The organism is Parabacteroides sp. AF18-52, assembly GCF_003479145.1.
GTDB classification, from domain to species: domain Bacteria; phylum Bacteroidota; class Bacteroidia; order Bacteroidales; family Tannerellaceae; genus Parabacteroides; species Parabacteroides faecis.
The window spans coordinates 230,685-288,355 of the sequence record NZ_QUGR01000005.1; the positions used below are offsets into that span (position 1 = coordinate 230,685).

General features: G+C 40.5%; 45 protein-coding genes (3 of these 45 running past the window's edge). 18 read left to right on the forward strand and 27 right to left on the reverse strand.

Annotated features, from left to right (window positions below):
* On the reverse strand, nt 1–38 hold the beginning of the coding sequence (locus DWX23_RS11125; protein ID WP_221267813.1) for a FecR family protein. 490 nt of this gene lie to the left of the window's left edge; 38 of the gene's 528 nt are visible here — the first part of the coding sequence; its start codon is at nt 36–38; its stop codon lies beyond the left edge, outside the window.
* On the reverse strand, nt 1–513 hold the 5' portion of the coding sequence (locus DWX23_RS11130; protein WP_122374528.1) for a FecR domain-containing protein. It extends 3 nt beyond the left edge of the window; only the first 513 of its 516 coding nucleotides appear in the window; the start codon lies at nt 511–513; the stop codon falls past the left edge of the window. The genes DWX23_RS11125 and DWX23_RS11130 overlap by 41 nt, the downstream gene beginning before the upstream one ends.
* Nucleotides 514–578: 65 nt before the next feature.
* On the reverse strand, nt 579–1,178 hold the full coding sequence (locus DWX23_RS11135; RefSeq protein ID WP_122354081.1) for an RNA polymerase sigma-70 factor: 600 nt from the start codon (nt 1,176–1,178) through the stop codon (nt 579–581).
* Between the two features lie 467 nt (nt 1,179–1,645).
* Between DWX23_RS11135 and prmA the strand changes: the two genes are divergently transcribed.
* The 8 genes from prmA (at nt 1,646) to kdsA (ending at nt 7,161) form a co-directional block, all read left to right on the forward strand.
* A complete protein-coding gene (prmA, locus tag DWX23_RS11140; RefSeq protein WP_122374529.1) occupies nt 1,646–2,497 on the forward strand; it encodes a 50S ribosomal protein L11 methyltransferase in 852 nt (283 codons plus the stop codon).
* A gap of 88 nt (nt 2,498–2,585) precedes the next feature.
* The gene (locus DWX23_RS11145) at nt 2,586–2,807 is read left to right on the forward strand and encodes a YtxH domain-containing protein (RefSeq protein ID WP_007652933.1); all 222 of its coding nucleotides are present in this window, start codon (nt 2,586–2,588) and stop codon (nt 2,805–2,807) included.
* Between the two features lie 6 nt (nt 2,808–2,813).
* On the forward strand, nt 2,814–3,224 hold the full coding sequence (locus DWX23_RS11150; RefSeq protein ID WP_122354083.1) for a phage holin family protein: 411 nt from the start codon (nt 2,814–2,816) through the stop codon (nt 3,222–3,224).
* Nucleotides 3,169–3,555 carry a hypothetical protein gene (locus DWX23_RS11155; RefSeq protein ID WP_122354084.1) on the forward strand — a complete coding sequence of 129 codons (387 nt, stop codon included), beginning with the start codon at nt 3,169–3,171 and terminating at the stop codon, nt 3,553–3,555. Before DWX23_RS11150 ends, DWX23_RS11155 begins: the two co-directional genes overlap by 56 nt.
* A gap of 236 nt (nt 3,556–3,791) precedes the next feature.
* The gene (gap, locus tag DWX23_RS11160; protein ID WP_122354085.1) at nt 3,792–4,793 is read left to right on the forward strand and encodes a type I glyceraldehyde-3-phosphate dehydrogenase; all 1,002 of its coding nucleotides are present in this window, start codon (nt 3,792–3,794) and stop codon (nt 4,791–4,793) included.
* A gap of 105 nt (nt 4,794–4,898) precedes the next feature.
* Complete coding sequence (miaA, locus tag DWX23_RS11165; protein ID WP_122354158.1) at nt 4,899–5,819, forward strand: tRNA (adenosine(37)-N6)-dimethylallyltransferase MiaA; 921 nt, start codon at nt 4,899–4,901, stop codon at nt 5,817–5,819.
* Nucleotides 5,820–6,159: 340 nt separating this feature from the next.
* Nucleotides 6,160–6,324, forward strand: a complete 165-nt coding sequence (locus tag DWX23_RS24865; RefSeq protein WP_158607067.1) for a hypothetical protein — start codon at nt 6,160–6,162, stop codon at nt 6,322–6,324.
* Nucleotides 6,325–6,354: 30 nt separating this feature from the next.
* Entirely contained in the window at nt 6,355–7,161 is an 807-nt protein-coding gene (gene kdsA, locus DWX23_RS11170; protein ID WP_122354086.1) for a 3-deoxy-8-phosphooctulonate synthase, read from the forward strand.
* Nucleotides 7,162–7,264: 103 nt separating this feature from the next.
* On the opposite strand, the gene DWX23_RS11175 is transcribed toward kdsA, so the two are convergent.
* Nucleotides 7,265–7,966, reverse strand: a complete 702-nt coding sequence (locus tag DWX23_RS11175; protein ID WP_122354087.1) for a Crp/Fnr family transcriptional regulator — start codon at nt 7,964–7,966, stop codon at nt 7,265–7,267.
* Between the two features lie 162 nt (nt 7,967–8,128).
* Here DWX23_RS11175 and DWX23_RS11180 point away from each other — a divergent pair, with 162 nt between their 5' ends.
* On the forward strand, nt 8,129–10,306 hold the full coding sequence (locus tag DWX23_RS11180; protein WP_199673269.1) for a DUF5686 family protein: 2,178 nt from the start codon (nt 8,129–8,131) through the stop codon (nt 10,304–10,306).
* Here the strand turns inward: DWX23_RS11180 and DWX23_RS11185 are convergent.
* From DWX23_RS11185 to DWX23_RS11205, 5 genes are all read right to left on the reverse strand, one after another.
* The gene (locus DWX23_RS11185; protein WP_122374531.1) at nt 10,303–11,154 is read right to left on the reverse strand and encodes an N-acetylmuramoyl-L-alanine amidase-like domain-containing protein; all 852 of its coding nucleotides are present in this window, start codon (nt 11,152–11,154) and stop codon (nt 10,303–10,305) included. The two genes, DWX23_RS11180 and DWX23_RS11185, sit on opposite strands and share 4 nt — an antisense overlap.
* A gap of 336 nt (nt 11,155–11,490) precedes the next feature.
* Nucleotides 11,491–13,515, reverse strand: a complete 2,025-nt coding sequence (gene uvrB, locus DWX23_RS11190) for an excinuclease ABC subunit UvrB (protein WP_122354090.1) — start codon at nt 13,513–13,515, stop codon at nt 11,491–11,493.
* Nucleotides 13,515–13,718, reverse strand: coding sequence for a PspC domain-containing protein (locus DWX23_RS11195; RefSeq protein WP_122354091.1), 204 nt, complete (start codon nt 13,716–13,718; stop codon nt 13,515–13,517). The genes uvrB and DWX23_RS11195 overlap by 1 nt, the downstream gene beginning before the upstream one ends.
* Before the next feature lie 64 nt (nt 13,719–13,782).
* A complete protein-coding gene (locus DWX23_RS11200; protein ID WP_122374532.1) occupies nt 13,783–16,446 on the reverse strand; it encodes a DUF5916 domain-containing protein in 2,664 nt (887 codons plus the stop codon).
* Between the two features lie 6 nt (nt 16,447–16,452).
* On the reverse strand, nt 16,453–17,190 hold the full coding sequence (locus tag DWX23_RS11205; protein WP_122374533.1) for a copper homeostasis protein CutC: 738 nt from the start codon (nt 17,188–17,190) through the stop codon (nt 16,453–16,455).
* A gap of 139 nt (nt 17,191–17,329) precedes the next feature.
* Between DWX23_RS11205 and DWX23_RS11210 the strand changes: the two genes are divergently transcribed.
* From DWX23_RS11210 to thrC, 6 genes are all read left to right on the forward strand, one after another.
* Nucleotides 17,330–18,250 (forward strand): DMT family transporter, encoded by a 921-nt coding sequence (locus tag DWX23_RS11210; protein ID WP_122374534.1) that lies wholly within the window; start codon nt 17,330–17,332, stop codon nt 18,248–18,250.
* A gap of 91 nt (nt 18,251–18,341) precedes the next feature.
* Nucleotides 18,342–19,361 (forward strand): HlyD family secretion protein, encoded by a 1,020-nt coding sequence (locus DWX23_RS11215; protein WP_122374535.1) that lies wholly within the window; start codon nt 18,342–18,344, stop codon nt 19,359–19,361.
* Entirely contained in the window at nt 19,361–20,923 is a 1,563-nt protein-coding gene (locus tag DWX23_RS11220) for a DHA2 family efflux MFS transporter permease subunit (protein ID WP_122374536.1), read from the forward strand. The genes DWX23_RS11215 and DWX23_RS11220 overlap by 1 nt, the downstream gene beginning before the upstream one ends.
* 378 nt (nt 20,924–21,301) lie before the next feature.
* A complete protein-coding gene (thrA, locus tag DWX23_RS11225; RefSeq protein ID WP_122354097.1) occupies nt 21,302–23,743 on the forward strand; it encodes a bifunctional aspartate kinase/homoserine dehydrogenase I in 2,442 nt (813 codons plus the stop codon).
* A 104-nt stretch (nt 23,744–23,847) separates the two neighbouring features.
* Entirely contained in the window at nt 23,848–25,050 is a 1,203-nt protein-coding gene (locus tag DWX23_RS11230) for a cofactor-independent phosphoglycerate mutase (RefSeq protein ID WP_122374537.1), read from the forward strand.
* Entirely contained in the window at nt 25,047–26,360 is a 1,314-nt protein-coding gene (thrC, locus tag DWX23_RS11235) for a threonine synthase (RefSeq protein WP_122374538.1), read from the forward strand. The genes DWX23_RS11230 and thrC overlap by 4 nt, the downstream gene beginning before the upstream one ends.
* Before the next feature lie 421 nt (nt 26,361–26,781).
* Here the strand turns inward: thrC and DWX23_RS11240 are convergent, their stop codons facing one another.
* The 6 genes from DWX23_RS11240 to DWX23_RS11265 form a co-directional block, all read right to left on the reverse strand.
* On the reverse strand, nt 26,782–27,948 hold the full coding sequence (locus DWX23_RS11240) for a glycoside hydrolase family 99-like domain-containing protein (protein ID WP_122374539.1): 1,167 nt from the start codon (nt 27,946–27,948) through the stop codon (nt 26,782–26,784).
* Nucleotides 27,949–27,979: 31 nt separating this feature from the next.
* Complete coding sequence (locus tag DWX23_RS11245) at nt 27,980–29,158, reverse strand: glycoside hydrolase family 99-like domain-containing protein (protein ID WP_122374540.1); 1,179 nt, start codon at nt 29,156–29,158, stop codon at nt 27,980–27,982.
* Nucleotides 29,159–29,163: 5 nt separating this feature from the next.
* The gene (locus DWX23_RS11250) at nt 29,164–30,384 is read right to left on the reverse strand and encodes a glycoside hydrolase family 99-like domain-containing protein (RefSeq protein WP_122374541.1); all 1,221 of its coding nucleotides are present in this window, start codon (nt 30,382–30,384) and stop codon (nt 29,164–29,166) included.
* Between the two features lie 70 nt (nt 30,385–30,454).
* Nucleotides 30,455–32,266, reverse strand: a complete 1,812-nt coding sequence (locus DWX23_RS11255) for a RagB/SusD family nutrient uptake outer membrane protein (RefSeq protein WP_122374542.1) — start codon at nt 32,264–32,266, stop codon at nt 30,455–30,457.
* A 16-nt stretch (nt 32,267–32,282) separates the two neighbouring features.
* On the reverse strand, nt 32,283–35,522 hold the full coding sequence (locus DWX23_RS11260) for a TonB-dependent receptor (protein ID WP_233587579.1): 3,240 nt from the start codon (nt 35,520–35,522) through the stop codon (nt 32,283–32,285).
* Between the two features lie 317 nt (nt 35,523–35,839).
* On the reverse strand, nt 35,840–36,841 hold the full coding sequence (locus DWX23_RS11265; protein WP_122374544.1) for a FecR family protein: 1,002 nt from the start codon (nt 36,839–36,841) through the stop codon (nt 35,840–35,842).
* 108 nt (nt 36,842–36,949) lie between these two features.
* Between DWX23_RS11265 and DWX23_RS11270 the strand changes: the two genes are divergently transcribed.
* Both DWX23_RS11270 and DWX23_RS11275 read left to right on the forward strand, forming a co-directional pair.
* Nucleotides 36,950–37,537: an RNA polymerase sigma-70 factor gene (locus DWX23_RS11270; RefSeq protein WP_122374545.1), complete on the forward strand. Its 588-nt coding sequence runs from the start codon at nt 36,950–36,952 to the stop codon at nt 37,535–37,537.
* 76 nt (nt 37,538–37,613) lie between these two features.
* Complete coding sequence (locus DWX23_RS11275) at nt 37,614–38,738, forward strand: DNA polymerase III subunit delta (RefSeq protein ID WP_122354108.1); 1,125 nt, start codon at nt 37,614–37,616, stop codon at nt 38,736–38,738.
* Nucleotides 38,739–38,745: 7 nt separating this feature from the next.
* Here the strand turns inward: DWX23_RS11275 and DWX23_RS11280 are convergent, their stop codons facing one another.
* The 11 genes from DWX23_RS11280 to DWX23_RS11335 form a co-directional block, all read right to left on the reverse strand.
* A complete protein-coding gene (locus DWX23_RS11280) occupies nt 38,746–40,710 on the reverse strand; it encodes a discoidin domain-containing protein (RefSeq protein WP_122374546.1) in 1,965 nt (654 codons plus the stop codon).
* Nucleotides 40,691–41,983 carry an O-antigen ligase family protein gene (locus tag DWX23_RS11285; protein WP_158607069.1) on the reverse strand — a complete coding sequence of 431 codons (1,293 nt, stop codon included), beginning with the start codon at nt 41,981–41,983 and terminating at the stop codon, nt 40,691–40,693. The genes DWX23_RS11280 and DWX23_RS11285 overlap by 20 nt, the downstream gene beginning before the upstream one ends.
* 567 nt (nt 41,984–42,550) lie before the next feature.
* Nucleotides 42,551–42,901 carry a hypothetical protein gene (locus DWX23_RS11290; protein WP_122374548.1) on the reverse strand — a complete coding sequence of 117 codons (351 nt, stop codon included), beginning with the start codon at nt 42,899–42,901 and terminating at the stop codon, nt 42,551–42,553.
* Entirely contained in the window at nt 42,901–43,197 is a 297-nt protein-coding gene (locus DWX23_RS11295) for a hypothetical protein (RefSeq protein WP_122374549.1), read from the reverse strand. Before DWX23_RS11295 ends, DWX23_RS11290 begins: the two co-directional genes overlap by 1 nt.
* 900 nt (nt 43,198–44,097) lie before the next feature.
* On the reverse strand, nt 44,098–45,042 hold the full coding sequence (locus DWX23_RS11305; protein WP_122374551.1) for a hypothetical protein: 945 nt from the start codon (nt 45,040–45,042) through the stop codon (nt 44,098–44,100).
* Nucleotides 45,043–45,386: 344 nt separating this feature from the next.
* Nucleotides 45,387–45,758: a hypothetical protein gene (locus DWX23_RS24795; RefSeq protein ID WP_147382535.1), complete on the reverse strand. Its 372-nt coding sequence runs from the start codon at nt 45,756–45,758 to the stop codon at nt 45,387–45,389.
* A 158-nt stretch (nt 45,759–45,916) separates the two neighbouring features.
* A complete protein-coding gene (locus DWX23_RS11310) occupies nt 45,917–47,074 on the reverse strand; it encodes a DUF4998 domain-containing protein (RefSeq protein WP_122374552.1) in 1,158 nt (385 codons plus the stop codon).
* Between the two features lie 18 nt (nt 47,075–47,092).
* The gene (locus tag DWX23_RS11315) at nt 47,093–48,283 is read right to left on the reverse strand and encodes a DUF5000 domain-containing lipoprotein (RefSeq protein WP_122374617.1); all 1,191 of its coding nucleotides are present in this window, start codon (nt 48,281–48,283) and stop codon (nt 47,093–47,095) included.
* A gap of 36 nt (nt 48,284–48,319) precedes the next feature.
* Entirely contained in the window at nt 48,320–50,254 is a 1,935-nt protein-coding gene (locus DWX23_RS11320; RefSeq protein ID WP_122374553.1) for a RagB/SusD family nutrient uptake outer membrane protein, read from the reverse strand.
* A gap of 57 nt (nt 50,255–50,311) precedes the next feature.
* On the reverse strand, nt 50,312–53,512 hold the full coding sequence (locus DWX23_RS11325; protein ID WP_122374554.1) for a TonB-dependent receptor: 3,201 nt from the start codon (nt 53,510–53,512) through the stop codon (nt 50,312–50,314).
* Nucleotides 53,513–54,206: 694 nt separating this feature from the next.
* On the reverse strand, nt 54,207–55,529 hold the full coding sequence (locus DWX23_RS11335; protein WP_122374556.1) for an MATE family efflux transporter: 1,323 nt from the start codon (nt 55,527–55,529) through the stop codon (nt 54,207–54,209).
* A gap of 207 nt (nt 55,530–55,736) precedes the next feature.
* Here DWX23_RS11335 and DWX23_RS11340 point away from each other — a divergent pair, with 207 nt between their 5' ends.
* Entirely contained in the window at nt 55,737–56,732 is a 996-nt protein-coding gene (locus DWX23_RS11340) for a gliding motility protein GldB (RefSeq protein ID WP_122374557.1), read from the forward strand.
* A 77-nt stretch (nt 56,733–56,809) separates the two neighbouring features.
* On the opposite strand, the gene DWX23_RS11345 is transcribed toward DWX23_RS11340, so the two are convergent.
* Nucleotides 56,810–57,671 carry the 3' portion of an ABC-F family ATP-binding cassette domain-containing protein gene (locus tag DWX23_RS11345; RefSeq protein WP_122374558.1) on the reverse strand. Its footprint extends 755 nt past the window's final position, so only the last 862 of its 1,617 coding nucleotides appear in the window; its start codon lies beyond the right edge, outside the window; it ends in the stop codon at nt 56,810–56,812.

Sequence of the window (57,671 nt, forward strand, 5' to 3'; positions counted from 1 at the left end):
AATAGCGAGAACTGCTCCTGCTTTCTTTGAGACTTCAAAGAAAGCTTCTCCTTGCAAGGAGACCTGACGATTCTCGTCAGAGAACGATACCGGATACTTCAATGTCGAGCCGCCCTTCAACCAGACACAAGTTCCGTCGGCAAGCATAACTTTTTTCACATCTTGGCCGGGCTTAACTACAATACATATCTGTTTTTCAGGCTGAAAATACTCGTAACCTCCATAAAAGCAGGACACCAGCACCAAAAAGACAGCTGCATATTGCAACACGTTACGCATTAATTGAAAACGATTCGATCGGTCAATCTTGCCGTTTACCTTTCCCAAAGCCTCTTCAATACGATCCGGACTTTTATAATACATCGAATGATAGGACACACGCAGACGCATCACATCCGACAATATTGTTTTATTATCCGGAGATAAATTACCCCAGGCCAACATCTCCTGCATTTCGTCGGAAGAGATATTGTCCGCCAGATACTTTGCCAAAAGTCCGTAATCGAAATCCATTTTTTATCCTTTATATCAGCAAAACGTATGAGAGAAAGAAACTACGGAGCAAAAGAATCTTTTTTTTAAAAATTTCCCTGCCGGAAAAGAAACAGAAGAGAAAACAAATAGAAATCCTGCTTAGACATATGTGCTTTCAGGAACTTGATCGCCAAATAAATATGACTTTCTACCGTACGTTGGGGCATTTGAAGTCGCTCAGCCACTTCTTTCGATTTAAGCCCTTCTATATAAGTAAGAATGAAGACTTCGCGGCGTTGGGAAGGTAATTCTCCCAGCAGATTATGTAATAGTTTATAAAAATCTTTTGAATAAATCTCCTCCAGAACAGACGCATCCGATCTCAATGAATCAGCATACTCCTCCCATACGGATTTTTCTGCCTGAAGCAAATATTTTCCGGCAGACTGTGTTTTCCGATAATGATCGACACAACGCGTATAAGCCGATTGGAACAAATAAGAATGGAATCCTTCTCCTACATATATTTTTTTACGGTTTTCCCACACATTCAAAAAAACATCCTGAACTATATCTTCCGCCATCTCCTGTTCCACGATAGTAGCTACATAGGCCATCACCCGGGGATAATAATAACGAAACATATCATTAAAAGCCTTCCGGTTCCCTTCTTTCAGTTTATATAATGAAGAAACATCAAACATATATAATGTCAGGACAATTTTTACTTAAACCATCTTAATTTGTCCCCAAAAATAAACATTTTTTATTCAATACGGACTATCTATCCCAAAAAACGGGGTACAGACAATAGAAATTAAACCTTTCTTCACCAGGCACAGGAATAACTATTCGTTATCCGACAAAGAAGTATTTGCCTATAGCAGAGTATCTAAATCTTTATATACTAGCAACTATTAATACGGTGTACTACTTATCGCACATAAGGTGTACACCATATACATGATAAGTAGTACACCTTATATAGGATAACCTGTACACCTAACCGATAGTTATTCACATGTCAGGAAATACTTTTTCATAAGATAAAAAATAGTTTATAGACAAACAGGAAACAGTCTTTGCCTTGTAGCAGAATTGATCCGGCGGACAACCACGATTTAAATATATTCGATACCTTTGTCCCTGCAAATGACTAAAGAATAGAAATATGAACTATTACGAACTGAAATTCACATACGAATCGCCTATCGAGGCAACAATCATCAGCGATGTACTGGCATCCGAACTGGGAGAAATAGGTTTTGAAAGTTTCACCGAAAACGAAGACGGCCTGCAGGCTTACATCTCCGATCAATTATATAATGTAAAGGCATTAGTCGACAAACTGAAAGAATTTCCACTGGAAAACGTCACAATCCATTACTCCGAACAGTTTATCGAGAGCAAGGACTGGAACGAAGAATGGGAAAAGAACTATTTCAAACCCATCCGCATCGGAAACGAATGCATCATTCGCGCCTCTTTCCATGAACCGGAGCCGGGTTATACATATAATATTATTATAGACCCCAAAATGGCATTCGGGACAGGCAACCATGAAACGACCTTCCTGATGATCAGCGAGATGCTCAAACTCGACCTGGAAGGTAAAGACCTGCTGGATATGGGATGCGGAACGGCTGTCCTGGCAATCCTCGCTAAAATGAAGAAAGCCAACAAAGTAGTGGGCATCGACATCGATGAATGGGCCTACAACAATGCTCTGGAAAATATCCGCCTGAACAATACCAAAGATATACAAGTCGTACTGGGAGGAGCCGAACAAATCCCGGCTTTCGGACAGTTCGATATTGTATTTGCCAACATAAACCGCAATATACTTTTGAATGATATCCGTCACTATACCAGCTGCATGAAACCAGGAGCACTACTTTTTATGAGCGGATTCTACACACAAGACATTCCTGCCATCGAAGAAGAATGTAAAAGAAACGACTTGAATTTCATTTCTCATACAGAGAAAAACAACTGGGTGGCCGTCAAGACACAGAAGCAGTAACTTTATTTAACATTAAAAGTTAATGCAGAAGTAAACTATCATCCGCATAAAATCGTTACATTAGTAGACACATTTAAATGTAAGAGTTATGAAAAATGTAGATTCTAAATTATTACTAGGTTTGGTAGTTGGAGCTGCAGTAGGTGCAGCAGTCGGATATTTGGCAGCTACCGATAAGAGAGAACAGTTACTGGAAGAATTGAACGGTGTAGTTGGAAAAGTAAAAGAAGGCTTTAATTCCGCTCTCGCCAAGTACAAAGAAGGTAAGACTGAAGTTGTAAAGGCTACAGAAGAAATCGTAGCTGAATAATCATTTATGGAAAAAGATTCAGGAAAAATCTTTCGTGAGCTGAAAGAAGATGTTTCGACTTACGTAGAATTAAAGCTTGAACTTTTAAAGTTAAGCACATACGAGAGAAGCGGGCAATTGATCGCGGTTCTTTCGTATGGCTTAATTTTATTGTTTCTGGCTTTCTTTGCCATCCTGTTCATATTCCTGGCGTTAGGGTTCTTTCTGGGTGATATGTTCGGTTCTTCGGGAGCCGGGTTCGCCGTTGTGGCGGTATTATATCTCCTGTTGATCGGACTCATTATAATGAACAAACAAAGAATCTGCAACACCGTTCTCAACGTTGTGATTGCAGCATTAAACGGTAACGACGAAAAAGACGATGCAACAACAGATACAAAACAAGCCGCTGACACCGCTGGAGAAGCTGATTTTTGACAAAGAACAGATCCGGAGGCAATGTGTCGTACAGGAACAAAAACTGAATGACGACTTTTCGTATATTCAGGAAAATGCAGGCAGTCTGTTGATTTCCGGCTTTACTACCTTACTCTTTCCAAACACTAAATCGAAAAAGACAGAATCTTCCGACGCAATTGCTGCGACAAACGACCAGCCGGTTACCCCGATGGGTTTCTCGGATTACCTGAGCATAGCACAAGGACTACTCCCGGTTGCCTGGGATGTTGCCAGACCTTTTTTGCTGACATGGGGAATCCGAAAGGCACAAAGCTGGTTTACGAATCTTCTGTTTAAGAAAAAGAAATAACTCCTAACATTTAATTTATGTTAGAGGACATATTTTTCTCCTTTTTATAAAGGAAGAATAAAAAAATAGGACTAAATTTGCAGTCGTTAAAAACAAGGATAAAAATGAAACGTAATTTGATTCTCTTTATGGCATTCACCGCAATGCTGACGATATTGGCTTCATGCGCAACTCCTTGTGGCTGTTAATTGGATTTTATGTAATATTTTTAATAAACCCATAAAAGTTTTATTACAATGATTAAAGTAGGTATTAACGGTTTCGGCCGTATCGGACGTATGGTGTTCCGCGCTGCAGTTAAGAACTTCGGCAATGATATTCAGATCGTAGGTATCAACGACTTGTTGGATGCTGATTACTTGGCATACATGCTGAAATATGACTCAGTACACGGTCGTTTCGATGGTACAGTTGCTGTAGAAGGTAACAACCTGGTAGTAAACGGTAACAAAATCCGTTTGACTGCAGAAATGGATCCTGCTAACCTGAAATGGGACGAAGTTGGTGCTGACGTTGTAGTTGAATCAACTGGTTTCTTCCTGACAGACGAAACAGCTCGCAAACATATCCAGGCTGGTGCTAAGAAAGTTATCATGTCTGCTCCTTCTAAGGACGCTACTCCTATGTTCGTTTATGGCGTTAACGACAAAACTTACGCAGGACAGGACATCATCTCTAACGCTTCTTGTACTACTAACTGCTTGGCTCCTATCGCTAAAGTATTGAACGACAAGTTCGGTATCGTTAAAGGCTTGATGACTACAGTTCACGCTGCTACTGCTACTCAGAAAACAGTAGACGGTCCTTCTAAGAAAGACTGGAGAGGTGGCCGTGGTATCCTTGAAAATATCATCCCTTCTTCTACAGGTGCTGCTAAGGCTGTAGGTAAAGTTCTGCCGGTATTGAACGGTAAACTGACTGGTATGGCTTTCCGTGTTCCGACTTCTGACGTTTCTGTTGTTGACCTGACAGTAGTTCTGGAAAAGGCTGCTACAATGGACGACATCAAAGCTGCTATGAAGGAAGCTTCTGAAGGCGAATTGAAAGGTGTACTGGGTTACACAGAAGATGCAGTTGTTTCAACTGACTTCCGTGGCTGCTCTAACACTTCTATCTTCGATGCTAAAGCAGGTATCTCTTTGGATGATAACTTCGCTAAGATCGTTTCTTGGTATGACAACGAATGGGGTTATTCAAACAAAGTTTGTGAAATGGCTCGCGTTATCGCTGGTAAGTAATCAAATACAAATCAGTATATGGAAGCCGTCCTCTGCAAAGGGGACGGCTTTTTTTATTATCTTTCATTTTATTCTGCGCTCGGTTTGCACTATCTTTGCTACCCTATGAGAACATATCAACTTATAACGATACTTGGACCGACGGCTTCCGGCAAAACGCCTTTTGCAGCAGCATTGGCCGACCGGCTGGATACGGAGATTATCAGTGCCGATTCCCGCCAGATCTATCGCGGCATGGATATCGGAACGGGTAAAGACCTGGCTGATTATACCGTAAACGGCAAAGTGATTCCTTATCACCTGATCGACATCTGTGATCCGGGATATAAATATAATGTATTCGAATATCAGCATGATTTCTTCCGGGCTTACCGGGCGATACAGGAAAAAGGGAAACTGCCGATTCTGTGCGGAGGTACAGGGATGTATATCGAAGCTGTATTGAAAGGATACAAACTGCTGGATGTTCCGCAGAATCCGGAATTAAGAGAGTCGTTAAAGAATAAATCACTGGCTGAACTGGAAGAGATCCTGACGACTTACAAGGTGTTGCACAATAAGACGGATGTCGATTCGGCACAAAGGGCGATCCGTGCCATCGAGATTGAAGAATATTATAAAACGCAGGCTCCGGATGCGAACGAGTATGATCCGATAGATAGTCTGATCATCGGCATAGACATCGACAGGGAGCTACGGAGGGAGAAAATATCCAGGCGACTGCGTGCCCGCCTCGACGAGGGCATGGTGGATGAAGTAAAAGGTATCATTGCTTCGGGTGTCAAGCCGGAAGACCTTATTTATTACGGTCTGGAATATAAATACCTTACATTATATATTATAGGTGAACTTTCTTACGAAGAAATGGTTTCTCAATTAGAGATAGCCATTCACCAGTTTGCCAAACGGCAAATGACCTGGTTCCGGGGAATGGAACGCCGGGGATGCACCATCCACTGGGTCGATGCAATCCTGCCGACAGAAGAGAAAATCGAAAGGACATTGGAGTTATTAAAACAAGAATAATTCCTTTTTAGAAATAATTGAACTACTTTTCCCTTGATGGAAAAGTAGTCAAAAGATCAAGGCTTAACCGGCTTCACTGCTTCGGTGAAAGACTACGCTGAAAAATCCGAAACTCGCTGCGCTCAGACAACGGATTTTTTTAACCGCTTCGTCTTCCCCCTTCGCGGACGTTCACCCGCTTAGGCCTTTCCTAGGAAGCTCCGCTTCCTTTAAAGATTGCCGATACCGACACCTATTTGTTATAACAGGACTTTTATGCTATAACAAGTGTTTTCGATTTTAACAGGCAGTATCGGCCATCACAGAAGAACGCTTTGCGTTCTATGAAAGGCATCAGCTGGTGAGCGTTAAACGCAGCAGCCGGAGAGAGCGTCCGGAGCATCCGCTGTTTGAGCGAAGCGAGTTCGGAGGCGACAGCGATCGCAGGATGCGAAGTAGCGAGGCAGGTGCAGCCTTGAACTTTTGGTTACTTTTCTTTCAAGAGAAAAGTAACATTCAATTTTGATAAATACTGAAATAAAACAACATAACGATTATGATAACAGTTAACGATTTTAAGAATAAAGACAACTTCTTCCTGATGGCCGGTCCATGTGTGATCGAAGGGGAAGATATGGCTCTGCGCATTGCAGAAAAGGTTGTGGGTATCACCGAGAAGCTGAATATTCCCTACATCTTTAAAGGCTCATACCGCAAAGCGAACCGCTCCCGCCTGGATTCATTTACCGGGATCGGCGATGAAAAAGCCCTGAAGATCTTACGCAAGGTCAGCGAAACTTTCAACGTTCCGACCGTAACGGACATCCATGAAACACACGAAGCAGCCATGGCCGCCGAGTATGTCGATGTCCTCCAGATCCCTGCTTTCCTGTGCCGTCAGACCGACCTGTTGGTTGCCGCCGCCAATACAGGAAAAATTGTCAATATCAAAAAAGGCCAGTTCCTTTCTCCGGGAGCCATGCAGTTTGCCGTACAGAAAGTGGCCGATGCAGGAAATGACAACGTTATGATCACCGAACGAGGCACGACATTCGGCTACACAGACCTGGTTGTCGACTATCGCGGAATCCCGCAAATGCAGGAATTCGGTTACCCGGTCATCATGGACGTCACCCATTCCTTACAGCAACCCAACCAGACATCTGGCGTAACAGGTGGTCTGCCTGCCCTGATCGAGACAATAGCCAAGGCCGCTATCGCCGTAGGAACCGACGGACTATTCATCGAAACTCACCCGGAACCCGCTAAAGCAAAATCCGACGGAGCAAACATGTTACAGTTAGACTTGCTGGAAGGTCTGTTAACCCGGTTAGTACGTATCCGTGAGGCGATCAGGAAATAAGATTCCAATAAGAAAAAGGGGGATATAATGCCCCTAAAGAAACATACGGACACAAAAAAAGGAGCCTCATACCCGAAGCTCCTTTTTTAATGTATTATTCTTATTATCCCATTTTACTGATCTTCCTCAGCTTATCCTCATCTATCAGCTTGATCTTCCGACCGTCGATAGCGATGATGCGTTCAGCTACAAAAGTAGATAAAGTACGGATAGCATTGGAAGTGGTCATATTCGACAAATTTGCCAAATCTTCACGCGACAGGTAAATACTCAAAGTAGCCCCGTCTTCTTCCAATCCATAACTATCTTTCAGGAATAACAAAGATTCTGCCAGACGACCCCGGATATGCTTCTGCGTAAGGTTAACGGTACGTTCATCCGCAACCCCCAGGTCAAACGACAACTGGCGAATAAAGAACATGGCCAGGTTAGGGTTACCCATCAACAGCTCAGTAACCACTGTCATCGGTATCAGACAAACAACAGATGCCTCAAATGCAGACGCATTCGTCAGATAATTTTCCTGAGCAAAATTAGCACGGTAACCAAAATACTGTACAGGCTTAATCATCCGGATGATCTGGCTACGACCGCCAACACCTTCCTTAAAGATTTTCACTTTGCCTCTCAGTAAGCACATCATGTCCCTTGGTTCGTCGCCCTCGCAATAGATCAACTCGTTACGTTTGAAATGCTGGATCGTCGAATTATTACGGAGAATGTCCCGTTCCTTTTCGGTCAGAACTCTCCATACTTCTGCTAAACTGGCCGACAGATCGACCTCTTCTTTTTGTTGCTTAACCACGACTGTTTTATAACATACTTATGAAGCACAAATGTACAACTTTTCTTTTGAAATAGTAAAATATTTGATACTATAAATTGTGTTCCCGGATACATTTTACTTTCTTTTGCTACTCATTTCAATTTTATTCGTTACGTTTGCATCAAAAGGGGTGATAATTTGTTGAAAAGATACGTTTTGATATTTACTCTGATTTTATTGACTATAAATGCTCTCGCCAAAGCGGAAAGCAATTATAGAAATAAGGTGTTGCCCGACTTAAAGGAGAAAACAGAATCGTCTGTAAAAGCGGATTCCATTATGGAAGAGGTGATTAAAAACGCCGAAAAATACCAGCATGTCCTCTCTAGGTACGAAGCGGAAATATATATAAAAGGACGGACGGAAATACTCAAACAAAACTTTCTGATGCGTTTCGCCCATCATCTTTTCCCTGTAGACCGGAAAAATAAGGATATGATCTTCGAGATGATCAGCGATTCCAAGTTCAACGCTCCCAACAATTTCCTGCATAACTTCCGGGCTGTAAACGGAAACAGTATTCCCAACAGCAAAAAGCAACAGGAAGCACTGGGATTCCTCAACCTGAATGTATATTCCTCCACCATATACAACGAGGGTATCATCACCCCCATGACCAAGCAAGCATCCAAATTCTATACATTCGACCTGGAAAGTGTAAGCGATACCAGCGGACTGAAGATTTATAAAATACGCTTCATGCCGAAGTTATGGAGCCAGAAACTTATCTGCGGCGACCTGTATATCCGTGACCAGTCCTGGATCATCGACAAAATAGATGTAAACGGACGTTTCGATTTCGCCGAATTCAACCTGGTCATGACATTCGGACGCGATTACCGACGCTTTATCCTTCCGGATAAGGCGAGCCTATATCTGCGTTACCATGTTCTGGGGAATGCCATTGCTACCAGCTATCATTCTTCATTCACTTATAAAGCGGTGGAATGGGTGGAAGAAGATAATGAAACTCAACAAAAGAGATCACTGGACCTGACTGGATATTATAAGTTATCTTCAGATACGGTCCCAATTATCACAGACACTGCTTTCTGGAACAAAGAACGGGATATTCCTTTAACAAAAGAAGAACAATCCTTATACCATATAGACAGTGATAACAATGAGCAAAGAATAGACACTGCCAATATCACGAAATACCTGAAACTGACGGAGAAGTTCACGAATACGATCAGTATGGATTATAAGACCACCCGTCTGAAATATTCCGGGATATTCAACCCTTTCCAGTTGGGATATTCAGGACATAACGGTATTACTTACCGGCAACGTTTGCGCATCAGCAAGACATTCGACAAAGACCGTCAGATCCGCTTCCGCCCGGATATCGGTTTCGTATTCAAACGGAAAGAAATCTTTTTCACCGTGTCCGGAGACTGGGAATATCTGCCGGAGAAAAAAGGCATATTGAGCCTCTCGATCGGTAATGGTAACCAGAGTTACTCTTCAGCCATTATGAAAGAGATAAACGAGCAGTTGAAAGATTCCACATTCAATTTTGACGATTTGAATCTGGAATACTTTAAACATTATTATGCAGAGATCCGTAACAATATTGAGTTGTTCAACGGTTTTCAAGTCTGGGCAGGTGCAGCCTATCACCGCCGCATACCCGTAAAAAAGAAAAGCCAGATACCCAACCCCGGAGAAGGCGTTGAAGAAATCATCAATGAGAACTATCATGACTTTACTCCCGTCATCGGCATTTCCTATACGCCACGCCAGTATTACTGGATGGACGGATATCGCAAAGAATATCTGTATTCCTACTATCCGACCATCTCAGTCGAATTTGCCCGTGCAATCCCCGGAGTAGGTAAAAGTTCCGGCGATTACGGACGGATCGAAGCGGATATTCACCAAAGCATTGCACTCGGTTTGTCCAGAAAACTCAATTATCACATCAGCGGAGGTATTTATCTGAATCCCAAATCTATTTACTTTGCCGATTTCCGTTATTTCTCACGCCGCCAGTTCCCGGAATCGTGGGGAGATGAATTCGGAGGAGTATTCAACCAGCTAAGGAGTTTCTGGTTCAATGCATCCGACAAATATGTGCAAGGACATATTATGTACGAAAGTCCCTTCATCCTGTCACAACTTTTCAAGAAGAAAACATCTAAGTACATTCTGTCTGAACGGTTTTATTTCAGCCAACTGTGGACACCCGTTTTGCCGAGTTACACAGAGGTGGGATATGGTTTCGGTAACCATATTTTCAACGTTGCCGCCTTCGCCGGATTCGATAGATGGAAATACCAGAATATCGGCCTCAAGTTTGCCTTCGAACTATTTTAATAGGACATTTGTGGGCGGACGATCATTATACCGCTGTTACGCTTGATACTTTCCACGTATTCCTGTAAAGGAGCTTCGTTGACTATCACTTTCTTTTGCGTAGTAGATGCATGGATAAAGGTCAGTTCATCCCCTACCCGGTAAACAATGCCGACATGAGAAATGTCCAGCCCTTTGATAGTCGTGACGAAACAGACGATGTCTCCGTCCTTTATTCCTTCTGCCAACATGTTTATATCCGATTCCGGAATATAATAATAAGGACGGGCATTGATCTCTTTTTCTTTTGCTGCGATCCGGGCAACAAGTTCCGGATGCTCTTTCAAAGGCTTATAACTATCCGGATGTGTAGACATGAAGGATACGTCGACAGGCAAGGAGACTCCTCCTATTTCCCGGGTAGCATCTTTTACTATTCCTTTTCGTTGGTTCTCAAAGATCCAGTCTGTCGTATAATGCAAACGGTCGGTATAATCAAGGATTTCCCCGTTACGATAACGGATCGTTTGCAGGTTCTTACAAAACTCATCAAAAGACGGGGTAGCTGATTGCATAGTCTTCGTTAAAGCGACAACATTCTCTACCAATGTCATACAATCCATTTCGCGAAGATTGATCACCAGGCCTTCGGGTTCCTTTTCCAATGTGGCTGCCACATAAGGCGCATCCAGGAAGAAACGGGCTGTCTTAACCATTAACTCTCCGGTTGGCAACGACTTCACCGGAGTCATTTCTGAAAGATAGCGGTCAAAGACAGCGCGGTCCTCATCGGTACAGTATAGCTTATCAGCAGCCTGTCCACGGAAAAAGAGAAAGCAGAAAAAAAACAATAAAAAGATTTTATTCATATATTCATTTATTATCAGAATTGAACTATCCTATAATCAAAGTGACATGACTATTACAGGTTCATTTGCCGTTGGTTTTAACCAACGGTCTACAGATTGTATCCCTTTTTTGGCTTTAGCCGCATTTCTCTTAAATAGTAAGACTGTTTAAAATGGGACTAAAGTCCAATGAGATAGATCATTTACCAATCCGTCAGCTGAAGCAGACGGCAAATGAACCTGTAACTAAGTATGTCTTATTGATGACTGAGACTTATGCTCAGATAGGTTCAATTATTTCTATATATTGACTCATATTCTCATCATTTTCCCCATCCATAAGAGGAGATTTCCCCTTTATACCTTCGTTTTCAGTAACTCCTCCAACTTAATCAATTCATCCCTGAACTGGGCGGCCTCGATAAAGTCAAGCTTCTTGGCAGCCTCCGTCATTTGCTTCTTCGTTCGTTCGATCGCTTTTTCAAGTTGCGGACGGTTCATATACTTAACCACCGGATCGGCAACCAGGCTTGGTTCCGGTTCGACATAAGCATACGGTTCTGCTGTGGCCGGTTGCTGTTTCTCACCCAGAAGAGATACACTCGTCTTAATAACCTGCCTCGGGGTAATCCCATGCTTTTCGTTATAGGCAAGCTGCTTCTCCCGGCGGCGGGTTGTCTCATCCATTGTCAGTTGCATGCTGGCCGTGATCTTATCTGCATAGAAAATTACTTTTCCGTTCACATTACGGGCAGCACGTCCGGCTGTCTGCGTCAGGGAGCGGTGGGAACGAAGGAAACCTTCTTTATCCGCATCCAAAATAGCGACTAAAGAAACTTCCGGCAAGTCCAGTCCCTCACGAAGCAAGTTCACCCCGATCAGCACATCGAACAAACCTTTCCGCAAATCGTCCATGATCTGAATACGTTCCAATGTATCTACATCGCTATGGATATAATTACAACGTATTCCCATCCGGGTCAGATAAGCAGTCAGTTCTTCTGCCATACGTTTGGTCAGGGTCGTTACCAGGACACGTTCATCTTTGGCCGAACGCAGGGTTATCTCTTCCATCAGGTCGTCGATCTGGTTCAATGTCGGACGAACTTCAATGACCGGATCGAGCAGTCCGGTCGGACGGATCACCTGGTCGACAACGATTCCCTCACTCTTCTCCAACTCATAATCGGCTGGCGTCGCACTGACATAAATAGCCAGCGGAGTAAGCGACTCGAACTCATCAAACATCAGCGGACGGTTATCCATCGCCGCAGGCAGGCGGAAACCATATTCCACCAGGTTCTTCTTACGGGAATAATCCCCTCCGTACATGGCTCGTATCTGGGGTATCGTCACATGGCTTTCATCGATCACCAACATAAAATCTTTCGGGAAATAATCGAGCAGGCAATAAGGACGCTCACCGGCCATACGCCCGTCGAAATAACGGGAATAGTTCTCGATGCCCGAACAATGTCCCAGCTCGCGGATCATCTCCAAGTCGAAAGTGACACGTTCGTATAAACGTTTCGCTTCATAGTGCTTGCCGATCTCTTTCAGGAAATTCACCTGTGTACCGAGATCGACATCGATCTGGCCGATCGCCGCATTGATACGCTCTTGTGTAGTCACGAACAGGTTTGTCGGATAGATATTCAGCTCATCCTGCTCATCTATCTCCTGCCCTGTCTTCGGGTCGAAAGAAGACAAACGGTCGATTTCGTCTCCCCAGAATTCAATACGGTAAGCTACGCCGTCGAATGACTCGATGGCGGGGAAAATATCGACCGTATCGCCGTTCACACGGAAACAACCACTGTTAAACTCCAGCTTGTTGTTCACATATAAAGCATCTACAAACCGGCGCAACAGTTTATCGCGGTCGATCTGCATACCTTTTTCCAGATGCGTCACCTTCTCGGCAAAGGCTGTCGGGTCCGCCATACCGTACAAACAGGATACGGAAGAAACAACGATCACATCTTTCCGTCCCGACAATAAGGAAGCTGTGGTACGGAGACGCAGTTTGTCTATCTCTTCGTTGATCTGCAAATCCTTCTCGATATAAGTATCCGTAGAAGGCAGGTAAGCCTCCGGCTGGTAATAATCGTAATAGGAAACGAAATACTCTACGGCGTTATTCGGGAAAAAGGCTTTGAACTCGCTATACAGCTGCGCAGCAAGTGTTTTGTTATGACTTAGGATCAGGGTCGGTTTCTGTACCTCCTTGATCACATTGGCAATAGTAAATGTCTTTCCCGAACCTGTTACTCCGAGGAGCGTCTGGAAAGGCACACCACTCTGAATGCCCTCCGAAAGAGCCGCTATTGCTTCCGGCTGATCCCCCGTCGGGCTGAATGGTGAAGATAACTCGAAATTCATTATTCGTATAGTCCTTTTTTAGGTATAACTATCCAGAGTATCAAATAAGCTATTACCCCGGAAAACACAGTAAATATACTCAACAGGATATAACCGACGCGTACCAGTGTCGGATCCCAGCCAAAGTAATCGGCTATGCCGCCGCAAACTCCGGCAATCATTCCGTTATTCGAACGATAAAGTCTTCTTGGTGCTTCTTCCATGATGCTTTATTTTATTTTGTTTTTGTAAAGATACTATTTAATCTGTATAGCTGAAGTAATCCGGTTACAAATTGAACCAGTAATTCATCTTCAACATAAAAGTATTGGTTGCCGGAAGTCCGAACATACGGTCCAGGTTACTACCCCAGCCATCTATCTTCAGGCTTTCCTGGTTGGACATGCGGTGTTCCCAGACAAAATACAAGGTAGAACCCGGCAAATATTCCCAACGTGCCACCAGGTTGGAGCGGAACTCGTTAAAGCTGAAATCCGGATTCTTAAAGGAGGCTTCACGACCTTCGCTCTTGATATGATAAGTTCCGTCAGCATAGTTGAGTTCATCTCCGGAAAAGATATGGAAACGCTTGTCATAAGTATGAGACTTCGTATCGGCAGCCTCTTTAAAATCGCTGAACTTCGCCGTAGAAGTAAACGGGGAACCGTAGAACTGGATAGAGATATCCGGTGTCACGTTCACCTGCAACCTCATCGTTACCCCGTATGTTTTCTGATCCATATGCCCCATCAGGTAGATCAATGAAGGATCATCCTGAGCAGATGAGGCAGCCGACGATTTCAATGTGCCGACATACTGCATATTGTCCGTATTCCAGGCATAATCTACCTGTCCCGATAAATAAACATGGTTGCCTAAACGGAAGGTAAGACTAGGCGACAGCGTATTAAAACGGTTATAGCCGTCCAGGTTATGATTTCCTTCATATTTCAGCATAAACATCATCCGTTGGGCTTTGTCCGTATTCACTTTAACCGAAGTCTGGAAATAAGGATTCAGGCGCATGTCGGGACCACCACGAAGCATACGGCTGTCCAGGCGGTTCCAGACAAATGTTTCTTTCATATCCATCTCATAACGGTTCATCGTCATGCTTTGCCAACGAAGGGCCGCATCGTTACTGAAAGGTGTTCCGCCATAATTCCATTGGTTCTTCTGAGTCAACGTAAACGCATTATACCGGAAATGCTTCCAGATATCCGTTTGACGGTAAGCCACTTCCGTCTCGTTCGTCCGGTTGTCCGTCTCCTTCATATATCCCATATCGTTCAGGTCGAAGCCGGGAGACGACCAGCTGAATGTTTCGGAAAAAGCCCACTTGGCATTCCCTTTACGTCCGGCCTTCACATAACCGCCAGTCCCGTTCAAAGAGCGACGCTCCGGGTCCACGCCTAAATAACCGGCAGCAGACTCCCGCTGATAATAATGAACCGGGTTCGTTTGCAGAACGGTTATCGCCTCCTTGCTGCCGTTCAAAGAACTGAACATTCCTTTTACATCTATATAATAAAGGCGGTTATTGAAATACTGCGTAAAATCAACTCCGGCCGTAAACGCATTACGCACCATAAAATCTTCCAGGTAAGGCTGGTCGAGTGCACGGTTGACAGAGGTAAGCATTCCTCCCAGCAAACTGTTTCCTTTCCAGTTTTTCTGGACACGTGCCACCGTATAATTGGTCAGGGGTTCCACAACTTCGACATCCTCTATCCCGCTACGGGTTACTTTGGCGGAAGACCGGGCTGTTACACTCTGCACGACTCCCAGGGTTACACCGTGCCTGTTCGTTCCCGTCAGTTTCAAAGCACCAATGATCGGCACATTGTCTTTACTGTCGGCGAAACTATTTATATTATCAATACCCAACGGAGTATAAGACGGTGCAGCACCGATACGGCGGGTGTAGAACATCATGTCGCTACCGTTGGCAAAATCCAGGATATGTTTTCCTTCCAGGAAGAAAGGACGTTTCTCGTCATAAAAGGTTTCATAAGCAGTCAGGTTCATCACCGAAGGGTCCAGTTCCACCTGTCCGTAATCAGGATTGACAGTCAGGTCCAACGTAAAATCGGAAAGAGCGAATTTGGCATCCAACCCGATATTACCTCCCCAGCTATGTCCTTTCTGATAAGGACTGCCGGGTATCTTCGGTTCATTCCGGTATTTACCCATTACATAAGGAAGAAATTCTATTCCGCGCGGTTTCGGCAGATCGGTCATTCCGTGCATTTCCCCGAAAGAAAAGACATGACCGTTATTCTTCAAAGGGATCATACTCCAGTTCTGCACCTCATTGTTCCGGCGGATAATGCGACGGACATGAAGTCCCCATATCCCATCGTCCGAAAGCTGGTTATAACGTAACTGGCTGAACGGGATACGCAACTCTGCCGTCCAGCTGGAGTCGGCCATATCGATATGGGTCTTTCCTTCCCATACGGCATTCCAGCTCAGATTGACATTCAGCTTATCGGTAACGACCAGGTCGGTCTTGTTTCCTCCCAGATTGATGTTGAATTCCGGAGCCGCCCGGTAATCATGATACGTATCGAAGGCCACACTGATAAGGTCTCCCATGCTATTATCGTCGCGGTTGCCGATAAAGCGGATCATCTTTTCCGGATGGCTATCTTTACAATAGACACCGACATAGATGTATTTATTATCATAAAACAGCTTTACCCGGGTGGGAGAAGCCGGTATCTTCCGTTCATAAGGGATAATCTGGACGAAACGGTCAGACCATTCTCCCTGCTTCATCCAGAAATCTTCATCCAGGCGCCCGTCCATAACCGGCTTTGCTCCTGTTACCTTTGTTATATTATAAACCCGCTTGTAGGCTTTGTCAAAGGGGACAATAGAATCCTGTTGTGCCTTACAAAAAGCACTGGTAAACAATAAAAAGGCAACAAAGGACAATCGGTATTTCATTTTCTATTACAGGTAAGCTGCCACTTTTTTACGATCCGTCTCCACTGTTTCAAATTCCGAAGAAACAATACTGCTTCCCATCGGAACGTTCTCATTCCGGTATTCCATCCGGCTGTAAACGATGCTGCGGGCAGAAGTATGGAACTCTTTCGCTCCCGTTTCCGCTTCTATCTGTGCGATATTATTTTCCCGTACGCCGCAACCCGGCATGACGATGATACGTCCGTCGGCACGTTTCACCAGTTCGGCGATCAGAGGAATGCCCTTTACAGCATCCGACTGCTGGCCGGAAGTCAGGATACGGTCGCAACCTAACTCTATCAGTTGCTCCAGTGCAGCGAACGGATCACGGCACACATCAAAGGCCCGGTGACAAGTTACCGACAACGGTTTGGCAGCCTCTATCAATCTCCGCATCAGAGGTATATCGATGTCTCCTTCTTTTGTCAGGCATCCGAAAACAACTCCATGAACTTTCAGCTGTTTACACAGTTCAATATCCAGCAACATAGCATCTATCTCAGCCGGAGTATACAGAAAATCACCACCACGCGGCCGGATAATGACATTTATATCAATAGAAGAGGTTAATGCCTGAGCTGTCTTGATCTCGCCATAGCTGGGAGTCGTACCTCCTTCAGGAATACCGGCACATAGTTCCACACGTTTAGCGCCTCCTGCTTCGGCTTCCACACAACTTTGAGCTGAATTGGCACAGATCTCAATGATACGGGTTGGTTTCATATATATCTTTAATTATGTTTGTTCTTTTTCAAACACAAAGATAAGGATTATATTTGAATCCCGATTTACAATTCATGCAGACATAAGTCAGTTATGTAAGTATTATGATTACATTTGCGTTCAGTAAAGCAGCAAGACGATGAACTCAGAAAAACTAAAGGGCCATATATTGATTCTGATAGCAAATATAATGTTCGCTATCAATATGCCCATTTCCAAATATCTGTTACCGGCTCATGTGCAACCCGAGGCACTTACCATTATGCGAATGGGGTCCGCCTGCCTGCTCTTTTGGATTGCCTCGTTGTTTACTAAACGGGAAAAGGTTACAATGAAAGACCTCGGCATGCTCTTTATCTGTGCCCTTTGTGGCGTAGGTTTCAATCAGGGATTATTTATCGTCGGACTCAACCGGACATCACCGGTCGATGCGTCCATCATTGCGACGGCTGTCCCTATCTTCGTCATGCTGCTGGCTGCCGTTATCCTGAAAGAGCCGATCACGAAGATGAAAGCATTCGGTGTATTATTAGGATGTTGCGGAGGCGTTTCCTTAATATTAGCATCCACGCATAGCCCCGGACAGGCCAGTGGCCTTACCGGAAACCTGATGATCACAACCAGTGCGGTTATCTATTCGATCTATCTGGTCTTATCCAAACCTTTGAGTTTACGCTATTCGGCCGTGACAATGATGAAATGGATGTTTCTTTTTTCCACACTCGTATTGTTGCCATTCACTTACCAGCATGTGCTTGAGACACCCGCCTTCCAACGGGAAGTATTCGACATGAAAGAGATCGGAGCCATCAGTTTCGTCCTGATAGGTGCTACATTTATTCCTTACCTGCTGATCCCGATGTCTTTGAAACGTATTCGCCCCACAACAGTCAGTATGTATAATTATGTACAGCCAATCATTGCTTCGCTGATTACCGTTATGGTGGGACAAGATACTTTCTCCTTCCAAAAAGCATTGTCGGCAGTCCTTGTTTTTGTTGGGGTTTATTTAGTGACTCAAAGTAAAAGCCGGGCCGACCTGGAAAAGGAGAATCGCTAAAAAAGCTTTCGCACAAACTTGTTAATCACTCTTATAACCGGAACCTTTATATATTTTATTTGTTTTAAGCAGTAAAATATACGTCAAAACTATGGATAGTGTAAGTACCTCTAAGAAAACGCCCAGCAAAAGTATGATATGGCTTATTGTCATATTGGTTATCGCCGTCATTATTGCCTTTCTATGGTGGTGGAACTATCGTAAATATATTTCGACCGACGATGCCAACCTCGACAGTTACCGGGTAAGCGTCGCTGCACAGGTCATGGGGCCGATGGTCCGGCAATATGCATGGGAAGGCGATACGGTCAAAGCCGGTATGATCCTTGCCGAACTCGACAGCAGCAGCATTATCGCAGAGTTACAGGAAGCCGTTGCCCGCCGTGAACAAATGATAGCTAACCTGAAACTGGAAAAAGAAAACCTCAACACCGCTGTCAAAAACCTTCAACTGGCTGAAATAGCTTACCATCAAGCAGAAGTAAACTATCAACGGGATAAAAAATTATACAGCACCAACGCCGTTTCGCAGGAAACATTCCAGGATGCGGAAGACAGTTGGAAAAGTACAGGCATCAAAGTGGATATGGCCAAAGACCAGATCAAGGTATCACGTGCACAGATCGCATCCGGTGAAGCAGCGATCGCCTCGGCTGATGCCGCTATTGAATCCACCCGTGTTTCATTAGGCTATTACCGCATTATAGCTCCGACAGATGGTGTAATAGCGAAACGATGGTCATTGCCGGGCGATATGATCCAGCCCGGACAAACGCTTTTCACCATTAATGAAGGGAAAGACCTGTGGGTAGCCGTTTACCTGGAAGAAACTAAATTCAAAACGATTCGTTTAGGACAATCTGCCGATTTCACCTTGGATGCTTATCCCGGACTTACCTTTACCGGAAAAATATTCTATATCGGAATGAATACAGCATCCGAATTTTCATTGATTCCTCCGAATAATGCTTCCGGAAATTATACGAAAGTAGCCCAACGCATCCCACTAAAAATATCCATCGACAGCGTAAAAAAAGGCAAAGAAAAAACCGGAATGCCCAAACTGGTATCAGGTATGTCTGCAACCGTTAAGATCATCAAGGAACAATAATGGGGAAAGACGAAAATACAAATAGCGGAGCTTACAAATGGCTGGTATTAGGCAATATCATGATCGGGACTTTTATGGCCGTACTGGACTCGACCGTGGTAAATACCGGACTGCCAGCCATCATGGGGACACTCGGTGCCAGTATCAATACAGCCGAATGGGTGTTGACAGGGTATATGCTGGCCATTGCGAGTATCCTTCCGGCTGCGGCATGGCTATCCGACCGGTTCGGGTATAAACGCATTTATTTCCTTTCTCTACTGGTTTTTACCTTCGGCTCTTTCATGTGCGGGAACTCTACCTCTATCGAAGAACTAATCTTCTGGCGTGTAATCGAAGGGTTGGGCTGCGGAGCTATCATGCCGGTCGGCATGGCTATTGTCAGTAATGTATTCCCTCCGGAACAACGAGGCACTGCACTCGGCTTCTGGGCTATTGCATCTGCGGCATCCGTTTCGTTCGGCCCTTCTATCGGTGGTTATCTGGTTGATAACCTGAACTGGAATTATATATTTTATGTAAATGTACCGGTTGGGATAATAGCTTTATTCGTCACTGTCGTTTTACAAAAAGAATACAAAGCAGAGACAGTACAGCCTTTTGATATTCCCGGATTCATCACTTCCGGTATCTTTCTGCCTTTATTCATGTACGGATTGTCGGAAGTCAACTCTTCAACCAATACGCAGGGCTGGAACAGTCCCATCGTATTAGGTTCGATGTGGATATCGGCCATTATGTTCATTCTATTCATTTATATAGAGCTGACTGTAAAATATCCACTGATCAACCTGCGCATATTCAAAGACAGGAATTTCACCCTGGCAAATGTGATGATGTTCATCTTCGGGGTAGGTATGTTCGGAAGTACCTTCCTGATTCCGCTTTACTTGCAGAATAATCTGGGATATTCAGCCCTCCAGGCCGGTATGTTCTTCATTCCCGTAGGGATCATTCAGGGTTTCTGCTCCCCTACCGCCGGCGCCCTGGGACAAAAGATAAATCCTAAAATATTGATCGCAGGCGGACTGATCCTGATGGCTTTGAGTTTCTATCTCAACATCTTCCTGTCATTCCTGACCGAGAAATGGTATATCATGATGAGCCTGTATCTCCGTGGTATCGGTATGGGAATACTTTTCACGCCTCTGTTGACACTTTCGCTTGCCAATATCCGCATAGACATGATGGCACAGGCTTCTAGCCTTACCAACATCATCCGGCAGATGGGTGGTAGTTTCGGTGTGGCTATTTTCAGCCATGTACTTACGCAACGTACCAGTTACCACACCCAACGGTACAGCGAAGCACTGAATTATACGGGAGAAATATACCACCAGACCATCGACAAACTAAGTGCCTTCGCCTTGCAAACAACCGGGGCAACGGAGGGAACCGCCAAATCACTTGCCGAACAACTGATACTCGAACGCCTCGACCTGGAAGCCTATATAGGCGGCATCAATGACGATTTCTATATTGCATTTATCGTGACGTTACTTTGCCTTGTTCCTGTATTCTGGCTCAGGAAAGTAAAAAAGGGGAAAACAACTAAACAATAGTAATCATCCACTCTATTTTCCTATCAACTTTCCACGATTTTATCACTTTCTGCACAAAAATTGCTTGTATTTGAAAAATAATGTGTAATATTGCCCCTGCAATAAGCAACAAAAACAAGAAATAGAACCGAATGATTGCAGGTATAGCATATTATACATGGGCATTGATGACCCCTTGGGGGGTTAGAATTTAAACACTACGCATCAGTGGACAGTTGACAAGTGACAGTTGACAGATAAATGTCACTAATGGTCAATTATCCTTTTTTCACTTTATCAAGTTATCCATATTAATAATTCAAGTTGACTTTTACATGTTACAAAAGTCCTTTTCGGGCAATTGTCAACTGTCAATTGTCAACTGTCAACTATAAAAAGATGAAAGTATTGAAATTCGGCGGAACGTCCGTAGGTTCCGTGAATAGTATTCTGAGTGTTAAGAAGATAGTAGAGGCTATTGAAGAGCCTGTAATCGTTGTCGTATCTGCATTGGGCGGCATTACCGACAAACTGCTGGCAACATCTGCCATGGCAGCCAAAGGCGATGTAGGATACGAGAGAGAATTCTCCGAAATCATAACACGCCACCTGGACGTGATCCAGGGAGTTATCCCGGACAAGATGCAACGTATCGAGGTACAGAAGAAAGTGATGAGCCTGTTGGACGAACTGGGAAATATCTTCAAAGGTGTGTACCTGATCAATGATCTGTCGGTCAAGACATCCGATACGATCGTCAGCTATGGGGAACGTATCTCTTCTTTGATCGTATCCAATGTGATTGAAGATGCCAAATTATTCGACTCCCGGAAATTCATCAAGACAATCAAACAGTTCAATAAACATACTGTAGATTTCGAGAAAACCAACCAACTGATCAAAGAGACATTCAATCCGCTGCCGAAAGTATCGCTCGTTCCCGGTTTTATCTCTTCGAGCACAGAAAACGGAGAAGTAACGAACCTGGGACGCGGAGGTTCCGACTATACCGCATCTATCCTGGCTACAGCCCTCGATGCTTCCGTTCTGGAAATCTGGACGGATGTGGACGGCTTTATGACAGCCGACCCACGTGTGATCAGTTCGGCATACGTTATCGACCGGTTGACATTTACCGAAGCTATGGAGTTGTGTAACTTCGGAGCCAAAGTGATCTATCCGCCGACGATCTACCCGGTTTATCATAAAAATATTCCTATCCGCATCCTGAATACATTTAATCCGGAAGCACCAGGTACTTATATCTCCAAGGAAAAAGTAAAGGAAGAAGGAAAAGCCATCATCAAAGGTATTTCTTCCATCAATGATACTTGCCTGATCACCGTACAAGGTTTAGGTATGGTCGGTGTGATCGGTGTCAACTACCGTATCTTTAAAACACTGGCTAAAAACGGTATCAGTGTATTTATGGTATCACAGGCAAGTTCTGAAAACAATACGACCTTCGCTGTCCGTAATGCCGATGCAGACCTGGCAGTAGAAGTCCTGAACGAAGAGTTTGCCCTTGAACGTGCCCAGGGAGACATGAACGATACGGTTGCCGAGAAAGATCTGGCGACAGTCGCCATCGTCGGAGAAAATATGAAACGCACACCGGGTATTGCAGGCAGACTGTTCGGTACACTGGGTAGTGCAGGTATCAGCGTGATCGCTTGTGCACAAGGCGCTTCCGAAACAAATATTTCTTTCGTCATCAAGCTCAAATACCTACGCAAGGCATTGAACTCTATCCATGATTCCTTTTTTCTGTCACAATATAAGGTATTGAACCTGTTTATTGCAGGAGTAGGAACAGTGGGTGGTAATCTACTGGAACAGATACGTATTCAGCAACCTAAACTGATGGAACAAAACGGTCTGAAGCTGAATGTGGTAGGGATCGCCAACAGTAAACGCGCTCTTTTCCTGCGTGAAGGTCTGAACCTGGAAAACTGTATCGACGAACTGAAGAAGAACGGAGAAGAAAGTTCTCCCGAACACCTGAAAGACGAGATACTGAAAATGAATATCTTTAATTCCGTATTTGTGGATTGTACGGCAACCCCGGCAGTATCCGACCTGTATGAAACATTACTCTATAATAACGTTTCGGTTGTGGCAGCCAATAAGATCGCAGCTTCTTCTTCTTACAGCAATTATATCAAGCTGAAAGAAACAGCCCGTCACCGCGGTATCAAATTCCTGTTTGAAACAAACGTAGGAGCCGGACTTCCTATCATCAATACGATGAACGACCTGAGAAACAGCGGTGACCATATCCTGAAGCTGGAAGCAGTTCTTTCAGGTACATTAAATTATATATTCAATACACTCAGTGCAGATATACCTTTCAGTAAAGCGATCCTGATGGCAAAAGAAGAAGGTTATTCAGAACCTGATCCTCGTATCGACCTGAGTGGTAAGGATGTATTGCGTAAACTGGTAATCCTGGCACGCGAAGCCGGTTATAAGGTTGAACAGGAAGATGTAAAACGCAATCTGTTCGTTCCGGACAAATACTTTGAAGGTTCGCTTGACGACTTCTGGTGCAAAGTAAAGGAACTGGATGCCGGATTTGAAAGCAAACGCCAGCAACTGGAAGCCGAAGGTAAACGTTTTCGTTTTGTTGCCAAGATGGAGAAAGGTGCCTGTGAAATCGGTTTACAGGAAGTGGATAGCCACCACCCGTTCTACGAACTGGAAGGCAGCAACAACATCATTATGATCTCTACCGAAAGATACCACGAGTATCCTATGATAATAAAAGGTTATGGAGCCGGAGCCGATGTAACGGCGGCAGGTGTTTTCGCCGATATCATTTCCATAGCTAATATTCGATAAATCCGAAGATGATTAAATTATAGCCACATTCCGGTAACCTCATTAAACAAAGGTTATCGGAATAGGTTATTGTTTTTCCACACCTTCTTTAATTCTCAATAAAGATGAAAAGTATTATTATTTTAGGAGACGGAATGGCAGATGAGCCAATCGAGTCATTAGGAGGCAAAACCCCTATGCAATATGCAGACACTCCCTATATGGACAAACTAGCAGCCTTGGGAGTCACCGGACAAATGAAAACCGTTGCCGACGGATTCCATCCGGGAAGCGAAGTTGCCAATATGGCCGTATTGGGATACGACCTGCCTAAAGTATATGAAGGACGCGGCGTATTGGAAGCAGCAAGCATTGGCGTCACCTTGCAACCTGGAGAGATGGCTATGCGCTGTAATCTTATTTGTGTTGAGGGAGAGATCCTGAAGAATCATTCTGCCGGACATATCTCTACCGAAGAAGCCGACGAGCTAATCCAATACCTCAACGAAAAACTTGGTTCCGACAAAGTTAAATTCTATACCGGTGTTTCATACCGCCATCTGCTGGTCATCAAGAACGGCGATAAACGGCTGGATTGTACCCCACCCCATGATGTTCCTCTCCACCCCTTCCGTCCGCTGATGATCAAACCGGAAGCACCGGAAGCAAAAGAGACAGCCGACCTGTTGAATGACCTGATCCTGAAGTCGCAGGAACTATTGAAAGATCATCCGGTCAACCTAAAGCGTATAGCGGCGGGAAAAGATCCGGCAAACAGCATTTGGCCCTGGTCTCCCGGTTATCGTCCTGCTATGCAGACCATGCAGGAAATGTACGGCTTCGGGAAAGGTTCTGTTATTTCGGCAGTCGATTTAATACGGGGTATCGGAGTCTATGCCGGTCTGGAAGTCATCAACGTGGAAGGTGCAACCGGTCTGTACGATACAAACTATGAAGGGAAAGCATATGCTGCCCTTGAAGCATTGAAAACAAACGATTTTGTTTACCTCCACGTGGAAGCAAGCGATGAAGCCGGTCACGAAGGAGATGTAGAACTGAAAATAAAAACAATCGAATATCTGGATAAACGGGCGATCCGTATCATCTACGAAGAACTACAGAAATGGGATGAACCGGTAGCTATCGCCGTACTCCCCGATCACCCGACCCCTTGTTCGATCCGTACCCATACCAATACCCCCGTTCCTTTTCTGATCTATAAACCCGGACAGGAACCGGATGCAGTCACCCGCTTCGACGAGTTCAGTGTACTGAACGGAAAATATGGCGTACTAGAAAAAGATGAATTTATAAGAGAATTATTATGAAATATTACAGCACAAACAAACAAGCTCCCCTGGCTACTCTCGAAGAAGCTGTTGTAAAAGGCCTTGCAGGAGACAAAGGGTTATATATGCCCGAGCGTATTGTCCGTCTGGATGAAGCGACAATCAAGAATATGAAGAATCAGTCTTTCCACGAAATAGCCTGTACAGTAGCACAAGCTTTCTTCGGTGAAGATATTGAAACGGAGACATTAAACGAAATCGTAAAAGATACGTTGTCATTTGAAACGCCGGTAGTAAACGTCAGTGAAAACATTTATAGCCTTGAGCTTTTTCACGGTCCGACACTTGCATTCAAAGATGTTGGCGGCCGTTTTATGGCACGTTTGTTGGGATATTTCATTAAGAAAGAAGGCTTGAAGCAGGTCAATGTACTGGTTGCCACTTCAGGAGATACCGGAAGTGCCGTAGCCAACGGATTTTTAGGCGTGCCGGGTATCCATGTGTATGTACTTTATCCGAAAGGAAAAGTAAGCCCGATTCAGGAATGCCAGTTCACAACACTCGGACAAAACATCACAGCCCTGGAAATAGACGGTACTTTCGATGATTGCCAGGCATTGGTAAAATCAGCTTTTATGGATGATGAATTGAACCGTCACATGAAACTGACCTCTGCCAATTCGATCAATGTAGCTCGTTTCCTGCCGCAATCGTTTTACTATTTCAATGCATATGCACAATTAGATAAAATAGGTAAAGCGGATAATCTGGTGATATCTGTCCCCAGCGGTAACTTTGGAAATATCACTGCCGGTCTTTTCGCCAACTGGATGGGATTGCCTGTTAAGCGCTTTATCGCCGCCAATAATCGCAACGATGTATTCCTCGAATATCTGAAAACAGGTGTTTACACTCCACGTCCTTCTGTTGCAACCATAGCAAACGCCATGGATGTCGGCGATCCGAGTAACTTTGCCCGTATCATGGATTTGTTCGATATCTATAACGATAAACATAAAGAAATATGCCAGCGCATCAACGGATACCGCTTTACCGATGAAGAGATCGAACATACGATCAGATATGTATATAAAAATGACGGATATCTGCTCGACCCGCATGGGGCTTGTGGTTTCCAGGCTTTGATACAGAACGGACTTGATGCAAACGAGACCGGTCTTTTCCTTGAGACAGCCCATCCGGCTAAGTTTAAAGGAACCGTCGACCGTATTCTGGAAACAGATATAGAAATCCCGGCTAAGTTGAAGGCTTTCATGCAGGGCACAAAACAAAGTATTGAGCTCAGTAAAGATTTTGAAACATTCAAATCTTACCTGATGACCCAATAACAGAATATAAAAGTAAAATGTCCCTTTGGGTTATTACCGGGAGGGACATTTCACCCATCCTAAAAAATTTCCCTCCACAAAGACTAATTCATAAATAATTACATCCAATAGAATGCAGGATGCAGCTTTTTTATCTTTCTGAGCATCTTAATGAAAAGTAAGAAATAATGTCTTATACCGATAGGGGTTTTTGACAGATTTCTGTCTTACATATAAAATTTAAATAAGACTGAAATGAAATACGTATTATTCATTGCCATGGATGTTGCAGTATATCCTTTTTTACTGTTATTCTATATCGCAAAATGTATTTTTGAAAAAATACAACCGATACATTGATTTTCACTACAAGTAGAAGTAAATACAATTCAGACCAAACAAACATTTCCCTAAATGTCCATTTGGCCTGAATTGCGTTATTTTATTTGAAAACCTTTTTTATAGCTTCTAAAAAGCCATATTTATATTCTGTATCCGGTTCCAGATAACTTCCTTCTCCCCATTCATTCCAGGCATTGATCGTTACTAAAGGAATCTGATCCGGATGTTTATCCACAAACTCTTTGGCTTTGTAAAGGAATTTCTCGAATTTTTGAGGCGTAACTCCTGATACAGCAGGCTGTGGACCACCGGGGAAACGAGGATTATTATCCCAGTCGATAGAGACATGCGGAAAATAAGGGATAGAAAAATTTTCACTGAATTCTTTATATTTGGAAACAGCTTTTTCTCCCCAGGAGGCATAATCCTGATTAGCCGGGACAAAATGGCACCATTGATAATTGGTCAAACTATTAAAACCTAAATATTTGACTGTATTCTCCTGAGTCTCCGACTTATCTCCCGGAACAGCCGATAATGTTGCCGGAAGGGCACCCCACAAAATAGCCTGCAAATGAACACCTGGCAAGCCTGCTTTCATACATTTCTCTCTAAAATGGTCTAATGCTTTCTTTGCCTCTTCCATGCCACCCAAACCATTAATGAATGTACCCAGTTCATAAATGGCAAACACCGGTTTTCCATCTATTCTATAATAATTAGGCTTCATAAAATAGTCCTTGATAACGTGATCCGTAAAACGATCAAAAATATCAAAATCCACTTCTCCCTTCCAAAACACTTTACTTTTATCCGGTTCCTTAGGATCCAGATAAGTAGTATGTGTATGATTAGCCCACATTAAATAGAAATTCATTTTTTCATTATTCCCGGCTTTCAGGAAACCATCATTCAAGACCCTCTCCAAAAAAGGTTTGTCATCATACCAATACCAGTCAAATATAAATGTGTTAACTCCATATTCAAGTGCTGTATCGATAACTTTCTCCTGAACTTTCGGATCCGCCTCATCCAAATATCCCCACAGAGGAACCCTGGGTTGCCGATGCCCTTCAAATTTCGGTTTTGCCTTATAGATAGCTTCCCATTCTCCCTTTCCATCCGGGAAAACACCCATCTCTTTAAAGCGCGGATCATCCTGATAAGCTGGCCAGATATAAGCTGCAATATCATACTTTTGCTTATTCTGCTGAGAAAACACGTAAGAACTCAGCAAGAATAACGCACTCAATAGATAATATCTCATAAATTATAACCTCAATTAAAATAACTATTCTCTATTTTTCATCCACAAACACGCTCTTTACTGCGTCCAAATAGCCATATCCAAATACATTACAAGGCATCAGATAACTAGTCTCCGTCCATTCATTCCAACTATTTATCGTTATCAGCGGTTTCTGCTTCGGATGCCGGTCGGCAAAAGCTTTAGCACGACGAAGTGCTTTTTCAAAATTTTCGGGTGTATTATTCTTCACAACTGCACTTACACCTGTACGGGGACTATTATCCCATCCCACACTTATATGAGGATAGTAAGTAAAGTCATAAGAAGAATCAATGCGTTCCCATTCTTTTTCAACCGCATCCATAATTACATTATAATCTTCATTTACATTCGTAAAATGAGCAAACTGATAATGAGTTCCGCTAGTGAATCCTAATTTCTTTACGAATGAATTCTCCGGATTCGTTGTTTTTCCAGCATCGAACCCACTATAGTTCATATTAATGGACCACATCGTTATCTGCAACTCAAGTCCGGGAAACCCTGCCTTTTTCGTTTCTTTCTTAAACCATTCCAAAGCATCTGCTGTTTCTTCGACTCCTCCCAAACCTGCTATTAACTGTGGTATATCATAAATCATAAAAACAGGTTTTCCGTCTATCTTATAATATTGAGGATGTTTGAAATATTTCTCGATATTACGTTTGCAGATCTTTTCAAACTCCTGACGGTCCACTTTGCCGGTCCAGATCACATTATCTTCTTTGACTCTGGCCAGGCGGGTATCCCAGACATTCACCACATCATGGTTCGCCCACATCAGGTAGAACTGCATTTTATCCACATTATCAGCTTTGAGGAAACCATTATCCAAAGTTGTCTCCATAAACGGACGACCATCAAACCAATACCAGTCAAAAATAAAAACATTTACACCATGCTTTGTTGCCTGTTCTATCTCCATCGACATAACCGAAGGATCTGCTTCATTAATATATCCCCACAGAGGTTTGCGGTCCCAATAATGTCCGGGATTTCTCTTTTGCATTGTCATAACAGTCTCCCACTCACCTATTCCCATCGGCCAGAACGGACGTAAACGCGGATCGTCAGAAGCATACGCCGGATAGAGAAATGCTGCGATATCATACTTCTGCTTCTTTCCTTGTCCAAACAAAAGGATCGAGCAACACAAAAACACAAATAATAAACACAATCGATTTTTCATATTTTCTATTCTTTATTAAAAACACTTTTTACAGCTTCCAGATAGGACATTCCGTTTTTCGTATCGGGTTCCAGATAACTACCTTCCGTCCATTCATTCCAACAATTGATATTTAAAATACGCGGGCCATCAGGGTCTGCCAATAATCTATCCCGGGTCATTTGTAAAGCTTTTTTGAAATTTGCCGGAGTATTATTCGACATCGTGTTCGTATAAGGATAGCCATAATTACTACCACTCCACTCCTTCTCCTGATTCGTTCTCGGACTTGGATCCCATCCCATAGTTACATTCGGATAATAAGGAACTCCATAATCTTTCACGGCATTATCCCAATGTTCCAGGTATTTATCCCTGACATAATTAAAATCGGTTTCAACCTGCGGCAATCCGACATGATGAATCCAGACATAAGAAGTCGCAGAATCGAACTTCAACTTTTCTAATAATTCTCTATTGTTCAGCGGAGCATCCTGACCGGGCAAAATTGCCGTACTCCAAGCTACCAAATTCCAATGTATCCCCTTCAATCCGGCATCAATAGCTTTCCGATCTAATTTTTTCATTTCTTTTATCGTAGCTTCCAAAGAACCGAAACTATTAATAAAATTTTGAATATCATAAATAGAGAAATAAGCCTTCCCATCTATCAACCAATAATTTGACTTAGTAAAATATTGCTCGATCAAATTATCACCAATACGATCGAACATTTCAGAGGTAACCTTTCCGTTATATAAATAATCATGTTTATCACCAGCAGTATAAGGATATAATTCCATCCAGTCGTGGTTTGCCCACATAAGAGCAAATTTAATGGAATCAGTATTCGATGCGTGAAGAAAACCTTCATCCAGACAACGGTTTAAAAAAGGTTTCCCCTCATAGGTATACCAATCGAAAATAAACACATCGATACCATGCGTCGATGCAGCCTGTATTTTCTGCTCCATCACTTTGGGGTCTTTTTCGTCAGTATATCCCCATGCTGGTACTTTAGGCTGATAATGACCATCAAAGCGAGGTTTGGCATGCTTTACCAACTCCCATTCCGACCAGTTTTCAAAATGCTGACGGCTAATACGCAAATCGGTAGTATCACGTGTATGATAATTAGGGAAATAATAGCACGCTACTGTAATTTCATCACTTACATCTTTCGCCTGACTCATACCCGTTGCAGTAAAAGCCAGCATAATCAAACAAATAATTACTTTTAGATTCATATCTTATTTTTTCTTTCATAAAAACGATCAGTCCAGATCCATTACCTGAAACTGACCGTTTTTATTAAATTTATTTATATCCTGGATTTTCTACCATATTAGGATTGCTAGACGTTCTGCTCAAAGTTATAGGCAAATAATAATTTTCCTCTTTGAACAACGGTGTAGAAACACTTCCGTCGATATTATCCAGAATTTCCAGTTTATATTTTTTCTCATCATCTGTATAACTAGAATAGTCTAATATATATCGAAGACCAGAAAAACTTCTTGATAATTCAGTGGTTGCAGTTCTCCAACGTCTGACATCCCAATACCGGTGTCCTTCAAATGCCAGTTCGACTTTTCTTTCATGACGTATCTTATCCTGGCTGATCTCTTTCAGCGAGGCAATTCCGGCACGTTCCCGTATCTGATTGATAGCATCCAAAGCTTCACCATTCTTACCTAATTCATAAGCAGCTTCCGCTAAATTCAGTAAGGTTTCCGCATAACGGAATAATAAGAAATCCTGGGAAGAAGTAGCCCATGCAGACTCTGTTCCTGCCATATTATCATGAGATTCATCCAAATATTTCATTACACCAAAACAAGTACCTTCCAGATCCTGATCGCCTGTACATAACACTCCCTTGTAAGAATCCTTCGTCATAATCGTCCCATCCGGTAAAAGCAAGCCATTATGGTAGTCCACAAAGCTACCTTTCCACGGAGTTTCCTGTGTATATATCGTTGCAAAGAAACGAGGATCCTTTTTCCCCCACAACTTATCCATAGTCCACAGACCATTCTCCACTTCTGAACGGTTCAGTTTTCCGGGAGTACCATCCACATACTCAAAATCTTCCACTAACTCCAGATAAGGACCGTCCAGGTTACCTCTGTTCCAACCCTGGGGACGAGGACACTGAAAGAAATCAACAGCCCATCCATTTCCACCTGTTATCAAACCGTTTGAACTATCGTGTCTTTTTGCAAAGATAACCTCACTATTATTTTTAACTAAAAATATATTTTTAAAGTTTGTTACTTTATCCGCATCCTGATCATATAAAGCAAATTTTCCGCTATTTATGATCTCCTTGGAAGCATCATAAGATATCTGATAAAAATCCTTTGCCTTTTCTGCAGGGATTCCCACTACTCCATCCAATTGCACCTTACCGAACTGTGCAATACTTGCAGCGTATAAAGCTGCCCGCGACTTCAAAGCCAAAGCAGCATATTTCGTTGCACGTCCCAGGTTTCCGCTTCCGGCCTCTTCCGGCAATTCATTAGCTATTTCACTTGTTTCAGATATAATAAAATTATAGACGGCTTCTTCCGTATCCCGTTTAGGATATAATTCTTCCTCCGGATCAGTCAACTGCTGCGCTTTCAAAATCAAGGGAACACCACCATAACGTTTTGCCATGGCAAAATAAGAAAAAGCTCTCAAAAAACGAGCTTCTGCAACTCGAGTACCTTTAAGATCCTGATTTAACGGAGATTCCGGGACTTTTTCTATAAATTCATTGATTTTACGGATAGGATCATATCCCCACCAGTCCAACAAACCACCATCAATTTTTAGTCCGCCAAACTTATAATTATATCCGGTCATAGCTTCTCCCCAATCTCTCCATTGAGACAAGCATTCATCAGAAACATGGTTCACAACGAATGCAGGGAAATAGCCATCACCTTGCCAACCTGCACCACCACTTTCATTTCCAAAATAAGACATGTGATAGTAACATTGAACTAAATAAGCTTCAATCAAAGCTTCATCATTCCATACAGCTTCATCAGAGATAATATCTAATGGAGTTTTGTCCAGAACATCTGAACAGGAAACAAAAGATGAAGCGATTATCATTAATGACAAAAATATTTTTTTCATACGATTAGACTTTTTATTAGAATGACAAATTAACACCTACAGAAAGAGTTTTTTGTTGAGGATAATAATATCCGCCTTGTCCGGAAGGGGCCTCCGGGTCAATATGATATTTTCTTAACTTATCGAATGTCAACAAATTGGTACCTGCAAAATAGACTCTGCATTGCTTTATAAATAATTTCGTACAAAGCTCTTTGGGCAAATTATATCCGATAGCCAACGATTTCAGACGTAAATAACCTGCTTTTTTATAAAAATAATCAGATGTATAACCATTGGTAGCAGCACCACCTAAACGAGGATAAAGAGCATCAGATACATTATTTTGTTCACACCAACGAAGATCATACAGCTCCTGTGGGAATGTTAATGTATTATGCCATAATGTGATATTGCTGTTATATCCGAAAGCACCCTGGAAAAGAGCCGCAAAATCAAAATCTTTATATTTCAGATCGACATTCAGTCCATACATCCAATGAGGCATCGTTCCTTTACCTATCTCAACCTGGTCTTTCCAGTCCAACACTTTATCGCCGTTTACATCTACATAGCGAATATCTCCCGGCCGTAAAGATGCATTTTGCTTATTATCCTGATCAAAACCCAAATTATCAATTTCTTCCTGAGAAGTAAACAATCCGTCCGATACATATCCAAATTGTCTGTCTATCCATTGTCCGGACTTCTGATTTATCCTTTTCTGGTCAGGATCTGTATACATCTGCTCTTCATAATGATCCCATTTTGCTCTGGACCACGAAATATTACCGCTGATGTTATAGCTGAAATCTTTAAAGTTTTTTGAACTACCGACAATAAATTCAAAACCTCTATCTGTCATACTATTAAGATTCTCATCAGGAAAACTAGCACCAAATGTAGGAGACAAACTCATAGAGCGTTTAGCCGGGATACCTGATCTCTTCCGGTAGAAAACATCCCCTTCTCCATAAATCAACTGATTCAGGAATGAATAATTCAGACCGACATTCCATATTTCAAATTTTTCCCAGGACAAAATAGGATTAGCCAAGCCTGTTGTCACAATACCGGACATACTTTTATCTCCCAACAGATAATATCCATTCAGCTTATAACCGGATAGATACTGGAAGTTACCCACAGCATCATTACCTGAACGTCCGTAACTTGCCCTAACCTTTAAGTCATCCAATACAGATTTAGCATTTTCCATAAAGGATTCCTCTGTGATTCTCCACCCTAATGAAGCACTCGGGAAAAAGCCCCATCTGTGTCCGGGAGCAAACTTAGCCGAGGCATCCGCTCTTAATGTTGTTTCCAACAAATATTTATTCTTATAGGAATAATTAAATCTTCCGACAAAACTCTTACGTCCCATCTCCGATGAGGCTCCGTCATTTTTCATTGTTTCGGTATTACCGACAAATAATTCCTCAATGGAAGGAGTCAGCATATCTTCTCTACTTGCTGACATCCAGTTTCCCGAATAATCAATCGCTTCATACAGAGCCAAAACAGACAAAGTATGATCTTCCGCCAACGTATTATCATAATTAACAGAGAACTGCCTGGTCAGCATCTTACTCCGATCATCCCGTTGTGATAATTGGGCCGAATTTCCCAATCCTCCTGCACTGATATAGGTATCACTCGCCACATCATATCTATAAAAGGAAGATGGTCTGTTAAATCTCTTCTGGAATTTAATATCGTCATAATAATTAACAAAGAATTTAGCAGAGAGTCCCTTTACCCATTTAATATTATATTTTAAAGCGATTGTACCGGTTAAAGTAAGCTTTTCGTCTTTGGTATATCCGGATAAATCAGTATTGGATGTAACATGTGCACCCCCTGTTCCCTTTCCATCAGCATAAGAGATTCTCGTCGGATCTGGCAAATGAGCCGGATAAATAGGCAACGTATTCCAAAAATCCTGCCAAACCGTATTTTCCCCTGCGGACTGGCCACGAACTGTCGTCATATTATCAGACTTTATGAAAGACAAGTCCAACTGCAACGATAGCTGATCTGTGATGTTGGCATCGATATTCGACTGTAAATTATAACGCTTATAATCTCCACCATTATTTTTCCAAATAGATTCCTGGCCTAAATAGCCCAAAAAACCATAATATTTAATCTTCTCACTACCTCCGCGTACCGATATATTATGCTGGTTCAACGGAGACCAGTTTCTGATCAATTCGTTATACCAATCTGTATTTACATACTGCGGATCCGTACCGTCATAGAACTTCTGTATCTGTTCTTCCGTATAGGGAGCAGTCGATTCCGGTTTACCGGACTGAAGCCACTCTTCCCGTTTCAAAGTAGCATAATCACCCGAAGATACAGGTTTAGGCATAGTAGTAATACCTTGAAAAGTAATAGATGAATTAATAGCAATAGTCGGCTTTTGGACAACACCTCTCTTTGTGGTTACCAAAATAACACCATTACCGGCACGAGCTCCATAAATTGAAGCGGAACCATCTTTCAATATACTGATAGACTCGATCTGATTCGGATCGACCCGGTTAAAATCAGTTTCTATTCCATCCACGATCCAAATAGCATTATCCGCAAATCCACGCACTTTTATAGTTGCCTGGTCCGCCCCAGGTTGTCCGCTTGCCTGCTGAGAGACTAATCCGGGTAATCTACCACCTAAACTATTTATAGTACTGGAAACCGGAGCAACGGTCATTTCTTCGCTTTTAACCGTTGCGATAGATCCTGTCAAGTTTCCTTTTTTCTGTGTACCATATCCGACAACTACCACTTCATCCAATGTTTTGGTATCTTCTTTTAATGTAACAGCCAACGACTGTTCATTACCAATCTTTATTTCAGATGAAAGATAGCCGATATAAGAGATCTCCAGTAAGTCTCCCTTTTCTACATTTAAAGAAAAATGTCCGTCTATATCCGTTACAGCACCATTGGTCGTTCCTTTGACCATTACATTTGCTCCAATAATAGGGATACCCGCAGCATCGACCACCGTCCCTGTAATCTTCTTTCCTTTTTGGGTAATAACAGGATTTGACGATTTTACAGACAACACAATTCGATTTTCCACAACTGAATAACCGACATTGGTTCCGGAAAAAACGGTATCCAGTATTTTAAATATATCAGCATCATCGACAGATACCGATACTTTACGATTCAAATCGACATGACGATTGTTATAAAAGAAAGAAAAATTACTTTTAGCTTCTATCTGTTCCAAGACTTCCTGCACTGTTTGATTTTTAGTATCCAAACTAATCCGGGCAGTTTGTGCATAGCTACCAGAGGCATGTAGTAAGCTAATTGAACTTATCAAAAAGACAAAAAACAGTTTCATAACCAATGGAATCTTTTTTAAGGTTAACCCGAGTGACTTTGTCACCCATAGAAATTGGGTAATAGATAATTTTTGCATAACTTTGTGTACTTTTTTTAAGGAAAAAATGATTTGAAACGAACCTGTCGCCAAACAGGTTTCTCTCAGTTAGTTCATTTCATTCGGATGAATACGCCAATATTTATCCGAATGTTTTTGTTTCAAGGGGGTCCGTTTGCCATACGCTTCTGTTTTTAATAGATTTCTACTTTACTTTTCCTATCCAATTGATTTTCCGACGGAATATAACGCCACTTAATTCCGGAAGAAGCATTGAATATGTCTAATATCTGTTCCAATCGATGATTGGTAAACGATCCGGTATAAAAGTCTTTTACATATTTATTATTCGACACTACAAAATCCACATTAAACCTTTTTGTCAACATACGTAAAGCCTCTTCAAACGGGGTTTTCCTGAAAATAATCATTCCATTCTTCCAGGATATTTCAGCTTCTCCATTTGTCTGATATATGCTCGCCCGGTCTGCTTGTATATTATAAACCAGCTTTTCCCCCGGCTTCATATTCACCTGTCCGGACCTGGAAATAAAAGCGACTTTACCACTGATCAATGTGGTCGAAACAATAGAATCCCACTTAAAAGCCTCCATATTAAAAGAAGTTCCCAATACTTCGACCCTGGCATTGTGAGGAGTCGTTACAACAAACCGTTTTTCCGGATTTTTTACAACTTCAAAGAAAGCCTCACCTTCCAACCGAACCGAACGGAAATCCCCATCGAACGTTGCCGGATATACCAGCGACGACTCGGAATTTAGATTCACCTTTGTGCCGTCCGGTAATGTCAGGCTGGTTGTCATTCCCGGATTTGTCCGGACTTCCAACATACGGATATCCCGCTTTTCAGGAATAAGAACTTCCAACAGATAAGCTGCCAACAACGGAATGAATAATATCGCAGCAACCCTCTGTCCCCACATAAACAACGTCTTCAGCTGACTTCTTCGGATACGCCCGTCGACTTTATCCAAAGCATTATCTGTATTTACCTGATCCATGATAGCAATAGTATCCGAAGCCAGGTATATCAGTTGTATCTGCTGAGCAATTTTATAATGTTCTTCAGATTGACGAATCCAGATTTCAACTTTCTCTTTCTCCTCTGCTGAAACATTTCCGTCACAATAGCGGGGAAGTAACTCCTCTACAATATTTATATTATTCTCGCTCATTTAATCTCCTTTTATTATTATGACAGGTGAAATCAGATGAGTTCCTAAACAGAAATTGACTTTTTTCAAAAAAAAATTATGATATTTGCTCTTAGATAAGAAAAACATATGAAAGGGAGTATATATAAAGAGCAATACCAGAATGATAATCTTCTTTTGTCAGCTTTACGTCAATCGGACAGGGAAGCATATACCTTCTTATTCCGGAAATATTACCCAATGCTGTGTGCTTATTGCCACAAGTTTATTTCCTTAGAAGATTCAGAAGAGATCGTTCAGGATGTTCTGTTCTGGTTATGGGAATCCCGCAAAGAGCTGGTTATCGAAAAGTCACTCAGCCAATATCTATTCAAGATTATATATAATAGAGCCATCAATAAAATAGCCAGTCTACAGGCAAAAAACAAAGCTGATACCATTTTCTTTGAGCAAATGCAGGAAATGTTACAGGACACCGATTACTACCAGATTACCGAACTAAGAGAATTGCTCAAAAAAGCTATTAACAAACTACCGGACAGCTACCGGCAGGCATTCGTCATGCACCGGTTCCAGCATATGAACTACAAGGAGATAGCTGAACAGGCAGGAGTTTCCAGTAAAACTATAGACTACCGAATCCAGCAGGCTCTAAAGATTTTACGCAAAGAATTAAAGGATTATCTACCTCTTCTATACTTTATTCATTTGGTCTGAAGCTATATCATACCGATATATTCTTATTTTTCCCGATTATTCGTACCTTTGTTCTAACAATACAAAAGGAGCATTCATGTATTTCAAAAATATAATCGGTCAGGAAGAAATAAAGAAACAACTTATCCATTCAGCACAAACAGGTGTTGTTCCACATGCCCAGCTATTTACAGAACAGGGAGGTGCAGGAGCTTTTCCTCTGGCTTTGGCATATGCCCGTTACCTGAATTGTACTCACCGGACAGAGACTGATGCTTGCGGGACATGTCCGTCCTGCCTGAAATACAATGAACTGGCACATCCGGATTTACATTTTGTCTTTCCTATCGTTGCCAAGAAAGAAAAGAAAAAAGAAGTGTGCGACGATTATCTGACCGAGTGGCGCGGGTTCCTGAAAGACCGTCCCTATTTCAATATAGACGGCTGGCTCGATTATATAGATGCCGGTAACTCACAGGCTATCATCTATTCAAAGGAAAGCGACGAGATTATCCGTAAACTGAACTTGAAAATATATGAAGCGACTTACCGTATCTTATTGGTCTGGTTACCCGAAAAACTACATCCGACCTGTGCTAACAAACTTCTGAAAGTTATCGAGGAACCTCCTTTAAATACAGTTATCCTGATGGTCTCGGAAATACCCGACCAGGTATTGGGAACAATTCTCTCACGGGCACAACGGATTAATGTCCGTTCCATCCATCCCGAAGCGATAACAACAGCTATGATGATGCAATTCGGTTTGGCAGCCGACGATGCCAAACATGTTGCCCATCTGGCCAACGGCAATTACCTGAAGGCAGTAGAAGCGATCAGCCTCAGCGAAGAGAACAGTTTCTATCTGGAACAGTTTAAAACGATGATGCGTAATTCCTGGGCACGAAATGTAAAAGGAATGAAAGCAATGGGAGATATTCTGGCCGGTATCGGACGGGAACGGCAAAAGAACTTCCTCCAATATTGCCAGCATTTGATACGCGAAAACTTTATGTATCGTTTTCAGTCTCCAGATTTGAATTATATGAATATGGACGAAGCTGGTTTTGCCGTCAAGTTTGCCCCTTTCGTCAACGAACGGAATGTATTCGATATAATGGAAGAACTGGCTAAAGCAGAACGCCATATAACACAGAATGTAAATGCTAAAATGGTTTTCTTTGACTTGTCGTTACGATTGACAGTTTTGATAAAGCGGTAAATAAAACTTACCACCATATCTGCCGTCCATTTTCAAAAGTAAAAATACGTTCTTGTTTTCCTCTTGTTCGATTACTCAACAGTAATAGAACATTATCCGGAACAAAGTCAAAACATAAATATTTATCTTTTGCTTTCTTTATTCCTAAAGACTTCCATCCTGTCCGATCCCAATATTGCAATTCATAAACGTCTCCGTAATGTACCGCATTATCATCACTTCTTGGCAAACAACGTACACGATCTATTGTAACAGCTTTCCCCATATCTAACCCAATCCATGCACTATCCGGTTGTTCTGCATGAAAAAATGTCAAATAATCTCCATCAAAAGCCTTCTCCCTGACCATATCCGGATTGTTCTGATATATCTTATCCGTTCCAATAATTTTACCTGAAGCGATGCTATCCTTATCTTTTTCAAAAAACTGTAACTCTGCAATATTACAATAACTGTTCTTTTCCGAAAGATAACGCCAATAACGATATTCTTGATCAGGATTCAGTTTTATCAAGTCAGGATAAGCAAAATCTTTTATTTTGTATAACAGCTGATACTGACCAAAATCTTTATCATTAGAAGCCTGGATCTCACCTCCCACCATTCTATATTCAATATCTGCCAGAGCTACACTTTTAGGATACTTACGACATAAACAAATATTTCTTCTACTTGCTGTATCCGCAATAAAGTATTTTAGGTCTCCATTTTTTTCGACGAGAAACGGATAAGAAACCGGAACTAAAGTACTTCCATTATACCCTAATACCAAATAGATAATATTCCTACCTACATTTTGAAATTCACCCCCACCACCTTTACAAACACCCAAATCCACAACATTCCATGACCGATTATCAAAAACAGCTAAATAGACATATTTATCTTTTAAATGAGTTTTTACTAATTGGACAGATAAATTACTCGTTTGTACATATTCATTTGTAACATCCTTTTCAAAAACTTCGAAAAAAGGATGTTTATAGGTTGCTTCATTCAAATAGCAAACAACCCTCTCATTAGCTGTATAAGTAATTCTATATACCTTTGGAATAGATTCATATGGAAAAAATAGATCCCCTGGATTGGAACTAAGACCAAAACTGAATGGCAAATAATTTCCATTATCGCTTAAAAGCGTATACCATGCATGTGCTCCCTCCTTTCCTCCCCATTGGGGAATATAATCCATAGTAACAGGAAGTCCATGGCTTCTCATTACCATTGTTGCCAACAAAGCAGATCCAAAACAATCTTCATAAGCGACTTTATAAATTGATGAATTCAAAAAAGGTAATCCTACAGGCTTTTTAGTTTCAGCTTCTTTTGTTCCCGAAAATGAAGCATTTATATCCACATTTATTTGGGAAGCAACAAAATAGGAAGAGTTATCAGATTGATCATAACCCAGTTTAGATTTTAATTTTTTATCAAACCGCACAGATAAAGTATCCCGCCATGCATCCAATTGCTGATATTCAAAACACTTATAGGGTAGTATCAATTCACAAAACTGTTCAAAATCAACTTGCTTAACGAGCCGTCCATTTCCCCACAAATCAAAAGCCTGATCAATATTACGTATAAGATAATCAGCAGTAACTATCTTTATATCTTCTTCTTCCTGAAAAGAGACTTTCGAGTAGTTACGAGCGATTTTTTTTATTTCCTCATTCTTGACATCAACAGTCGTATCTGTATTTATAATTGATTCCAGCTCTTTATAATAATTTTCTATCTCATCCCCTATATAAGAACGATGTCCCGGCATATTCTCAATAAGAAAAATAGCAGCTTTCAACTTCAAAGGATTAGGATCATTTTTATAATACTTAAGTACTTTCTCCAACTCAGATCTATTCTCTTCTGCCAGAGATAAAGTCTGATCCAATTTATCAATTGAATGACACGAGATAAATACAGTTATTAGTAAAAAACTAATAAATAATGCTTTAGAGTCCTTTTTGAACATATTCTATCATTTCGTTTTTTATTCTTTGAACTTTAAAAGAAGATATCTTCACTTTTTTATGGATAATCTTTTCAGCAAGATTATACGCCTTTTCCTTTTGACCAATCCGATCATACAAATGCACTAACTGATATAAAGGAATAAAACGATTCGGACACATATTTGAAGCCAATACAAAACATTCCTCTGCCTTTTCAAATTTTTCTTTCTGCAGATAACAGTCTGCTAATAAAAGCTGTACATCATAATCATTCCAATAATGAGTACACTTATTTAATATAATATTACTTATTTCATAACTTTCCACTCTATTTAATATTGCCCCGTAGTTATAAAGAAACGCAGGATCCCCATTCCATTCAAAATATAATTTCTCATAACTATTAAGTAATAACTCCTTATTCCTAAATTTATTTTTTTGTACTAAATTTCCCCAAAGTCTTTCAAATCGTATATCATTTACCAAAACAACGCTAATAATACCAATCAACATAATGCTAACAACTTTACCTAAAACATTAATAGAAATACTAAAAACCTCTTTTGTTTTAATATTAGCTAAACTATATGCTAAAAGAACTAGAACAAACGGATAACGTAACGGATAGGAAAAACAAGCAAATATTCCAACTGAGAGCAAACATATATGTGATATAGTTATTCGTCTCGAAGATTTTATTATAACTAACAATATTAAAATTACTAATATTAATCCTATAATACCGTATTCTATAGTTAAAAACAAATATTCATTGAATGGATGAATAACATTATCTGCCAACATTGAGTATAGAGTATTAGAGTTTTTTTGAAAATAATCAGCTTGATACAACATATAGTTACTCATAAATCCACCTGTACCATATCCAAATATAGGTTTATTAAGTATCATAATATAAGAATTTTTCCATATAAAAAACCTTCCTATAACAGAATCTATTTTCAAAATTAATAGTCCCATTATTATAATAAATAATATAAGAAATAGTGGTAAAATAAGTTTTTTACGATTCACTAAAATACTACAATATTCATCCTTAAAGTATACAACAAAAATGGCAAATACTGTTATAACTCCAGTTCTTGAACCAGATAAAATTATAGATATAACAATAATAGTTAAAAGAAATAGTTCAATATAATGCTTCTCTCCTTTCTTACTTACCACAGACAAGCAGAATGGAATCCCGGTAGAAAGACAAGCAGAAAAACCTGCAGGATTATCAAAACTACCAACTAGATTAAATGAGCCATAAATATAAAACACCTCCATACATTGTATCAGACCAAAACAAGCTTGAATAAAACATACACAAAGTATGATAAAATTTATACTTTGATGAGAACCTATAGGAAGTTGCTTAAAAGAAAGATAAAATAGAATAAAAACAATAACTGATAATACATATATTCTGTTTTGTTCTAACGAAATTAAACACGTATGAATGAGTAAATAGTATATAAAGACAATAGTCATTATAACTATTTTGTCAAGAGATATAATTATTTCTTTTATCACAAACAAAGTTATCAAGAAGCAGACTATACCCCCAGCTACAAAAGCATACCACTTCGGGAGTATATTGACCTCAACAAATCCTTTAAATGATAAAAACATTATACAAAATAGAACAAAAGCGATAGTTATATTTAAAACTATATCTTTTTTATTAATTCCAACAAAATATTTATTTATAAACACTTTAATACAAATGGAAAATTACACAAATTTCACTATTCATCTCAATCACTAACAAAGATTTAAACATCCAAAATAAAACAAATATTATCATACTACAAATCTCATATACATTATTTATCGCAACTAACTTGATATATATTATAATATATTTTCATCTTTCAAAATTTTTTCAAGTACTAGAAAACGTTCCAAACGTTCCTTATTAATTTTTTTAATATCTTCTTTACCAGCAAGGATAGTTTTGGAAAAAATTTTCCTCTTTTCTTTAAGGTCTGAACTTTTATTTATTTCTTTAACCTCTAACTTAATTACATCATTCAATTCTAGTTCAGATTCAAGCCAACAGTATGAGATCATATCTTGGTCAAGTCCAGATACTTGTATATAACATTTACCATATCTATTATAGATACAAACATTTATACTAATATCATGTCCTAATGCAATATCTATTATCTCTTTGCCTAACAATATTTCAATTCCTTTCATTACAGCAATCCTTCCTTTTCTAAATCCTGTTTCAACATCTTATACTCTTTGAGAAGTTCTTGTCTATCAATCATATCAACACTAAATGGTGAATTCTCTTCAATATCTAAAACTGTTACTTTTATCTTATCCTCAGGGTTAAGTTTTGACTGAATCCAATTAACAGATGCAAAATTACTATAGTCTACACCACAAACAGATATTCGATTATAGACATCAATATTAATTGCCACCACCCCTGCTTCAAGCCCAGCTTTAACATTTTCATCATTAATACATATATCAAATCCTTTCATTTTATATAAATTTTAGTTTAACGGACATCCAGTTTGATTCCAATAACCATTTCGTTTACAAAATTGAAGGCAATCTTGACAATTCATTCGTATCCAATCATATTGAATTACATAATATCTATCAACAAAAAACTTGGAATAAAAAATATACTTCCAAATATTGCAATAATAAATAATAACAAATTCAAATATTTAATTTGATCTTTCATCTTTCTGTTACAAACAATATATAGTAAATTATTTTCATGAAACTATTTTTATTCGGTATAATCAACAATTATATACTATAATAAAGTAATACTGTATATATAAATAAGGATAACAGAATCAATGTCATAATTAACACATATATAGCTTTATATATCTGTTTACTTTTATACATTATAAGTATTTGTTTTCCATGAACAATAGCTATATATAGTGTAATTACCATTAAAATAGGAGGAAGATATGTCATAAACCTATCACTACCATATAACAACTGCCTACCATCTGTAATTATATAACTAACAAACATATAAACAACTAATAACAATGAAAAAATCAGATTTATATACTTATTCATTTTCATCATATTTATACATTTAGCAACCCCTCACACAAACATCATAACTGTCATGTGCATAATCTCTAGCAGCTGCTATTCCAAATTCAGCACCCCACCAGGTAGTAACACTAGCTCCTGCAATTGCTAAGCATGTTGCAATATTAAAAGCTGTTGCACAATAAGTTATCATATCCGCTGCTTTTCTTTGCTCTGCACAACGTCTAACGCAATCATTGCCATTAGTTCAACCACAACTCTCTAATCATCAAAAAATAACCATATCCAGTAAGAGTATATAATTTACAAACCCTATAATCAATATTACGTCAGTTACTATTGACCACCAGATTTCATTATTGTCTGTGAACTGTCGTTCCAGTTGACCCAGTCCCTCCTCCAGATATCTTAAAACCATTTCCATTCCATCCAATCGATACTGAACAAGCTGCACCATAAGCATATGCCCAAGCAAATTCATGATATGTTGAAATATTGATCTGACCACTAATTGTTCTTACATCAGCACTACAGGACCATCCAAAAGCAGAATCATGACTTGATCTTAATTTTCGATCATATAAGACCCCTGCATTAAAATATGAATTACAGCTAATGCTATATGAAAAAACCGTCTGACCATAATAATTACGTCCCGAATCTGACTGGCTAAACTGCCGTACTACAGGACCTTCAGATTCAGATTTCGTTTTAACAAATGGTACATTCAATTCTATCTCTTTATCTTTTTGCTCTAATTTAGAGCTTTTTTCAATAATATAAATTCCTATATTATCATAAATAAGACCACCATGTTCATTCGAGACTATTGCTGTGGAATAAAAAGTATCTCCCTTGTAAGTCCATTCTAACTCTAATAATTCCATTCCTATCATAATAGAAGTTTGTAGTTGGGATTTGAGATATGAAAATGGATCTTCGCTACTTAATGTTTTCACAGATTGCCTTACCATCCCTATCGGAATAATCTCAAAATTTGAAAAATTTAAATCTGTATACTGAACAATTGCCGAATTATCTGAAAGTAATTCTTCAATTATTACAGGAATATCGACTTCTCTATCAATTTTACCCTTGTACGTATACCCCTGAAAACTAATCCCCTGAAAACTTGTTTTTGTTTTTAGATCATTGTTCTTTTGGGCATATTCTAACTGTTTCTGCCAAGTCTTTGGCTGGGCTAATAAATCAGAGACAGCCGATTCCTCATCTGGTAAAATAGCATTACTACAAGAAAATAGTAATAAAACAGCACTTAATAATAAATAGTTTTTTTTCATTTTGAATCAATTAAAATTAAAACAATAAGAATACTCTATAAACATCATTCATTTAAAGTAAATTTATTTTCAAAAATCAACACACATCAAATCACCATTTTTTTCATTACAAATAAACAATAAAAAAATCTAATTATAACATTTCATCGATAGACAAAGTCGTCACATCATTACACCATAGAACACTATTAATCAAATTATTAGTCATACAACAAAAAAGAAAAACATAGACAATGAAGAATAAATATCTAATAGACCAATATATTAGCAAACAATAATACTGAAAGAATTAGATTTACTATTTCCATCTATAACATATCCTTATCTTTTTATAACGCTATCAACTAAAAAGTCAACAAATATGACTCCAAAGACATGTGATTAAGTATTTTATTAACATTCCCTGCATCAATTTTCTTCTTAATTCTAAACTTGCAGGTAGATACAGAGGATGGCGATATTCCCATTAATGAAGCAATATGCAAACGATCTACTTTTAGTTTTATTAAACAACATATTCTCAAATCATTATGAGAAAGATTTGGATAATGCTTACTTAATCGCACAAGAAAATCATCAAAAATATAGTTTGTCCAACGCTCTATATAAGGCCATTCTTCTGTACTTATATATGCCACCTTGTCTCTTTTGGAACCGAAGAATCCCCAAAACCACAATACCCGTTCACGTAATTTGTTTTTCAATATATTATCCATAAGGTTAAACTAAGTTTATAGTTCATATCACATATTTCTTTAATCAAAGAATATCTCATATATTCTGCAAACCGGTTATTATAAACAAATCCGGTGCTAATAGTGATTAAAGTATTACTATTGACACCGGATTAGCAAATGAAAAGGGTAATAAATACCTAATGAATCAAGCCATCACCTGCCGGAGAATAAGCTCCTATTTCACCAATATAAGCATACGATGAACGAGAATTTGAAGCGACATAATACATGAAATAGCGTGCTTTAACAACATTAGTCGCCCTTGAAAATTGAGGGATATCGACTACATTATCCAAATTGTAAATGCCATAATTCATCCAGCCTGCATCATCTGCATCTGTCGGATCAGCCAACGATTCAGCATAGAATATCTGATGTGTCGGTTGAGCACCACCTGAATCATCCATACGGCGATATACTTCAAAACTCGATATATCGACTACTTCTCCCATATCTACAATAAAATAATGAGGGAAAGGAGCCGTTGGGTTATGCTCCGTATGCCAAGGAGTATTAATATCACCATCGATGGCATTCGTTGCCGGCCATTCAGGGGAAGCCGAAGCTGAACTGAAACCGACAATCTTCCAATTCGATTTGTCTATCGGACGTTCATAATAAACCGGTATACTTTTAGAAGTAGAAATAAAAGTATCTATAGCATTCTCCTCTGGTAAGAAGCGTGAGTTGTAACTTATATTTCCCTTCAAGTTATACAGAGTTGTCGTAGTAGCATCAGCCGGAACTTCCATGCGAACCGTTTTGTCGGAAGTATCAGTATATTGTAACTCCATGCCAACCGCACCTCTAACTGTTCCTCCCCAATAGATCACCATCGAATCGCCTTCCACATCATAATGGGTAAATTCGGTAGTATAAGTTCGATTAGAAAGACTGTTCTTATAGCTCTCTCCATAAGACGATCCGGTAGCTTCAAACTCTAACGAACGATTACCAAACTTATCAAAGCTGACTAACTGGAACAGATATCCACTTTCTGGCATACCATCGAGCATAATAGGAAAAACACCAGTCTTTCCTCCGATCTCCACATCGACAGAATCTTCATAATTATTCCAATAAACGCGCAAATTTTCTACACGTTGAGCTTTTACATAAACATCTAATTGAATCCGGTTCTCACCAGCCCGGACACCCACGCTATCTACTTTCGCTGCATAAGTAATCTCCCCTTCGTCAAGATACTTGTCAGTAAGCTCATTCATATCCGAACACGACTGGCTGGCAACCACCAACAGCATCAGTAATACAAAATATATTTTATTGAATTTCATAAACTATTCTTTTTATAATTATTGATATAATTCGGATCTGTTGTCTCCAAACACAAACAATTCTCCAATCTGGAAGTTATCACCACCAGCCCAAGTTCTGGTAACCTTGATACGAATCCAACGAACAGGTGGGACATCCAACGGCATAATGAAATTCTCTCCAGATACAAGAGCTACATCATCATCTTCTGCATTATGCTCCGGTAATGGAAGACCTGACGGTTTTATAGATTCAAAAGAACCTAATAAAGTCCAACTATCCCAGTTACCCGAAGGATCCAGTTCTGTAGTACCATATACTTCAAACTCCCTAAGATTTCCTGCACCAAAAATGTAGTACGAACCACGTTGGTAAAGTAATATGCGGCTAATCTTACCAACTGTACCCAAATCAATCGTAATCGATTGAGGCCAAACCCCAGTTCCTCCAGGCGAACTAAAACCATTATCACCAGAACCATAAACATTATCCCATATACGAGACATTACCCATCCCTGCGTATCACCAATATCGTTCGGCAATTTGGCATCGGCCCATTTATTCTTATCAAATGACGTTTCAAACATAGGCGTCAGCTCTTTATAAAGCGTCGGACTGACATTTCCCCAACGGTCCTTTACATAGATTCCGAAATCCATTGGAATAGTATCCAAACCACGAGTAGCACCACTACCTTCTACAACCGTCGTATAAAATGTTTCCAAAGGTTGATAATCTCCGTATTCATCTTTACGTACAATATGAACCGTTACTTCATCCCGGTTGGCATTTGTCCATTGTCCTTGTACACCACCAAAATCTTGCACTAAATCAAGTGTTTTACCGATAGTTAACACTGGAGGTTCTTCGGGGTTTACTGTTACCTTTACAGGGGCAGATTCGTTACGACTCCGATCCACTGCAATAAGCGAGACTTCACGTGGTTCAGTATCGCCAAAACCTACTACCTTAATCGTATCATTATAAAGAGAACTTTTAGCCTCAGCGACACCTTCTTTCAAATCATAAAGTGCTTTTACATAAAGTAAATCCTCATCATCCGGCAAAGTATAACTAAGAATAGCCCCTCCGGGAATATTTTTCACACTCACATTCGATACAGCTCCAGGAGCTATAGAATCTAGAGGTTGTTGTCCAACAGGTGACTCACTGCATGACCAGGTGATCAAACCCAGTGTCATAACAGACAGTATAATCTTATTTTTCATATTCATCTTATTATAATGTATTAGATATAAAATTCGTTACCATCCGTAATTTTGTATAAGATTCTTATTAGTAATAATATTCGTTTCCCGGATAGGCATAAAATAATCTTTCACCGTTACTTTTACAGGAACCTCGGCCACATTCTGCAATTTATAAAAGTCTTCAGGTGTCTCACCCATAATATTCCATCCCTGAGGTTGAGTATTGTAAGTGTCGATCTCTTTCCAACGACGTACATCCCAGTAACGTTTGGATTCAAACGCAAACTCAATCGTTCTTTCACCGTGAATGATACTACGCAAACCATCTTTCGTTGTTGGTTTAGACGGATCGGTAGAATATTTACTCCATGACTCTACTACACCATCCAATCCGGCACGTTCACGAACCCGATCTATGTATTCGTATACTTCTGCCGAAGGACCGGAATACTCATTCAATGCTTCTGCATAGAGTAAATAAAGATCAGCCAAACGAATAACAGGGAAAGGATAAAACTCTGGTGCTGAAATATTATTGGCTGTAATACCGTTTTTATAGCTAGCCATTTTTTTCGGAGAATATCCGGTTATAGAGTAAGAACTACCACCCTGAAAACCGGACCAACCCAAATTTAAGAAATTGGTATAATTACATGACTCGAACTCTGTTTTTCCATTTCCGTAATAGATTCCTTGATCAAAACTTATACTGGCATAGAAACGAGGTTCACGGTTATAATGCATATAACAAGTACGCTGCCCTTCTTTGACTAAATATTTCTCATCTCCGGAAGAAGGTTCGGGACGCAATTCATAACGCTTAGCGTACCAAGATTCTTTATTCCATTCCTTATCTTCGTTCATAGGAACCCCATTGGATGTATAAAAACTTTCCACTGTTTTAATCGTCGGAGCCCATTGACCATTGATTGTATTGATCACTTCTGAATTAACACGTAAAACACGAGGGGTCGAATGATTAGAACGGTCATTACATTGACTGTTTGTTCCTCCCCATATCAACTCACAATTCCAACGCTCGCAAACGACCTGACGTAACATGGTCTGTAACTGGAATACAGGGTCTTGAGTCAATGTGATCGGCTCAATTTCCGTATAAAGTTTCTTACCGGCGCTATGACAGGATTCTATCGCTTCTTTACAAGCATCTGCTGCAATTTTCCATTTTTCAGGATCATAAGTCTGATTAAATAAAACTGTTCCGCGATTATCTACCAATCCCGCCATTTCCGTATTGCCATTAAACAAAGGACTGGCTGCCATAACTAACATCTCTGCACGAACAGCCAAAGCAATCTGCTTATCGACACGACCACCTTCAAGACTTATAACCATGTCTTTATAATCAGGAAGATCGGGCAATGCTTCCAAAATCAGATCATTCACATAAGCCACCACATCATCTACTTTATCACGATAAACCGCAACTTGCTCAGGTGAAGCAGAAACCGGAAGGTTTTCATTTATAATAGGTATAGGACCATAACATTTCAACAGATAATAATGATAATATGCCTTTAGAAATTTCACTTCAGCGATCCAACGATCACGCTCGTATGAATCCAGATCAACTGTATTTTCAATATTTTCAAGAAAGATGTTACAATCACGGATACCTACAAATAACCCTTTACCACCTTGCAAACCATCCCAAAAATTCAGATAAGGATCATCCAGTTTTTGAAAACCACGTTGCAAATAAGAGGCTGTATAAGTTGGTTCATTAAGTGTTGTCGAATAAAACTGCCATGTCTCGTCTCCCCCGTTAATAGCCGGATCATTAAATAAATCCCCCCACTGCGGACGATAACTGTAACAAGTATATAAAAACTTTTCGGCAGCAGCTCGATTTGTAAAAGCCGACTCAACCGTTGCTACGTTATCCGGAACTAAATCCAAATAACCGTCACACGAGGTAAATACCTGTAGTAATGTTGTAAACATTAATATTTTATAGAATGCTTTCATGTAAACTAATTTATTGATTAATAGAATCAAATAAGACAAAACTCGTTACTACTCTCATTAGAAGGAAATCTGAGCTCCCAAATTGAATACACGCTGAACCGGATAGCCCAAACCATTTCCACCCATTTCAGGATCCCACAATTTGAAAGGACTGAATGTTAGCAGATTCGTACCACTGAAATAGATACGAAGGTTCTTTACAAAGGCTTTTTTAACCACATTAGTCGGAACAGTATATCCAAACTCCAATGATTTCAAACGCAAGAATGAACCATTGCGCATAAACCAGGTAGATGGTTTCTGATTATTCTCTACAGCTTCATAAGATAAACGTGGCCACAAAGCATACAGATTTCGATTATCTTCAGACCAGTGATCATCTGCATACGCTTTTAACAAAGCATTCTGTCCGTTGAGGAAAGGTAGAGTTCCGTTATCCGTTGATGTGTCGATCCAGAATGATTCACGAGCCAATCCCTGAAAGAAGAAAGACAAATCCCATTGTTTATATCCTCCGGATAGACCGAAACCATACACAATTTCCGGACTGGTCGGATATCCCATCGGTACCATATCCAATTCGGTAATCTTACCATCGTTATTGATATCTTTATATTTGATATCACCGGCCATATAATTACCAAACTGAGTCGGCGAATTGCGGATATCTTCTTCATCTGCAAACAAACGTTCAGCTACATAACCGAAATTCTGATTTAGGGAAGTCCCCAGTTTAGATTTCCAGGGGGTATCACTGTAATCCGGTTCTTCATAGGCTGTAAACTCACTGGTCGCATAAGTGAAATTGGCCATCCCCGTCAACCAGGCATCATTATTGATCATGTGGTTATAGTTCAACGACAGATCGATACCACTACTTTTAGCTTTTCCCACATTAGCCATTACATCGGCCTGAAGTCCCATAGTAGTAGGAATAGAAGCACGTGACATTAGAATATTCCAACGAGATTCCATAAAATAATCTGCTTGCAATTCCAACTTATCAAACAATCCTAACTCTACACCCATGTTTGTTTTCCGGGCAGTCTCCCAGGTTATATCTTCGTTCGGATAACGAGAAATCGAAACACCATTCAACGTACGTCCTCCAAAATTCCCGTAGGTACCGAACGACGATTGCTTACCATCGCTATTCATATTTACTTCCGAGATATAGAAAAAGCGGTCTTCAGGTCTACCAATCGCATCGTTACCGGATAATCCGTGAGTAACTTTCAGTTTCAATTTATTAATCGTTTTCTTCAGATCGTCATTCCAGAACGCTTCACTAGAAACAAGCCAACCAAGTCCCATTGAAGGGAAGAAACCAAAACGTTCTTTTTTTGCAAAACGTTCGGAACCGTTATAACCAAAGTTTGCTTCAAGGAAGTAACGCGAATCATAAGCATAAGTAGCACGACCGGCAAAGTTCACATTGCGTGAAGGTAATGAAAGTTGTAATGTATTGGCGTCGGAAGTCAGGGATTGACGAAGTGTGAAAACCAACATAGCACCGACAGCATGCTTTTCATTATAAGTTTGACTCCAGTTAGCTGCTGTTTCAAAATAAGTTGTAGAACTAACAACTTTATTACCGGGAACAAAATCTAATGTTTCCCGCCCATCCTGTTCGTTAAGAGGTGCTAAAATATAGGTATCTTCCAACTTATTATATGAGCCTATCCTATAAAAGAATGGTATATATTGACGAGAGACATCAAAATAGCCATATCGGTTCGTATTAAACATAGCACGAAGAGACAACCCTTCCGTGATAAAATCCAGATTCTGCTTCACTTCGAACTGAGCTGCCATCTGAGATGTCTGCGTATCTTTATATCCTTTCAGCATATCCGCGTATGGGTTGTTGTACTGTCCCTTATCTGCATTACCGAATAATATATGTTTGGTATATTGATTGGCTTTATCTGCAGGATAAGAAGGAGCGAATAAAACGGGGTTAGTACGCATTACTTTAGCGAACAGTTGATCGCCCCCATCTATCGGTCCGGTATAGTCATCAAATGCGCCACTCAAACGAACGACTGCTTCTGTTGTTTTAGTAACATTGATATTTACATTGGCACGAAGCATATATCGTTTCAGGTTGATATTATTATTGAAACTACTCTTTTTATCGACATTCAATACACCCTTATCCGAAATATAACTACCGGCAATGTAATAGCGAGCTACTTTACCACCACCACTTACGTTAAAGTTGGCACGGTAGTTGAACGTATTTTTCTTGAACAGTTCGTTATACCAGTCCGTAGCCGGATAAGCGTACGGATTCACACCGGCAATCGTATTATCTATCTTCTGTTGCGAATAAGGTAGTGCTCCCATCGGGTTACGTGTCAATACGGCTTCATTATGAAGGCGCATATAAGTTATCGGATCGGCTAATTCCACCATTTTCGTTGGCTGTGACATAGAACCTTCCAATCGGATACTAACCTGTGCAGCCCCTTCCGCTCCTTCTTTCGTCGTAACCAAGATAACGCCATTCGCACCACGAGAACCGTAAAGGGCAGTTGCTGTGGCATCCTTCATAATAGAGAATGAGGCAATATCATCCGGTTGAATACGAGATAATTCCGTTGTGGTAACTTCATTATTATCAACAAGAATAAGAGGATCTTTTTTATAACCGAAAGTAGTCACACCACGAATAAAGAACTCGGCATTATCTTTTCCCGGTTCACCACTTCGTTGATAGGCAATCACACCGGCCAAACGACCGGCCATTGCTGTAGTCAGGTTACTGGAAGGAACTTTTAGTTCCGATGGATTCAAAATAGTAATAGATCCGATAACACTTTCTTTCTTTTGTTTGGCAAAAGCGACAACGGTCACTTCCTCCAGTTCATCTGTTTTAGGTCTCATCGTGATTATAAGATCTTTCTTATCCTTGACCGTTATAATCTGATCTTCCATACCCAAATAAGAAACAGTTAGTTTTTCACCAATCGAAACACTGATCACAAACGATCCGTCGATATCTGTGGCAACACCTCTCGTACCACCTACAAGAACTATATTTGCACCGGGAAGAGGCTCTCCCATATCATCTATTACTTTTCCTTTTAAATTAAAGGTTGTCTGACTTTGATTCGGTATTATCCCACTTGAAGCCGATTTGCCCCTATCTACTCCTATATTAACCGATGCGAAAGATGTTGTATAGCTAAAAGCACATAGAATAGTTAGGGATACAGCTTTTCCTTTTATATTACTGTATATAGATTTATTCATTATATTGATATTAAGTTTAACAATTAAATATGTTAATTATTGATACAATTAAATAGGTTCATTTTATGTCTTCATAAGCAATTATATTAATGTTACTGACTCTTAGTTCTAGTGGAACTATGGTTAATAGCACAAACACAGGAAGAGACTATTCATTGTATTTCAATACATTAATCATTTTACACATCATTAACACATAAAGATTCAGTTGATCAAGTAATTGTTTTCAGGATAATTTTTGGAACATAATTAAGGATAGTGCCAGTTTTATTATATTAAATATCATTTTTGTAACTTGTGATTTTTATTTAATACGGATATTTGTAACAATTAACAATCCGGATTAAATTAACATAGTTCCACTAGAACTGAGGATACCTTTAAACAACAAATATGAAAATGCGAAAAAATATGGCAATAGGAAATTCCGGTTATATCCGCAAATAGCTTACATTATAAAGAGATGAGCCTTTCTTTTATAATGCAAGAATAACTTTTCCATGCCCGGAGAGGGGAACAAGGGGGATGTTAAAGTTAGTTGGATAAGCACCGGACCATCTATCAGTAGGCTTTGGATAAAATATCTATCCTTTGAAATGTTAAGACCTGACTTTTGAGTTTTAAATAAAGGACTTTTGATTTCAAAATAAGGGACTTTTAAATTCAAAACATATATGTTTTGTTCAGGATAAACTTATAGCCTCTTGTTCCTCCAATTTCCCTTCCAGAGATAAAAGAACGAAATCAGCAACATCCCGTTATAAACATGTTCGGTTGTCCAGCAAACAGCGACATCGGCATGCAACCAAATACCGACCAGAAATGTATAAGCCACATACACAAAGATGCTAGCCATATCTATCATCAGTGCCGACTGTGTATTCCCGGTTCCCGACACACTAAAAAAGTAGATAAAAGCAGGAACGGCCAATATATAAGAAGAAAGCATCACCCAAAGAGAAGGAGTCGAACTCTGTATCAGGTCCGGATTATCCGTATAGATGCGCAAAACCAAATCCGGGAACAAGGCGATCAATATAGCTAACGGCAGCACGAAGAAATAACAAAGCCGTATCATACGTCCGCATAATCCCAGGACCTGATCCGATTTACCGGAACCGATCAGGTTACTGACCAAAGAGCTGGATGTGGAAGCAAACGCATTCACAAACATAAAAAGAAAAGAAGAAATACTCCTCACCACATTCGTAACAGCCAACGGACGTTCTCCCTGATGCTCCATCACCACAAAGAAGATAAACCACCCCACGAATGCAATGCCATGCTGTACCATAATCCAGACAGACACATTCAATATTTGTTTGAGCATCCTGAAATCGATCCCCACAAAACTGAACATCGCATATTTCTTATAATCGATCTTCTTCCAGGTATAAATAATAAAAAACAGGACCGACACCGCCTCTGAAATAGAGGAAGCAATCGCCGCACCGGCAATTCCCAATGCAGGAAAACCGAACTTACCGAATATCAGGATATAATTCAGAACAACATTGGTCAATACCATCACGACTGAGTTGGCAGTCAATATCTTTGTCTTGGTGATACCCACATAAAACGCCCTGAACATGACGGCAATAAAAGAGAAGAAAAAGCCATACACACGCCAGTCGACATAACTCATGGTAGCCCGATACACATCGTCCGAACCAATCAGTTTCCGAAGGATCAACGGAGAATATAAATGAGATGCGGTAAATAAAACCGCCGCAAGTAGCAACAGAAAAAGTGTCCCCTGCATAAAGACCGGACCGATCCGTGTATAATCGTGAGCACCGTTACGCCGGGCAATCAGAACCTGTGCTCCGACACTGAAGCCGAACCCCAACATATAAATAACCAGGTAATACACACCGGCCAATGCCGATGCACCTAATTCAACCTCTCCTACCCGACCCAAATAAGCCGTGTCGGTCAACCCGATCATGTGCTCCATCAGCAAACTGATAAGTACAGGATAGGTAATCTGCCAGATTTGTTTATTCGTAAATTGCATAAAGGATATTCAAAAGGGCTGCAAAGGTAGTAATAAGAAGTTTTCCACACAATATAACGGATAAATATCCGTTTATCAATTTGTCATTACTATGCCGGATAAATCGGATTAATATACCGGGTAAATGAAAACACCCCCGCGGGTAATATTTTTTAACGTATTAAAATGACAGAGAAAAAAGTAAATATATAACATAAAGATAGAACGATGAATTTCAAAATATTCCTGACATTCCTTATGACCGTCTGCTTTTGTAGTTGTAACGGACAAAATACGAACGCAAACAATATCATGGATGCGACTCCGATGCCTGTTAACCGGTTTGATAAAGCGTTGTATGAACTGATTTGTTCCGATGATACCACGCTCAATCAGCAGTTATTAAATCAATATCCTCAAATGACAGAGATTCTGGGGAAAGGTATTCTGAATATGCAGTCACCGGATCTGCCCGGCTTTTTCACCAAGTTGGAAAACTTTTATTCGGAGCCGACCCTGAAAAAGCTCTATGCGGATGCTATTGCAAAATACGAATCGGTAACAGAGATGGAACAATCACTTGGTAATGCATTTGCCTGGGTACATGAAAAATTTCCGGCAATGCAGATTCCGGCTTTATATATGCACGTTTCCGGTTTAAATCAGAATGTGCTGGTCGGAGATAGCCTATTGTCTATTTCCATCGATAAATATATGGGGCAGGATTATCCGCTATACCAGGATTTTTTCTATGATTATCAACTTCGCAAAATGCAACCGTCACATATAGTTCCCGATTATGTCGCAGGTTGGCTGATGTCCGAATATCCTTTCACCGGCAAAGAGAATGTACTACTCGACCGGATGGTCTATGAAGGTAAGATCAAATATCTGGTTTTATCTGCCTTACCGGATATGTCTCCCGCCCAATTGTTCGGTTACACGGACGAAGCATGGGAATGGTGCAAAAACAATGAAGCAAATCTTTGGAAAGCGATTGTCGAACGTAAACATTTGTACACACCGGATCAGATGGCTACTACAAAATATTTTGAAGATATGCCCGCACAATTCCTGGCAAGCGATGCTCCCGGCAATATCGGAAGCTGGGTAGGACTGCAAATCATTCTGAAGTATATGAATGAAACCAATGCAACCCCCGAAGCACTGATGAAAAACGAAAATGCACAGGATATACTGACTCTATCCAAATATAAACCATAAGACATAAAAAAACCGCCCTATTCTCACGAACAAGACGGATAACCTAATCTAACTTAATTCTAATACCATGAAAAACACTATATCTTAATAACAGGGGTTGAAGAAAAAAGTTCAACGAACCTGTTTATTTTTATTTCTTTCACAAAGTAAAGATCGTGCGAAACCAAAAGCACTGTACCATTGTAGTCCTTGATGGCCGCTGTTATTATACTAACACTCCGGATATCCAAATTGTTCGTGGGTTCATCCAAAACAAATATATCCGGCGTGCTATTACTGACCATCAGGCAGCAGATAGCAAGCCTCATCTTCTCCCCACCGCTTAATTTTGAACAGTTTTTATCCCATGTGCCGACCGGAAAAAGGAAACGGCTCAGGATCATTTTTAACTCATGCTCCGGTTTGGCAAACAGGTTGAATTGCTCCAACTGTTCAAAAACCGTCAGGTGAGGTTTCACGATCGAATATTCCTGGTCGATATATACATATTTGAAGTCTGCACGGGTAATTGTTCCCTCAGTCGGTTCCAATTCGCCCAGCAACAACTTCAGCAATGTCGTTTTTCCCGCTCCGTTATTTCCGCTGAACTGGATACGGTCGCCACTCCGAACCTGCAGGTTCAACGGTTCTTTCCATAAACCATCCTGATCATAGCCAAAGTTCATATCCTTTACAGTGATCAATGTTTTACCGGTATGAAGATTGGGGGAATTGAAATCCGTTTTCATCTGTTTCATATCCGGCAGCGTGTTCTGGATATCCGTAATGGTGGAATTGATCGAACCCATTTTCTCATCGTGTATATCCTTCAATTTAACGGTACTTTGTTCGGCATGCTGTTTCATGGCTCCCATCATTATCCGGGGAATGCCTTTCTTTATGGCGGCTTTCTCCCCTCTTACACTCGATTTGCTCTTTCTTTCAAGTGTTTCCCGGGCA

What these genes read in the sequence shown, in the direction of transcription:
- DWX23_RS11135 (WP_122354081.1), bottom strand. Translation starts at nt 1,178, where the DNA reads ATGTTTGATGTTTCTTCATTATATAAACTGAAAGAAGGGAACCGGAAG.
- prmA (WP_122374529.1), top strand. Translation starts at nt 1,646, where the DNA reads ATGAACTATTACGAACTGAAATTCACATACGAATCGCCTATCGAGGCA.
- DWX23_RS11145 (WP_007652933.1), top strand. Translation starts at nt 2,586, where the DNA reads ATGAAAAATGTAGATTCTAAATTATTACTAGGTTTGGTAGTTGGAGCT.
- DWX23_RS11150 (WP_122354083.1), top strand. Translation starts at nt 2,814, where the DNA reads ATGGAAAAAGATTCAGGAAAAATCTTTCGTGAGCTGAAAGAAGATGTT.
- DWX23_RS11155 (WP_122354084.1), top strand. Translation starts at nt 3,169, where the DNA reads ATGCAACAACAGATACAAAACAAGCCGCTGACACCGCTGGAGAAGCTG.
- gap (WP_122354085.1), top strand. Translation starts at nt 3,792, where the DNA reads ATGATTAAAGTAGGTATTAACGGTTTCGGCCGTATCGGACGTATGGTG.
- miaA (WP_122354158.1), top strand. Translation starts at nt 4,899, where the DNA reads ATGAGAACATATCAACTTATAACGATACTTGGACCGACGGCTTCCGGC.
- kdsA (WP_122354086.1), top strand. Translation starts at nt 6,355, where the DNA reads ATGATAACAGTTAACGATTTTAAGAATAAAGACAACTTCTTCCTGATG.
- DWX23_RS11185 (WP_122374531.1), bottom strand. Translation starts at nt 11,154, where the DNA reads ATGAATAAAATCTTTTTATTGTTTTTTTTCTGCTTTCTCTTTTTCCGT.
- uvrB (WP_122354090.1), bottom strand. Translation starts at nt 13,515, where the DNA reads ATGAATTTCGAGTTATCTTCACCATTCAGCCCGACGGGGGATCAGCCG.
- DWX23_RS11195 (WP_122354091.1), bottom strand. Translation starts at nt 13,718, where the DNA reads ATGGAAGAAGCACCAAGAAGACTTTATCGTTCGAATAACGGAATGATT.
- DWX23_RS11200 (WP_122374532.1), bottom strand. Translation starts at nt 16,446, where the DNA reads ATGAAATACCGATTGTCCTTTGTTGCCTTTTTATTGTTTACCAGTGCT.
- DWX23_RS11205 (WP_122374533.1), bottom strand. Translation starts at nt 17,190, where the DNA reads ATGAAACCAACCCGTATCATTGAGATCTGTGCCAATTCAGCTCAAAGT.
- DWX23_RS11210 (WP_122374534.1), top strand. Translation starts at nt 17,330, where the DNA reads ATGAACTCAGAAAAACTAAAGGGCCATATATTGATTCTGATAGCAAAT.
- DWX23_RS11215 (WP_122374535.1), top strand. Translation starts at nt 18,342, where the DNA reads ATGGATAGTGTAAGTACCTCTAAGAAAACGCCCAGCAAAAGTATGATA.
- DWX23_RS11220 (WP_122374536.1), top strand. Translation starts at nt 19,361, where the DNA reads ATGGGGAAAGACGAAAATACAAATAGCGGAGCTTACAAATGGCTGGTA.
- thrA (WP_122354097.1), top strand. Translation starts at nt 21,302, where the DNA reads ATGAAAGTATTGAAATTCGGCGGAACGTCCGTAGGTTCCGTGAATAGT.
- DWX23_RS11230 (WP_122374537.1), top strand. Translation starts at nt 23,848, where the DNA reads ATGAAAAGTATTATTATTTTAGGAGACGGAATGGCAGATGAGCCAATC.
- thrC (WP_122374538.1), top strand. Translation starts at nt 25,047, where the DNA reads ATGAAATATTACAGCACAAACAAACAAGCTCCCCTGGCTACTCTCGAA.
- DWX23_RS11240 (WP_122374539.1), bottom strand. Translation starts at nt 27,948, where the DNA reads ATGAGATATTATCTATTGAGTGCGTTATTCTTGCTGAGTTCTTACGTG.
- DWX23_RS11245 (WP_122374540.1), bottom strand. Translation starts at nt 29,158, where the DNA reads ATGAAAAATCGATTGTGTTTATTATTTGTGTTTTTGTGTTGCTCGATC.
- DWX23_RS11250 (WP_122374541.1), bottom strand. Translation starts at nt 30,384, where the DNA reads ATGAATCTAAAAGTAATTATTTGTTTGATTATGCTGGCTTTTACTGCA.
- DWX23_RS11255 (WP_122374542.1), bottom strand. Translation starts at nt 32,266, where the DNA reads ATGAAAAAAATATTTTTGTCATTAATGATAATCGCTTCATCTTTTGTT.
- DWX23_RS11265 (WP_122374544.1), bottom strand. Translation starts at nt 36,841, where the DNA reads ATGAGCGAGAATAATATAAATATTGTAGAGGAGTTACTTCCCCGCTAT.
- DWX23_RS11270 (WP_122374545.1), top strand. Translation starts at nt 36,950, where the DNA reads ATGAAAGGGAGTATATATAAAGAGCAATACCAGAATGATAATCTTCTT.
- DWX23_RS11275 (WP_122354108.1), top strand. Translation starts at nt 37,614, where the DNA reads ATGTATTTCAAAAATATAATCGGTCAGGAAGAAATAAAGAAACAACTT.
- DWX23_RS11280 (WP_122374546.1), bottom strand. Translation starts at nt 40,710, where the DNA reads ATGTTCAAAAAGGACTCTAAAGCATTATTTATTAGTTTTTTACTAATA.
- DWX23_RS11285 (WP_158607069.1), bottom strand. Translation starts at nt 41,983, where the DNA reads ATGGAGGTGTTTTATATTTATGGCTCATTTAATCTAGTTGGTAGTTTT.
- DWX23_RS11290 (WP_122374548.1), bottom strand. Translation starts at nt 42,901, where the DNA reads ATGAAAGGAATTGAAATATTGTTAGGCAAAGAGATAATAGATATTGCA.
- DWX23_RS11295 (WP_122374549.1), bottom strand. Translation starts at nt 43,197, where the DNA reads ATGAAAGGATTTGATATATGTATTAATGATGAAAATGTTAAAGCTGGG.
- DWX23_RS11305 (WP_122374551.1), bottom strand. Translation starts at nt 45,042, where the DNA reads ATGAAAAAAAACTATTTATTATTAAGTGCTGTTTTATTACTATTTTCT.
- DWX23_RS24795 (WP_147382535.1), bottom strand. Translation starts at nt 45,758, where the DNA reads ATGGATAATATATTGAAAAACAAATTACGTGAACGGGTATTGTGGTTT.
- DWX23_RS11310 (WP_122374552.1), bottom strand. Translation starts at nt 47,074, where the DNA reads ATGAAATTCAATAAAATATATTTTGTATTACTGATGCTGTTGGTGGTT.
- DWX23_RS11315 (WP_122374617.1), bottom strand. Translation starts at nt 48,283, where the DNA reads ATGAAAAATAAGATTATACTGTCTGTTATGACACTGGGTTTGATCACC.
- DWX23_RS11320 (WP_122374553.1), bottom strand. Translation starts at nt 50,254, where the DNA reads ATGAAAGCATTCTATAAAATATTAATGTTTACAACATTACTACAGGTA.
- DWX23_RS11325 (WP_122374554.1), bottom strand. Translation starts at nt 53,512, where the DNA reads ATGAATAAATCTATATACAGTAATATAAAAGGAAAAGCTGTATCCCTA.
- DWX23_RS11335 (WP_122374556.1), bottom strand. Translation starts at nt 55,529, where the DNA reads ATGCAATTTACGAATAAACAAATCTGGCAGATTACCTATCCTGTACTT.
- DWX23_RS11340 (WP_122374557.1), top strand. Translation starts at nt 55,737, where the DNA reads ATGAATTTCAAAATATTCCTGACATTCCTTATGACCGTCTGCTTTTGT.